The following is a 53,179-nucleotide window of genomic DNA, read 5'->3' on the forward strand; positions in this document are numbered from 1 at the left end:
TCGCTTGACTCCAATAATAAAAAGGCCGAGCCATGTCACTCACCCTGGAGCACGTCAGCCGTACCGTCGAGGGCCAGACCTGGATCGACGATGCGAGCCTGAAATTCGAACCTGGATCCTTCAACGTTTTGCTCGGGCGCACGCTGTCCGGCAAGACCAGTCTGATGCGTCTGATGGCCGGTCTGGACAAGCCCGACAGCGGCCGCATCCTGATGAACGGCGTCGACGTCACCCAGCGCCCGGTGCGTTTGCGCAACGTGTCGATGGTCTATCAGCAATTCATCAATTACCCGACCATGACGGTGTTCGAGAACATCGCCTCGCCGCTGCGCCAGGCCGGGATCTCCAACGAGCAGATCCAGAGCAAGGTTCAGGAAACCGCGAAGATGCTGCGCATCGAGAAATTCCTGAAGCGCTATCCGCTGGAACTGTCCGGTGGCCAGCAGCAGCGCACCGCGATGGCGCGGGCGCTGGTCAAGGATGCCGAACTGATTCTGTTCGACGAGCCGCTGGTCAACCTCGACTACAAACTGCGCGAAGAATTGCGCCAGGAAATGCGCGAGCTGTTCAAGGCGCGCCACACCATCGCCATCTACGCCACCACCGAGCCCAATGAAGCGCTGGCGCTGGGCGGCACCACCACCATTCTTCATGAAGGCCGGGTGATCCAGAGCGGCCCTTCGACCGAGGTCTATCACCAGCCGCAAACGGTGCTGGCCGCCGAATTGTTCTCCGAGCCACCGATCAACCTGATGCCGGGGCGTATCGCCGGCAACGAAGTGAGCTTCGCCAACTTCGTGCACTTTCCGTTGAACGTCGACCTGCGACCGGTGGGCGAGGGCGAGTTCCGTTTTGGCGTTCGCCCGAGCCACATCTCGCTGGTGCCGAGCAACGACGACGACCTGGAACTGGCGGTGACCGTCGAGGTGGCGGAGATCAGCGGTTCGGAAACCTTCCTGCACGTGCGCAACGAGCATTTCCTGCTGGTGCTGCATTTGCCCGGCGTTCACGAATACGACGTCGATGCGCCGATCCGCATCTATATCCCGACCCATAAACTGTTTGTGTTCGATGCGCAGGGCCGTCTGGTGCAGGCACCGGGCCGGCGCGTCGCGAGGGTTGCCTGATGGCCGAAATCCGTTTGCAGCACCTCGCCCACAGCTACAGCAAAACCCCGAGCGGGCCCGAGGATTACGCGATCCGCGAGATGGACCACATCTGGGAGCAGGGCGGTGCCTATGCCTTGCTCGGCCCTTCGGGCTGCGGCAAGTCGACCTTGCTCAACATCATTTCTGGCCTGCTCAGCCCGTCTCAGGGTCATGTGCTGTTCGACGGCAAAGCGGTCAACGACCTGACCCCGGAGAAGCGCAACATCGCCCAGGTGTTCCAGTTCCCGGTGGTGTACGACACCATGACCGTGTTCGACAACCTGGCCTTTCCTTTGAGAAATCAGGGCCTGGCCGAGGCGAAAGTGCACAGCAAGGTGCAGGAAATCGCCGAAGTCCTCGACCTGCAGAACCTGCTGAGCAAAAAGGCGCGCAACCTCACCGCCGACGAAAAACAGAAAGTCTCCATGGGCCGTGGTCTGGTGCGCGATGACGTCTCGGCGATTCTGTTCGACGAGCCGCTGACGGTGATCGACCCGCACCTGAAATGGAAACTGCGGCGCAAGCTCAAGCAGATCCACGAGCAGTTCAACATCACCATGGTCTACGTCACTCACGATCAGCTGGAGGCCTCGACCTTCGCCGACAAGATCGCGGTGATGTACGGCGGCCAGATCGTCCAGTTCGGCACGCCACGGGAATTGTTCGAGCGGCCAAGCCACACCTTTGTCGGCTACTTCATCGGCAGCCCGGGGATGAACCTGATCGAAGTGCAGCCGCAACCGGGCGGGGTCGGTTTCAACTCGACCCATCTGCCGCTGTCCGACGGCTTGCAGCGCCATATCGAACACGGTCAGTGGAAAAATCTGAAGGTCGGCATCCGTCCCGAGTTCATCCATGTGTGGGATGAGCCGTTCGATGACGCGATGCAGGCGCGAGTCGTACACGTCGAAGACCTCGGCACCTACAAGATCATGACCCTGGATCTGGACGGCGCACCGCTGAAAGTGCGCCTGGCCGAGGACAAACCGGTGCCGCAGGGCACGGCGTACATCAGTTTTCCGGCGCAATGGCTGATGGTCTATGCCGACGAATTTCTGTTGGATGCCACCGACAGCGAGGTACAGCCATGAACAAGGTGCAGAACAACAAGGCCTGGTGGCTGGTGTTGCCGGTATTCCTGCTGGTGGCCTTCAGTGCCGTGATTCCGATGATGACCGTGGTCAACTATTCGGTGCAGGACATCTTCGACCAGTCCAGCCGCTACTTCGTCGGCGCCGACTGGTACAAACAGGTGCTGCTTGACCCGCGCCTGCACGATTCGCTGCTGCGCCAGTTCATCTACTCGGCGTGTGTGCTGCTGATCGAAATCCCCCTCGGCATCGCCATTGCGCTGACCATGCCGACCAAGGGTCGCTGGTCGTCGGTGGTACTGATCGTGCTGGCGATCCCGCTGCTGATTCCATGGAACGTGGTCGGCACCATCTGGCAGATTTTCGGCCGCGCCGACATCGGCCTGCTCGGGTCGAGCCTCAACGCCATGGGCATCAGCTACAACTACGCGGCGAACACCATGGATGCCTGGGTCACCGTGCTGGTGATGGACGTCTGGCACTGGACTTCGCTGGTGGCGCTGCTGTGTTTCTCCGGCCTGCGGGCGATTCCCGATGTGTATTACCAGGCCGCGCGTATCGACCGGGCCTCGGCCTGGGCCGTGTTCCGGCACATTCAGTTGCCCAAGTTGAAAAGCGTGCTGTTGATCGCGGTGATGCTGCGCTTCATGGACAGCTTCATGATCTACACCGAACCGTTCGTGCTCACCGGTGGCGGGCCGGGTAACTCGACGACCTTCCTCAGTCAGACCCTGACCCAGATGGCCGTAGGCCAATTCGACCTGGGGCCGGCGGCGGCATTCTCGCTGGTGTACTTCCTGATCATCCTGCTGGTGTCCTGGCTGTTCTACACCGCCATGACCCACAACGATGCCAACCGCTGAGGCCCGGCCATGAGCAAAAGAAAGCTGATTCCCCTGCTGCTCTACATTTTTTTCCTGCTGGTGCCGATCTACTGGCTGCTGAACATGTCGTTCAAGAGCAACACCGAAATCCTCGGCGGACTGACCCTTTTCCCACAGGATTTCACGCTGGCGAACTACAAGGTGATCTTCACCGACCCGAGCTGGTACACCGGCTATATCAACTCGCTGTACTACGTCAGTCTGAACACGATCATTTCCCTGACCGTGGCACTGCCAGCGGCCTATGCGTTTTCCCGTTACCGCTTTCTCGGCGACAAGCACCTGTTTTTCTGGCTGCTGACCAACCGCATGGCGCCACCGGCGGTGTTCCTGCTGCCGTTCTTCCAGCTGTATTCGTCGATCGGCCTGTTCGATACCCACATAGCCGTGGCGCTGGCGCACTGCCTGTTCAACGTGCCGCTGGCGGTGTGGATCCTCGAAGGTTTCATGTCCGGGGTGCCGAAGGAAATCGACGAAACCGCCTACATCGACGGCTACAGCTTTCCCAAGTTCTTCGTGAAGATCTTCATCCCGCTGATCGGCTCCGGCATCGGCGTGACGGCGTTTTTCTGCTTCATGTTTTCCTGGGTCGAACTGCTGCTGGCGCGCACGCTGACTTCGGTGAACGCCAAACCGATCGCGGCGGTGATGACGCGCACGGTGTCGGCATCCGGGATTGACTGGGGCGTACTGGCGGCAGCGGGGGTGTTGACTATTCTCCCCGGCATGCTGGTGATCTGGTTCGTTCGCAACCACGTGGCCAAGGGCTTTGCCCTGGGCCGGGTCTGAGGAACTGATGATGGAATGGATGAGCTGGACCGTCCCGACGGCGGCGTTTTTCATCGTGATCGGGTTGATCCTGGTGGGCATGACCACCTGGGAATTGCGCTCGCCGAGCATCTTGCGGCGAGGGTTTCTGCCGATTGCCACCACCCGTGGCGATCGCTTGTTCATCGGTCTTCTCGGCAGCGCCTACCTGCATCTGCTGGTAATCGGCGTGACCGACTGGAGCATCTGGGTAGCGTCCGCGTTGTCCCTGGTGTGGCTGTTGGCTGTGATGCGTTGGGGCTAGTCGAATCGCTCGGCAATCGTGCTCCGAAAACCTAACAGGAGGTCTCTATGTTCGATAAGAAAAATAAGCTGCGACATAGCATTTCATTGGCAGCCATGCTGGCACTCAGCGGTTTGAGCGCGTCCGCCTGGGCCGACGCCTACGAAGATGCCGCAAAAAAATGGATCGGCAGCGAGTTCAAACCGTCGACCCTGACGGCCGAGCAGCAATTGGAAGAACTGAAGTGGTTCATCAAGGCGGCCGAGCCGTTTCGCGGGATGGACATCAAGGTCGTCTCGGAAACCCTGACCACCCACGAATATGAATCCAAGGTGCTGGCCAAGGCCTTCAGCGAAATCACCGGCATCAAGCTGACCCACGACCTGCTGCAGGAAGGCGACGTCGTGGAAAAAATGCAGACGGTGATGCAGTCGGACAAGAACATCTACGACGGCTGGGTCAATGACTCGGACCTGATCGGTACGCACTTTCGCTACGGCAAGACCGAATCGATCACCGACCTGATGGCCAACGAAGGCAAGAACTTCACCTCGCCGACCCTCGACATCAAGGACTTCATCGGCATCTCCTTCACCACCGCGCCGGACGGCAAGATCTATCAATTGCCCGACCAGCAGTTCGCCAACCTGTACTGGTTCCGCGCCGACTGGTTCGAACGCGCCGACCTGAAAGCCAAGTTCAAGGAAAAGTACGGCTACGAACTGGGCGTACCGGTGAACTGGTCGGCCTATGAAGACATCGCCAAGTTCTTCAGCGAAGACGTCAAGGAGATCGACGGCAAACGCATCTACGGGCACATGGACTACGGCAAGAAAGACCCGTCCCTGGGCTGGCGCTTCACTGATGCCTGGTTCTCCATGGCCGGTGGCGGCGACAAGGGCATTCCCAACGGTTTGCCGGTGGACGAGTGGGGGATTCGCGTCGAGGATTGCCACCCGGTCGGTTCCAGCGTGACCCGCGGCGGCGACACCAACGGCCCGGCGGCGGTGTTCGCCACCACCAAATACGTCGACTGGCTGAAAAAGTACGCGCCACCGGAAGCGGCGGGCATGACCTTCTCCGAGTCCGGCCCGGTGCCGTCCCAGGGCAACATCGCCCAGCAGATCTTCTGGTACACGGCCTTCACCGCCGACATGACCAAACCGGGCCTGCCGGTGGTCAACGCCGACGGCACGCCGAAATGGCGCATGGCGCCGTCGCCGCGCGGGCCGTACTGGGAAGAAGGGATGAAGCTCGGTTATCAGGACGTGGGCTCGTGGACCTTCATGAAATCCACGCCTGAGAAACAGAAACTCGCGGCCTGGCTGTACGCGCAGTTCGTGACCTCGAAAACCGTGTCGCTGAAGAAAACCATCGTCGGTCTGACGCCGATTCGCGAGTCGGACATCAACTCGCAGGCGATGACCGATCTGGCGCCGAAACTCGGTGGTCTGGTCGAGTTCTATCGCAGCCCGGCCCGCGTGCAATGGACGCCGACCGGCACCAACGTGCCGGACTATCCTCGCCTGGCACAACTGTGGTGGAGCCACATCGCCGAGGCCGCCAGCGGCGAGAAGACCCCGCAACAGGCCCTTGACGGTCTGGCCAAGGATCAGGACGCGATAATGACCCGTCTGGAACGCTCCAAGGCCCAAGCGGTGTGCGCCCCGAAAATGAACCCCGAGCGCGACGCGCAATACTGGTTCGACCAGCCGGGCGCACCAAAACCGAAACTGGCCAACGAGAAGCCGAAAGGCGAAACCGTGAGCTACAACGAACTGCTCAAGTCGTGGGAGGCGGCACGCAAGTAAGGGTTTTTGAGGAATGGGACGGCACCTTCGGGTGCCGTTTTTCTTAGCCCTCGATTTCACGTTTCACCGCCCGACGCACCGCTTTGAGGATCGCATTTTCAAAGGCGTTGTGCCCGGCATGCAGCAGCCGGCAGTGGATGTTCATGCGTTGCCTGAGCCAGCGCACGCTGGCCATGCCATGGGTGTCGCGGATGCCCTGGATCAGCAGGGTGTTGTCGTCGAGGGTCAGGTTTTCATCCTTTGGGGTGAAGCAATAGTTCTGCAGGTGGTAATGCAGTTCCAGACGGATCGCAAGCACGGCTTCCTGATCGACGAAACGCTCCAGGGTGTCGGGGCAAATCGTCTGCCCTGAGCGACGTAGAACAGCGTTCAACCATTCGATGGCGGCGCGGTGCTGCTGCGATGGACAGCCTTCGCCGAGGATCCGGTAGATGTCGCTGGCCCGTTGGCCGGGCGACATTTGAGGCGATTGCGCCAACCCGTCATTGAGCGCCTGATCGTAGGCCCGGACATTGGCGGCAAACGGCACGAATAACGAAACCAGTGTGCTTTTCAGCAGGTGCTGCGGATATCGCTGCTGGTACTGGATCGCCAGCCAACTGCCCCATGACACGCCCAGCACGCTGATTTTTTCGAAGCCGAAATGCTGGCGCAGGGCATCGATGTCTTCGACACACAGCCCGGTAGTGTTGTCCCGCAGCTCGCCGTAAGGCGTCGAGCGCCCGCAACCCCGTTGGTCGAACAGGATGATGTCGAACCGGCCCTGGTCGAAGAACTGCAAATGGTGGCGGCTGAAACGTCCGCCGGGGCCGCCATGGAGGAAAAACACCGGTTCGTGTCCCGGAACACCATGCCGTTCCCAATAGAGTTGATGGCCGTCGCCGGTCGGGTAATAACCTCGGCTGTGCAGGGAAAAACTCATGGCGCCGAAACCGTCAGACGATAGAACTGGAACAGCTCGACCTGCCCCGACCGTGCCGCGACACTGGATTCAAGTTTCAGGTGGTGGATGGAGGCAAGCCAGGTGACCGGAATCAGTACCGGGGTGTGACCGAAGACGAGGATCGTGCCGCCGGGCTTGACGCAGCGGATCAGCGACTCGAATGCGGTTTGGGCCTCACGACGGGTCAAGACTTCGGCGTTGAGGAAACGCAGGATCAAGACATCGCAGCGAATCCCGGCATCGAAAGCTTCACTCGCCTCCAGCACATCGAACTCGACGGATGTCCCGCTGTGACATTGCCTGGCGTGTTCGATCATCGAGGCCGAACGGTCACAGCCCAGGCACAGACAGTCGGGCAGGGCGCGGGCGAGGTGGGCGATGAACGCGCCGGTCGAACAGGCCGGGTCGTAAATCAGTGCGCCTTTTCCAGTGATGGCCTGTAGCAGCCCGGCGCAGTATTCGCGCAAGTGCTGCTCGTCAGTGTTCAGCTGTTCGGCCAATGATTCGTTGCATTGCCAGAAGTCTGCCGGGCAGACCACTTCCCTGCCTGTCTCATCCAGCAGCGGAAAGGGAAACAGGATCTCACTGTCAGCCTGATGCAAGGCGTGCTCGAAGGCCTGCGTCTTCTCTGCGGGGGAGGCTGTCCGATAGCCGATCGACAACCCGTCATCTCCCCACAATGAATGCAGATGCGGGCCAAACAGCATGCCGGGTTTGAGTGCGCTGCCGGCCTGCCACCGAAAATGCCGGTCACGTTGCAGGAGCTTGCGGCCGACCCAGAGCTCATCGTTCACCCGCAGGAAAAAAATGTGATGCAGTCCGCTGCCTCGTGGTTCGAGGTAGTGACCAACAGCGCCGTTCTCGTTGAGGTAAAGGCGCATGGATCGGGCCAGTGTCAGCTCCCAGTTGCGATCGGGTCGGTTCATGGGGCGGGCCTCTCCAGCGTACGGCCCCGGGCTTGCGGGACGACGACGTTACCGCTGCAGACCACGAAGAAGCGTTCCAGTCCGGGGATCACCACGTTGAGCAGGGTGGTGCCGAGCTCGGTTCGCTGCAGGACGGCGGCACCGAGCGTACGGCCATGAATCCGCAGGTCTTGAGTCAGCAAGTGCAGTTGACTGTCCACCGACAGGTCTTTAGCGGAATCCGGCAGTTTCACCTCGTGTTGAACGCAGCGATGCAGCAGCGTCTGCGGCTCGAACTGCGCACAGCGCAGCAGGCGCGGGAAGGGTTGCAGGTTGCGCAGCGCATTGGCCAGTGTCTGGCGGTATTCAGGTTCGGCGGCACTCAGTTGCAACTGCACCAGTTCAGTAAGCGCCCGCCACGCAGCATGGCGCGGGTCGAGAGAGCTGCCGCTGCCGAATACCTGTGGATGAGGGCTTGGCTTCGTAGTGAAGGCCAGAAAGGTCCGCGTCTTGAACTCGGTGCTGATATCCACCAGCACGATTTCGCCGTCGATTTCCTGTTCGGCATCGGCCCATAGACGACCGAGTTCGTCGCTTTCAGTGAGACGTGCCACCCGGCGCAGTGGCGGATGGTTCTGGTAATAGAAATGATCGAGCAGAAACAACGACACGGCGTCGCGCTCGATGCACTCGTTGGCGGCGTGCAGCAGCGCTTCGTTGTAAGTGGCGCCAATCGCGGTGCCGCTGTTGCTGGCGTAGCGCTGTACGGCGCGGCAGTCCGCCATGCCCGGTGACGAGGGCAAACGTGAGCCGTTCGGCGAGGTCAGCGCAATCGGATAGAAAAACCGGTCATGCCACGGCGGACAGACATAGGTTCGGCAGGTGATGCGCACGTTTTGCTGGCTGGTGAGCCTGTGCAGAAGCGAGTCATCGGCAAACATCGGCGTGTCTTTGAAATAGCGTTCAGTCTCTTCGTGAACATCGCAGGTGCAGAGCTTATCCGTCCAATAGTGCTCGAGCGCTTCATAAAGCGCGCCCAGGTGCGCCTGATCTGCATAGCCCTTGCCGGAGCCGCAGGCATGGCGGTTATCGCTGCCCTGAAGACTCGCCTGGACGGCAACGACTTTGCTGCCGAAGGTGCGGGTGTGTGGCGTGAGGCCCAGGCATGAAAGTTCGACATGAATACGCCGTTCTGCCTGATCGGCTGTGAGCTCACGCTCGGCCAACGTTGTCTTGTGCATGATTTCCTTCCTGGAAAACCCGCGAGGGCGCAAGCCCCCGCGGGTTCTGTCACTCGGCGTTGAGTTCCGCTCGTTCTTCCTCGGTCAGTTGCAGCGCTTCGATCTGCTCTGCCGAGGGCGCTTCCTGCTCTTCCAGTTCATCAATAGGGTTTGCGTTCCAGCTGCCCATGTAGCCCATGATGTTGCTCCTTGGTTGTTGTTTGGGAGTGCTGTGGCAAGCACGAGCCGAATCTAAAAGGGTGGTGACGGCGGGGTCAAAAATGTCCGGACGTTTCCAGTCGCGGGTTTCAGCGGTGTCGAAATACGTACTGATAAAGCGTGAATTGACGCCGCGAGGACGTGTTTCTGAGGGGGCAGCACTGCGTTGCAACGGGCGAGCCACGCGAAAGGAATCAGCGGTTTGAGGCGTTCTGTCTTTTGCCGCTGTCAGACATTTCAGCGCAGGGACGACGCAAATTCGTGCTGAAGGATTTACGGGGATGGATGCAGCACTTGTGCGGCGATTTTTCCCATGAGGTTTGAGAAAACACCGCACAAATCGGCTTGAAGGTTCAGTGCCGGTCCGGTTGCGTCACGGGAAACACCAGACTGAATATCGTCATCGCTCCCGGTCGGCTTTGAACCTGCGCGGAGCCCTGGTGCAAGGTCATGATCGAATGCACGATGGCCAGTCCCAGACCGGTACTGCCCTGTGACCGGGTGCGGCTGCTGTCGATGCGGTAAAAACGGTCGAACAGATACGGCAGGTGCTGCGCTTCGATGCCCGCACCGGGATTGCTCACCCGCAATGACACCTCGTTCGGCGCCTGTTCGATGAACAGCGAAACGGTCTTGCCGGACGGGCAGTGGCGCAGGGCATTGGACAGCAGATTGGAAATCGCTCGCTGAATCATCAGCCGGTCGCCCGACACCTGAGCGCTGCCGAAGACCTTCAGGTCGATCTGTTTTTCCTGCGCCGACAGAGAAAACAGTTCGGCCACCCTGGACGCCTCTTGCTCCAGCGCAATCGTTTCGAACGAGGCGTGCGCCGCAGGCTGGCTGGCCTGGGCCAGGAACAGCATGTCCGAGACAATCCGCGCGACCCGCTCCAGCTCTTCGGTGCAGGACACCAGAACGTTGGTGTATTCCTCGACCGAGCGCTCGCGCGACAGCGTCACCTGGGCCTTGCCCATCAGGTTGTTGATCGGCGTGCGCAGCTCGTGGGCCAGGTCATCGGAGAACTGCGACAACTGCTGCACGCCGCTGTCCAGTCGATCGAGCATGACGTTGATGCCCTGCGCCAGTTCGCTGAGTTCCTGGGGCATGTTCAGCACCGACAGGCGATGGTCGAGATCCTGCGTCGTCACTCGTGCCGCCACTTTGCGAAACTCTCGTAACGGTGCCAGCCCTCGCTGCACGGCGCCCCATGCGGTCAGGCCGATGAATACCAGCAGCAACGGCAAAGCCATCAATGTCGAGCGCAAATAAGCACTGAGCAAGGCCTGATCGTGGGCGTTATCCATCGACAGTAGCACCGGGACGCTGCTGCCGTCCTTGAGGCGAATCAGCTTGGAGACGGTGAGAAACTTCGCACCTTCGGCATCGGCGCTGTCGGTGTGGGTCAACTGATCGGTTGTCGCCCGTACCGCCTTCAGTTCAACGCGCGGATCGGTCAGACCCGAACCGGACTTGAGCAGCGGGGTGCGCAGATTGTTCAGGTCATAAATAGTCAGGGTCAGGTTGTCGTGCCCCATGACCTGATCGAGCAGAATGTGCGGCTTGGCGCTGATCTCGCCGGTGTCGAAGTACAGCGTCAGGCTGTGCTCGACCTGTTCCAGCTTCTTTTCCAGGCTGTCGCGCGATAGCGCGTTCAGCTCGTGGGTCAGGGCGAAATACGCGAGGATCGCCAGGAACACCACCAGCAGCGCGCCGAGAATGCTGACCGTCAGACCCAGCCGCAGCGACAGGCTCGCCGGCTTCATTCCCGCGCCTCCAGCACATAGCCGACACCGCGCAGGGTGTGGATCAGTTTGCTGTCGAACGGGTCGTCGATCTTCGCCCGCAAGCGACGGATCGAAACTTCGACCACGTTGGTGTCGCAGTCGAAATTCATGTCCCACACCAGCGAGATGATCTGGGTGCGGGTCAGCACTTCGCCGGACTGGCGCATCAGCAGGTGCAGCAGGGCGAATTCCTTGGTGGTCAGGTCGATGCGCTGGGTGCCACGAAAGGCCCGGTGACGGCCCGGATCAAGTTCCAGATCGGCGACCTTGAGCACCTGTGGCACCGGGATGTTTTCACTGCGCCGCATCAACGTACGCACCCGCGCCAGCAATTCCGGAAACTCGAACGGCTTGACCAGATAATCATCGGCGCCCAGATCCAGACCCCGGATCTTGTCCGCCAGCCGCCCGCGTGCGGTGAGCATCATCACCCGGGTTGAGTGGGTGCGACGCAGTTGTTCCAGCACGCTCCAGCCGTCTAGTTCCGGCAGGTTCACATCGAGGATGATCAGGTCATAAACCTGTTGTTGTGCCAGGTGCAAACCATCCGCGCCATTGACCGCGTGATCAACGATATAACCACTTTCGGTCAGGCCCTGATGCAAGTATTCGGCAGCTTTAAGCTCGTCCTCGACGACAAGGATTCGCATGATGTTTCACCACTTTTAATGAATGGGTATTTAACTAAGTGAGTCTGGAAGTTGCAGTTTTTACAGGGACTTCCTGACGGACTTTGGAACTGAGTGGCGTGCACGGTAAAGGCTGTAGTGGCTACAGAGTCAACGCCTGAGCGCTTTAAATCGGCCATCCGCGACAGCCTGTCGCACCGAAATGGTCGGTTTTTGATGACTTCCATTTCGGCAAGTGCTGTTCGGCGGATAACTAACGCACATTTGTTTCTATCTATTGCAACAAACTCATTCGAACTTCGAATCCTAGAGCAAAACAACTTCGATAAACCGTGGATAACGGATTTGTAATGTTCACGTCACCTTGTCGATAAGTTCAAAACCCTACCGTGGCGCCATCAACGATTCTTGATTGAAGGAAGCCTTCCATTGCCCGGTTTAATTGAACTGACGGCGCGATCACGCCTGAAAAAAACCGCCAGCGGCCTGTTGTTGCTGGCTTGTACCAGCCTTGCCAGCGCATCGACTTTGACGCTGGATCAGGCGTTGCAAACCGCCTTCGCCAGCAACCCGGAGCTGGCCGCCGCGCAGTGGGAAATCGGCATTGCCGAAGGTGACCGCAAGCAGGCCGGGCTGATCCCCAACCCCGAGGTGTCGTGGGAGGCCGAAGACACCCGGCGTGAATCGCGCACCACCACGGTGATGCTCAGCCAGCCGATCGAGCTGGGCGGCAAGCGCGGCGCACGGATTGATGTGGCGAGTCGTGCCCAGGACGCCGCCGGCATCGAGCTGGAGCGCAAGCGCAACGTTCTGCGCGCCGACGTGCTTCAAGCGTTCAACGGTGCGCAAACCGCGCAGCAACGTTTGCAATTGGCCCGGCAGTCGCTGCAACTCGCCGAGCACGGTGTGCGTGTGGCGCAGGGGCGGATCGAGGCGGGCAAGTCGTCGCCGGTGGAAGGCACGCGGGCGCAAGTGCAGCTTTCGGAAGTGCGCCTGGAGTTGAGCCGCGCCGAGCGTGATCAGGCCAATGCGTACCAGCAATTGGCACAGGTCATGGGCGCACCGTTGCCGACGTCGACCACGGTGCAGACCGCGACTCAAAGTCTGCCCAGCGTACCGCCGCCCACCCGTTTGCTTGAGCGCCTGAACGAGACCGCGGAGCTGCGGCTGGCCAGGTTGCAGATCGACCAGCGCGAAGCGTCGCTGGGGCTGGAAAAGTCCCAGCGGATTCCCGATCTCACCGTCAGCATCGGCAGCCAGTACAGCGAAACCGAGCGCGAGCGGGTCAACGTGGTCGGGCTGTCGATGCCGATTCCGCTGTTCAACCGCAATCAGGGCAACGTGCTGGCGGCGGCGCGGCGTACCGATCAGGCGCGGGACCTGCGCAACGCCACCGAACTGCGCTTGCGCACGGAAATCCAGACCACGCTGGCGCAATGGCAGACCGCCAACGGCGAAATCCAGGCATTCGACCGGACCATCCTGCCCGCCGCGCAAAGTGCGGTCGACAGCGCCACTCGCGGTTTCGAAATGGGCAAGTTCGGCTTCCTCGACGTGCTCGACGCCCAGCGCACATTGATCGCCGCTCGCAGCCAATACATCCAGGCGGTGAGCGAGGCGACCGACGCCCGGGTCCGCATCGAACGCATCTTCGGCGACCTCAGCGCCAACCTTTGAATTTCAACGTTCTGATGACTGCGCGATGGTTTGGCGCAGAGGAGTTTCCATGGACAAAAAACTGATCGTGGTCGCTGCGGCGACCTTGGCGCTGGGCATTGGCATCGGCTCGATGTGGAGCTGCAATGCGTCTGTCGATGCGCATGCCGATGAAGCGGCGGAGCACGCCGACCATGCCGAAGAAAGCGTCGCCGCTGACGGCGGGCACGACGAAGAAGGGCACATCGAACTGACGGCCGAGCAGATCGCGGCGGCGGGGATTCAACTGGCCGCCGCCCAGGCGCAGAACTTCAGCCTCGGTCTGTCGTTCCCCGGCGAAGTGCGCTTCGACGGAGACCGCACCGCGCATGTGGTGCCGCGTGTGCCGGGCGTGGTCGAGTCGGTGTCGGTCAACCTCGGACAGTCGGTGAAGAAAGGCCAGTTGCTGGCCGTGATCGCCAGTCAGCAGATTTCCGATCAGCGCAGCGAGCAGGCGGCCGCGCAACGCCGTCTGGCCCTGGCCCGCACGACGTTCGAGCGCGAGAGGAAACTGTGGCAGGACAAGATCTCCGCCGAGCAGGATTTCCTCCAGGCACGTCAGGCCCTGGAGGAAGCCGAGATTGCGGTGAGCAACGCCCGGCAAAAGATCAGCGTGCTCAGTGGCAGCGTGGTCGCCACTGGTGGCAATCGCTATGAACTGCGCGCGCCGTTCGATGGCGTGGTGGTGGAAAAACACCTGACGCCGGGCGAGGTGGTCGACGAAACAACGGCAGCGTTCACGCTCTCGGATCTGTCGCGGGTGTGGGTCACGTTCGGCGTTTCGCCCAAGGACCTGAACAAGGTGCAAGTGGGCAAACCCGTCACCGTCAGCGCGGCGGAGTTGAACGCCGAAGTCAGCGGCACCGTGGCTTACGTCGGCAGCCTGCTCGGCGAACAGACCCGTACCGCGACCGTGCGCGTCACCCTGGAAAACCCGCAAGGCTCATGGCGCCCGGGCCTGTTTGTCACCGCGCTGGTCGCCACCGACAGCCGCCAGGCCAAAGTCGCCGTACCGGAAACCGCAATCCAGACCGTCGAGGACAAGCCCACGGTGTTTGTGCGCACCGACGACGGCTTCAAGGCGCAAGCCGTGGAGCTGGGCAGTCGCGCGGCAGGCCAGGTGGAAGTCATCGCCGGACTGGAACCGGGCGTGCAAGTCGCCAGTGCCGGCAGCTTCGTCCTCAAATCGGAGCTGGGCAAAGCCTCGGCCGAGCACAGTCATTAATCGCGGAAGACTCCCATGTTCGAACGCCTCATCCAGTTTGCCATCGAGCAGCGCATCATCGTGCTGCTCGCCGTTCTGCTCATGGCCGGCCTCGGCATCGCCAGTTATCAGAAACTGCCGATCGACGCCGTGCCCGATATCACCAACGTCCAGGTGCAGATCAACACCGGCGCGGCCGGGTTCTCGCCGCTGGAAACCGAGCAGCGCATCACCTTTCCGATTGAGACCGCGATGGCCGGCCTGCCCGCGCTGGAGCAAACCCGCTCGCTGTCGCGCTCGGGCTTGTCCCAGGTCACGGTAATCTTCAAGGACGGCACCGATCTGTTCTTCGCCCGGCAATTGGTCAACGAGCGGTTGCAGTCGGCCAAGGAGCAGTTGCCCGAAGGTGTGGAAGCGGTGATGGGGCCGATTTCCACCGGACTCGGCGAGATCTTTTTGTGGACGGTCGAGACCAAGGAGGGCGCGCTGAAAGATGACGGCACGCCCTACACGCCGACCGACTTGCGGGTGATCCAGGACTGGATCATCAAGCCGCAACTGCGCAACGTTCCCGGCGTGGCCGAGATCAACACCATCGGCGGTTTTGCCAAGGAATATCAGATCGCGCCCGATCCGAAAAAACTCGCGGCCTACAAACTGACCCTCACCGATCTGGTGACGGCGCTGGAGCGCAACAACGCCAACGTCGGCGCCGGGTACATCGAGCGCAGCGGCGAGCAATTGTTGATTCGCGCACCGGGCCAGGTGGCGAGCACCGAGGACATCGCCAACATCGTCATGGCCAATGTCGACGGGACGCCGATCCGGATCAAGAACGTCGCCACCGTGGACATCGGCCGCGAACTGCGCAGCGGCGCCGCCACGGAAAATGGCCGGGAAGTGGTGCTCGGCACGGTGTTCATGTTGATCGGTGAAAACAGTCGCACGGTTTCCCAGGCCGTCGCCGCCAAGCTCGAACAGATCAACAAGTCGTTGCCCACCGGCGTGATCGCGGTGCCGGTGTACGACCGCACGCATCTGGTCGACAAGGCCATCGCCACGGTGAAGAAGAACCTCGTCGAAGGCGCGATTCTGGTGATCGCTATCCTGTTTCTGTTCCTCGGCAATATCCGCGCTGCGCTGATCACGGCGATGGTGATTCCGCTGTCGATGCTGTTCACCTTCACCGGCATGTTCAGCAACAAGGTCAGCGCCAACCTGATGAGCCTCGGCGCGCTGGACTTCGGCATCATCGTCGACGGCGCGGTGGTGATCGTCGAAAACACCCTGCGCCGGCTGGCCCATGCGCAGCAGCATCACGGGCGACTGCTGACGCGATCCGAGCGTTTTCATGAAGTGTTTGCGGCGGCGAAAGAGGCGCGGCGACCGCTGATTTTCGGCCAATTGATCATCATGGTCGTGTACCTGCCAATCTTCGCCCTGAGCGGCGTCGAAGGGAAAATGTTCCACCCGATGGCGTTTACCGTAGTCATCGCGTTGCTTGGCGCCATGCTCTTGTCCGTGACCTTTGTGCCGGCGGCGATTGCGCTGTTCGTGACCGGCAAGGTCAAGGAAGAAGAGGGCGTGGTGATGCGCGGTGCCCGTCGCGTTTATGCGCCGGCGCTGGACTGGGTCATGTCCCATCGGACGATGGCGGTCGGCGCAGCGTTGGGTGTGATTGTGCTCAGTGGCGTGGTCACCAGCCGCATGGGCAGCGAGTTTGTGCCGAGTCTCAGCGAAGGCGATTTTGCCTTGCAGGCGTTGCGCGTGCCGGGCACCAGCCTGACGCAATCGGTGGACATGCAGCAGCGGCTGGAAACGTTGATCCTCAATAAAGTGCCGGAAGTCGAGCGCGTGTTCGCCCGCACCGGTACTGCGGAAATCGCCTCTGACCCGATGCCGCCGAACATCTCTGACAGCTACGTAATGCTCAAGCCCAAAGAGCAATGGCCGGACCCGGACAAGTCCCGCGAAACCCTGATGGCCGAACTGCAGCAGGCCGCGGCAACGTTGCCGGGCAGCAACTATGAACTGTCGCAGCCGATCCAGTTGCGCTTCAACGAACTGATTTCCGGCGTGCGTAGCGACGTGGCGGTCAAGGTGTTCGGTGATGACATGGACGTGCTCAACGCCACGGCGGCGAAGATTGCCGTCGCGATGCAGAAGGTCAACGGCGCGTCCGAGGTCAAGGTCGAGCAAACCAGCGGTCTGCCGGTGCTGACCATCAATATCGACCGCGACAAGGCCGCGCGTTACGGGCTCAACGTCGGCGATGTGCAGGACACCATTGCGGTGGCCGTCGGCGGGCAGAAGGCCGGGACGTTGTATGAAGGTGACCGTCGATTCGACATGGTGGTGCGCTTGTCCGACGCCATGCGCAAGGACATCGACGGGTTGTCGGCGCTGCTGATTCCGGTGCCGGCGGCGGGTGGTGATGCCTCCAGTCAGATCGGCTTCATTGCGTTGAAGGACGTTGCCAGCCTCGATCTGGTGCTGGGGCCGAATCAGGTCAGCCGCGAGAACGGCAAGCGCCTGGTGATCGTCAGCGCCAACGTGCGTGGTCGTGACATCGGCTCTTTTGTCGCCGAGGCGGGCGCAGCGATCGAGCGTGATGTGCAGGTGCCGGCGGGTTACTGGACGACCTGGGGCGGCCAGTTCGAGCAACTGCAATCGGCGGCCAAGCGCTTGCAGATCGTGGTGCCGGTGGCGTTGCTGCTGGTGTTCGGGTTGCTGTTCATGATGTTCAACAACCTCAAGGACGGCTTGCTGGTGTTCACCGGGATTCCGTTTGCGCTGACTGGCGGGGTCATGGCGTTGTGGCTGCGGGACATTCCGCTGTCGATCTCGGCGGGCGTCGGTTTTATCGCGCTGTCCGGTGTGGCGGTGCTCAACGGGTTGGTGATGATCGCGTTTATCCGCAACTTGCGGGAGGAAGGGCGCTCGCTGTCCGAAGCGATTCACGAAGGTGCGCTGACGCGATTGCGCCCGGTGTTGATGACGGCGTTGGTGGCGTCCCTGGGCTTCATTCCGATGGCGCTTGCGACCGGCACCGGGGCCGAGGTGCAGCGACCGCTGGCGACGGTGGTGATTGGCGGGATCCTGTCCTCGACGATTCTCACGTTGCTGATTCTGCCGGCGTTGTATCAGCTGGCGCATCGTCGGGACGAGGAATCGCCCGCTGCTGTTTAGTCACTTCGGGGTTCAAAAACAGGCCCGCCATTGCGGGCCTTTCTACATAACGGATATGTAATTTCGGCGCCACCGTCACGAAAGGTTCGGATTGTTACCTTGATCCCGTCAGTGACTTGAATGAGGAATCAACGATGAAACTTGCACAGATTGGCGCGTTTGCCGTGGCTCTGATGATGTCTTCCCTGGTGTTGGCCGAAGGTGGCGGCGACCGCACTTTCGACCGAATGATGGCCGCCAATGACCGCTCGATGGAGATTTTTGCTGCGAAGGAAAAGGCCCGTGATCCGGTCGTCGTGAATGACAAGAAGGACGACAAGACCCAAGACCTGTAAGCGTGCTGCCAGTGAATGAGCCCGTCATCGCGCATCGATGGTGGGCTTTTTTATGAGTCGTGTTTTGAAGGAGCTGGATATGAAATTTCTTAAGCTGTTGGCGTTCACCGCTGTCATGGCAATGTCCTTGAATGCGCTGGCCGAAGGCGGTGGCGACAGAACGTTCGACCGGGCGCTCAGCGCCAACACCAAAGCCATGGAACAGTACGCGGTCAGTCAGGGCAAAGCGGCGCCGGTGGTCAAGGAATACGAGTACGGAATGAAGCTGGATGTGAAGAAGGTGGTGAGCGTTGTCCGGCCAAAGAATGAATGCGCGGTCGTGCCGGCTGCGATGACTTACGAGGACTCCAAGGGGCAGCTCAATACGGTCACTTACAACGTGATGGGGAATTGTCGTCAGCAGGGTGGCTGACGCTAATCCTGGCTGAAACGCCCGGTTCATGTTCAGTGAGTCGGGCTTTTTTTCATCCATAAAAAAGGCGCCCCGAAGGACGCCAAAGATTCACCTCTTACCAAAGGAGCAAGGAGCTTCTAAAGGTGAATGGGCATTGCTCGTGAAACTCAGAGAATCGCCAGCGGGTATTCAACGATCACCCGCACTTCATCCAGATCCGATTCGAACGCGGTGGCGCGGGTAGTGGCCTGGCGCAGACGCAGCGACAGATCCTTCATCGAACCGCTTTGCACCACGTATTTCACTTCGATATCACGCTCCCAACGCTTCTGGTCAGTCAGCGGATTGCCCTCGGCATCGCGGCGCATGTACACGGCGTTGGCGTTGGAGTAATCGGCGTCGGTGCCGCGTGCGTAACGGGTCATGAACGACAGACCGGGCATGCCGTAGGCGGTCATGTCGAGGTCGTAGCGCACCATCCACGAACGCTCTTTCGGCGAGTTGAAGTCGCTGTACTGAATCGAGTTGTCGAGGAAGATCGAGTCGGACTGACGCAGGTAATCGAAGTCGTCGTTGCCGTTGTTGCGCTGGTGGGAAATGGCGACGGAGTGGGCGCCGAGTTTCACGCCGACGCGGCCGCTCCAGATGTTGTTGTCGAACTCGCCGAGCAATTGTTTGCCTTCGTCGATCGCCTTGTAGTAGTTCAGGCCGCCGAACAGCGACAGGTCATCCGACAGCGGATACGTCCAGGCGGTGCCGGCGTAGTACTGGTTCCAGGCGTCTTTCAGGCGACTGGAATACAGGCTGAAACTGAGGTTTTTGTTCAGCGCGTAATCGCCGCCGCCGTAAGCGATCCACGGCGAGTTGACCGGGCCGGCATAGAAGGTCGCGAAGTTCTCGCGCAGGTCGCTGGACACCGGTTGACTCATCGCATGCAACCGGCCGCCCTGAATCGACAGACCTTCAATGCTGGTGTTGGTCGCCGTCACACCGCGAAAGCTTTCCGGCAGCAATCGCGAATCGCCTGCCGCGACCACCGGGTTGGCCGGGAACACATCACCGACTTTCACCACCGTATCGAAGGCCCGCAGTTTGGCGGCGCCACCGACCTTGGTGTATTCGTCCCGTGCTTCACCGTCGCTGTTGACCGGCAACACATCGAACGAACTGCGGCCACCGTTGCGGCCGTCGCCGGTGTCGAGCTTCAGACCGATCATCGCAAACGCGTCCACCCCGACCCCGACGGTGCCCTGGGTGAAACCGGATTCGAACTTGCCGATGATGCCGTGGGCCCAGGCTTCGGAATAACCATTGCCCGTGGGGCTGGACTGGCCGTTGCGGTGGTCACGGTTGAAGTAAAGGTTACGGTTGAGCACCGTCAGACTGCTGCCTTCGATAAACCCTTCGGGTTTTTCTTCTGCAAACACCGTGGACGGCCCGGCGCCGACAACCACTGCCAGAGCAGCCATCGACATTTTTGTGTTGTTAACCATCAATCACTCCTTGGGTTCGGCAGAACGGGAACGAGCTTCGGCGTGGGTTTTATTGTTCGAACGGGCAAGGGCCCGCCGGGAGAGTCGCCGGGTGACATCGTTGCAGGCTGCGGATAACGCGGAGGTGATTGGGGAATTACAATTTTGTTAGATCCCGGAAGTCAGGTCAGAGCCGCAAGGTGGTCGATCGTTTGTGGAAAACGCTCGACTAGTCGAATGAGTGTCGTCGCTTGGGCATTTGGCGTTGCTCGACCTTGTTCCCAGTTTTCGAGGGTTCGAGTGTTGGTTCGCAGGTACATGGCGAAAACTGACCGGGAGAGGTTGAGTTGCTGGCGGATCGCAACAACTTCCTCGGCAGTGATCGGCAATAGTTTGGGTAACTGGACTTTGTGGGTGCGAAGGGTGACCTTGCCTTGGCGCTCGTCGGCCAAAGCCTCAAGGCCCTCCATCAGTTCGGAAAAAATGTCACGTTTCATATTTGGGTTCTCGTGTTGATTTCTGTATCCAGCGCCTGTTTGAAGACTCTTTTCTGAGAAGGCAACAGATCGTCTTGCTCGTTTTTGCTGTACACGGTGAATAGCCAGAACTGGTCGAAACCAGACCACCAGTAATAAATCACTCGTAATCCGCTGCGCTTGCCCTTACCGCGTCGTTGGTCGCAGAAGCGAATTTTGCGCAGCCCGCCCGTGCCTTCGATGAGGTCGCCTGCTTCAGGATTTTTCAGCAGCTCCAACTGAAAGCTGCGAAACAGGTCATCATCCAGGTAATCGTCCCGGTGCTTCTGGAACGCGGGTAATTCGATAAAAAGAGCATCCATTTTCTGTACGTTACCTGCGTATAGTTTTGTCCCGATGATCGAATTGGTCAAGGCCTCCAGGCCATCCTTTTCGCCCCCTTTTCAACGGTAGTCACCAATAGTAAAAACACCTGTAGGACGAGTCGGCCACTGTGGTGGGAGCGCTCGACTGTTTAGGGAAGAGCCTTGCGATTGACTCGTCGGAACAATCCGCAGCACTATCCAGCCATGACTGCCCAACACCGAATGATCATGATGTGCTCCTCTATGACCGCTTCCGGCGGGCCATAAGGTCATGCATGTCTGGTCAATGACGTGTTACCCAAAGCCCCGCCAGAAATGGACGGGGCTTTTTCATGCCCGTCCGCACATGGCTCAAGGAGAGAGAAATGTTCGAAATGAAAAGAGCCGACCCGGACGATGCCGGGATAGCGTTCGAGATTCGGCGACTGGCTATCCGGCATCAATGCATCGGTGCCTACAGTGAGCAGCAAATGCTCGACTGGACAATGGGCTCGGCGGCAGACGGTTATGACACGCTCATGCAAAAGCATTTCTATCTGGGTTGCGTTGAGGGTGAACCCGTGGCAACCGGCATGCTCGATCTGGAGCACCGTGAAATCGGTGCAATCTTCATCCATCCGGATTTCATGCAGCGTGGGCTTGGTAAACGCGTGCTGCACTTTCTGGAAGCGCTGGCACAGGATCTGGGGCTGGCAGAGGTTTGTCTGGATGCGACGTTGAATGCCGCTGATTTTTATCGGCGCTGCGGTTACGTCGGGGAGGAGAGGGCGATCTATCAATCGCCTTCAGGTCTGCAACTGGTTTGCGTGCCGATGGTGAAAAAACTCAAGACGGTCTAGACGCAAAAACGGCACCCGAAGGTGCCGTTTCTGTTTCTAGCCAACTATCGCTGAGCGATCAGCCCGCCAGGCCCGATTGCTGAACCAGGGTCAGCAGCGGTTGTGGGTAGACGCCGAGGAAGAACGCAACCACAGCGATCGCCAGCAGCATCACGCCGCCTGCTTTCTGTTCCCAGTGCAGTTGGGCGTCGTGGCGGCGCAGGTTCGGTTCGATCAGGTACAGGGTGACCATCACGCGCAGGTAGTAGAAGACGCCGATGGCGCTGCCCAGTACCAGGGAACCGACCAGCCACCATTGGTGCGACTCGACACCGGTAGCGATGATGTAGAACTTGCCGATGAAGCCTGCAGTCAGCGGGATACCGGCCAGGGACAGCATCATCACGGTCAGGACGGCGGTCAGGTACGGACGGCGCCAGAACAGGCCGCGGTATTCGTACAGCGCGTCTGCGTCACGGCCGTTGTACGGCGAGGACATCAGGGTGATCACACCGAAGGCGCCGAGGCTGGTGATCACGTAGGTGACCAGGTACACGCCGATGGCCTCCACCGCCAGGCCCTTGCTCGCCACCAGCGCGATCAGCAGGTAGCCGAAGTGCGCGATGGAGGAGTAACCGAGCAGACGCTTGAGGTTGCTCTGGGTCAGGGCCAGCAGGTTACCGAACAGGATCGAAGCGATGGCGATGATGGTCAGCACGTTGCTCAGTACGCCACTGCTTGCGGCAGGGGAGATCTGGAACAGGCGAACCATGACCGCGAACACAGCCACTTTCGAAGCGGTCGCGAGGAACGCGGCCACCGGTGCCGGAGCACCTTCGTACACGTCCGGCGTCCACAGGTGGAACGGTACCAGCGACAGCTTGAACGCCAGACCGATCAGCATCATGCCCAGGCCCAGTTGTGCCAGCGAGCTTGGCAGACCGGTCGCGGCCAAAGCCTGACCGATACCGACGAAGCTCAGCGAACCCGAGTCGGCGTACAGCAGCGCCATACCGAACAGCAGGAACGCGGAACCGGCGGCCGACAGCACCATGTACTTGATGCCGGCTTCCAGCGAACGCTTGTTGAAGAAGGCGTAGGCCACCAGACCGTAGACCGGCACCGACAGCAGTTCCAGACCGATGAACAAGCCGGCCAGGTGCTGCGCGCTGACCAGAACCAGGCCACCGGCGGCGGCCATCAGGATCAGCAGGTACAGTTCTTCACGGTTGCCCGGGTAACCCGAACCGCCATCGCCGAGGTAGGCGTGGGCGAGGGTGACACAGGCGAGAGTGGCGACCAGGATCAGCGCCATGTACAGGCAGGCAAAGGTGTCGATCTGCAGCAATGGGGTCACGGCCAGAGGCGCGACTTTCAGGGCCGGCAGGATCGACAGCAAGGCCAGGTTCAGACCGGCCACCGAAATCAGGAAGGTCTGCGAGTGGTTGCGGCGCCAGGCGATTGCCAGCATCACCACGATAATGGTGAGGCTGGTGATCAACAGTGGCGCAAGCGCAATAAAGTGTTGAATCGTGAATTCCATAGCGCTCTTACCGGGCCGAAGCGAGTTGAGTGAAGGCGGTGCCGAGCCACTGCTGCACGCCATGCATCGTGGCGGCAGAAGTGTCGAGGAACGGTTGCGGGTAGACGCCGAGGTAAATCAGCAGTACCGCAAGGCCCAGCACCATGATCAGTTCGCGACCGTCCATGCCGTGCAGGATCGAATCCGATTTGGACGGACCGAAGTAAGCGCGGTGGATCATGATCAGCGAGTAGACCGAACCGAACACCAGACCGGAGGTGGCAATCGCGGTGATCCATGGAGCACTGGCGAACGTACCGATCAGGATCAGGAATTCACCGACGAAGTTACCGGTACCCGGCAGACCCAGAGAAGCGGCTGCGAAGAACAGGCTGATCGCCGGCAGGTAAGCGATGCGCGACCACAGACCGCCCATCTCACGCATGTCACGAGTGTGCAGGCGCTCGTACAGCTGACCGCTGAGGATAAACAGTGCTGCGGCCGACAGACCGTGGGCCAGCATCTGGATCACAGCACCTTGCAGGGCCAGTTGGCTGCCGGAGTAGATGCCGATCAGTACGAAGCCCATGTGGGAAACGGACGAGAAGGCGATCAGACGCTTGATGTCGGTTTGCGCGAAAGCGAGGAACGCACCGTAGAAGATCCCGATCAGACCGAGGGTCATGGCGATCGGCGCGAACTCGGCCGAGGCGTTCGGGAACAGCGGCAGGGCGAAACGCAGCAGACCGTAGGCCGCGGTTTTCAGCAAGATACCGGCGAGGTCGACGGAACCTGCAGTCGGCGCCTGGGCGTGAGCGTCAGGCAGCCAGGAGTGGAACGGAACCACGGGCAGCTTGACCGCGAAGGCGATGAAGAAGCCGAGCATCAGGATGTACTCGGTGGTCATCGACATCTTGGTCTTCAACAGATCGGCGTAGTTGAAGGTGATCACGCCGGTGCTGTTGTAGTTGACCAGGACCAGACCGAGGATCGCCACCAGCATGATCAGGCCGGAAGCCTGAGTGAAGATGAAGAACTTGGTCGCGGCGTAGATACGGGTTTTCTTGCCGTCCGAAGAACTGTGACCCCAGAGCGCGATGAGGAAGTACATCGGCACCAGCATCATTTCCCAGAAGAAGAAGAACATGAACAGGTCGAGGGCGAGGAACACGCCGACAACGCCGCCCAGGATCCACATCAGGTTCAGGTGGAAGAAGCCAACGTGACGTTGAATCTCTTTCCACGAGCAGAGTACCGACAGGATACCCAGCAGGCCGGTCAACAGGATCATCAGCAGCGACAGGCCGTCGAGGGCCAGGTGCACGTTGATGCCGAAGCGCTGGATCCAGACGTGCTTGAACTCAAGCGCCCAGGTCGGATCGGCGCCTGGCGCCGGTGCAAATGAATAGTCACCGTGGGCCCACAGCCAGAGGCCGAGGGCGAGTTCCAGGGTCATGGTCAACAGCGCAATCCAGCGGGGGAGGGTGGCGCCGAAGCGCTCACCCAGCCAGCACAGCAGGCCGCCGATGAAGGGGATCAGGATTAGCCAAGGCAGAATCATGACGGGCTCGTTTCCTTTCGCAAATTCGCAAGGTTCATATCAGACCGCTACCAGCACGACAGCGCCGATGACCAACACGGCACCAGCAGCCATCGAAGCAGCGTACCAACGCAGTTGACCGGTTTCGGTACGGCTCAGGGCGGTGTGACCCCCCTTGGCCATGCGCGGGATCAGACCGATGGTCTGGTCGAGCGGGTCTTTGCGCAGCATGTGGCTGATCGCAAGGTACGGCTTGACGAACAGTTTGTCGTAGATCCAGTCGAAGCCCCAGGCAGCGAACCACCAGGCCGAAAGGAGACGGCCGATGCCGCTGTTGGCGATCGCGGTCACGAAGCGACGCTTGCCGAGGAACAGCAGGGCCGCCAGCAGGATACCGGCCAGGGCGATGGCGCCCGAAGCGATTTCCAGACTGTGCTTGGCTTCGCCACCGGCATGGCCAACGCTCTCGGGCAGTACGCCGTGCAGCGGTGGAACGATCATGGCGCCGACGAAAGTCGACAGCACGATCAGCACCGACAGCGGCAGCCAGTGAGCGATGCCGTGACCGGCGTGGGCTTCGGTCTTGGCTTCACCGTGGAACGCGATGAAGATCAGGCGGAAGGTGTACAGCGACGTCATGAATGCGCCGACCAGACCTGCGTAAAGCAGACCGTGGTTGCCGCTGGCGAACGCTTCCCAGAGGATTTCGTCCTTGGAGTAGAAACCTGCGGTCAACAGTGGCAGGGCAGCCAGAGCGGCACCACCGACGATGAAGCTGGCGTAGGCCAGCGGCAGTTTCTTCCACAGGCCGCCCATCTTGAAGATGTTCTGCTCGTGGTGGCAGGCAACGATCACCGCACCGGAAGCAAGGAACAGCAGGGCCTTGAAGAAGGCGTGGGTCATCAGGTGGAAGATCGCGCCTTCCCAGGCGCCAACGCCCAGCGCCAGGAACATGTAGCCGATCTGGCTCATGGTCGAGTAGGCGAGGATACGTTTGATGTCGGTTTGCACCAGTGCGGCGAAACCGGCCAGCACCAGGGTCACACCACCGACGATGCCGACCAGGTGCAGGATGTCCGGCGCCAGGGCGAACAGGCCGTGGGTACGGGCGATCAGGTAGACACCGGCGGTCACCATGGTTGCGGCATGGATCAGTGCCGAAACCGGGGTAGGGCCGGCCATCGCGTCTGCCAGCCAGGTTTGCAGCGGCAGTTGCGCCGATTTACCGACCGCACCACCCAACAGCATCAGGGTAGCAAGCACGATCCAGAAATCGCCGACCTTGAAGTGCTCAGGCGCCTTCACCAGCAGTTCCTGGACGTTCAGCGTGCCCAGTTGCTGGAACAGGATGAACAGGCCGATTGCCATGAACACGTCGCCGATACGGGTGACGATGAAGGCTTTCAGTGCGGCGTTACCGTTGTTGCGGTTGCTGTAGTAGAAACCGATCAACAGGTACGAGCACAGGCCCACGCCTTCCCAACCGAAGTAGATGAACAGCAGGTTATCGCCCAGGATCAGGAACAGCATGCTGGCGATAAACAGGTTGGTGTACGAGAAGAAGCGCGAGTAACCGGCTTCGCCACGCATGTACCACGATGCAAACAGGTGGATCAGGAAGCCGACACCGACGACCACACCGAGCATGGTCACGGACAGACCATCCAGGTACAGCGCGAAGTTAGGCTGGAAACCTTCCACCGACATCCAGCGCCACAGCACCTGGGTGTAGACGCCGCCTTCCGGTGGCGCGACGTTGAACTGCCAGATCACGTAGGCCGCGACGATGGCAGACAGGCCGATGGAGCCGACACCGATCAGCGCCGACAGGTTTTCCGAGAAGCGGCCGCGCGAGAACGACAGCAACAGGAACCCGATCAGAGGGAATACGAAAGTCAGAAAGAGTAGGTTCATCCGCGCATCTCACTGGCAGCGTCGATATCGAGCGTGTGGAAGCGGCGATACAGTTGCAGCAGGATCGCCAGGCCAATACTGGCTTCGGCGGCTGCAAGGCTGATCACCAGGATGAACATGATCTGTCCATCCGGTTGCGCCCAGCGGGCGCCCGCAACGATGAAGGCCAGTGCAGAGGCGTTCATCATCACTTCCAGACTCATCAACACGAACAAAATGTTGCGGCGGACCATCAGGCCGACCAGACCAAGGCAGAACAGGATGCCGGCAACGGCCAATCCATGCTCGAGAGGGATAGCAGGCATGTCTTACTCCTTCGCCTCGTTACGGCCCAAATGGAACGCCGTGACGGCTGCAGCGAGCAGCAGCATCGAGGCGAGTTCGACCACCAGCAGGTACGGACCGAACAGGCTGATGCCCACGGCTTTCGCGTCCACGGTGGTTTGACCGATGGCCTGACCGCTCTGGTGAGCGAACAGCACATACAGCAGTTCGGCCAGCAGCAGGGCGGCGAGAATCACCGGCCCCGCCCAGATCCCGGGCTTGAGCCAGGTGCGTTCCTGCTGAACCGAGGCAGGCCCCAGGTTCAGCATCATCACCACGAACACGAACAGCACCATGATGGCGCCGGCGTAGGCGATCACTTCCAGCACGCCGGCGAACGGTGCGCCGAGTGCGAAGAAGGTCATGGCCACGGCGATCAGCGAAATGATCAGGTAGAGCAGGGCGTGCACAGGATTGGTGTTGGTGACCACACGCAGTGTGGACACAACAGCGATACCCGATGCGAAATAGAAAGCGAATTCCATCGTTCTTCCTTAAGGCAGCAAGCTCTTCACGTTGATCGGCTCGGCTTCGTTTTGTGCGGCGCCTTTCGGCTTGCCCGCAACGGCCATACCTGCAACACGATAGAAGTTGTAATCAGGGTTTTTGCCGGGGCCGGAGATCAAAAGATCTTCTTTCTCGTACACCAGGTCCTGACGTTTGAACTCGGCCATCTCGAAATCCGGGGTCAGCTGGATCGCGGTGGTCGGGCAGGCTTCCTCGCAGAGACCGCAGAAAATGCAGCGCGAGAAGTTGATACGGAAGAAGTCCGGGTACCAGCGACCGTCTTCGGTTTCAGCTTTCTGCAGCGAGATGCAACCCACCGGGCAGGCCACGGCGCACAGGTTGCAGGCTACGCAGCGTTCTTCGCCATCGGGGTCGCGGGTCAGGACGATGCGGCCACGATAGCGTGGCGGCAGGTAGACTTGCTCTTCCGGGTATTGCAGGGTGTCGCGCTTGCGAAAGCCATGGCCGAAGACCATGACCAGGCTGCGCAACTGGGTACCGGTACCCTTAACGATGTCGCCAATATATTTGAACATGGGTCAAATCCTCACTGAACCGCAACCGCAGGCGTGTTCCACAACACGATTGCAGCGGTCACCAGCAAATTGATCAGGGTCAGTGGCAGGCAGAATTTCCAGCTGAAATCCATCACCTGGTCATAACGCGGACGCGGGATGGAAGCGCGCAGCAGGATGAACAGCATGATGAAGAACGCGGTCTTCAGTGCGAACCAGACGAAGGACAGTTGCGGCAGGATGCCGAACGGACCGTGCCAGCCACCGAAGAACAGGGTGACCAGCAGTGCCGAGATCAGGATGATGCCGATGTATTCACCGACGAAGAACATGCCCCATTTCATACCGGCGTATTCAATGTGGTAACCGTCGGCCAGTTCCTGTTCCGCTTCCGGCTGGTCGAACGGGTGACGGTGAGTCACGGCCACGCCAGCGATGAAGAAGGTACAGAAGCCGAAGAACTGCGGAATGATGAACCACAGGTTCTGCGCCTGGTACTCGACGATGTCGCGCATGTTGAACGAGCCGACCTGCACCACGATGCCCATCAGGGCCAGGCCCATGAACACTTCGTAGGACACGGTCTGCGCCGAGGCACGCAAGCTGCCCAGCAGGGCGAACTTGTTGTTACTCGACCAGCCGGCGAACAGCACCGCGTAGACCGAAAGACCGGCCATGGCGAAGAAAAACAGCAGGCCGATGTTCAGATCCGCCACGCCCCAGGTCGGGGTGATCGGGATGATCGCGAACGCGATCAGCAGGGCGGACATGGCCACCACCGGCGCCAGGGTGAAGATCACCTTGTCGGCAAACGGAGGGGTCCAGTCTTCCTTGAAGAACATCTTCAGCATGTCGGCCGCGATCTGGAACATGCCGAACGGGCCAACGCGGTTCGGACCGTAACGGTCCTGCCACCAGCCCAGCAGGCGACGCTCGACAAAGCTGAGCAACGCGCCTGCGACCACCACGGCCAGCAGGATCACGATGGCCTTGATGACCGTCAGGATCACATCGATCACTTCAGGGGTGAACCAGGTCATTGCGCTGCCTCCTGCAGACCATCAACGGATACGCCGGCGAATGCCGGTGGAATGCCGGCGATGCCCGCAGGCAATGCCACCAGACCTGCGCCCAGTTCTTCATTGATACGCAGCGGCAGACGCAGGGTCTGGCCGGCAACATTGAGGCTCAGCAGTGCGCCGTCGTTCACGCCCAAGCGATCCGCTTCGGACTTGGCCAGTGCAACGTAGGCGGCCGGGATGCGTTCCTGGACCGGAGCGGCTTTCGACGAGTTCTCGTCGCTGCCGAACAGGTGGTAGAACGGCACGGCTTGCCAGGTGCCCTGGGCCGGGTTGAACGCGCGCGGAACACTGGCGAACCAGTTCAGCGAATCACCGGTGCTTTCGATCAGGCGGGTGCCCGGATCGCCAGCGCGCAGGTGACCACCGACTTCGTCCTGGAACTTGTTCCAGGCTTGCGGCGAGTTCCAGCCCGGCGACCAGGCGAACGGCACTTGCTGACGCGGTTCGGCGGAGCCCGAGTAACCTTCCATCGAGAAGGCGAACGCGGTGTCTTTGTCTTGCGGGGTGCGTGGTTCGTGAACGCTGATGTCGGCGCGCATCGCGGTGCGACCGGAGTAACGCAGCGGCTCACGGGCCAGTTTCAGACCCTTGATGCGGAACGAGGCGGACGGTGCTGCGTCGACAATACGGGCCAGTTGCGGCGTGCTCGACGCAACGGCAGCGGTCACGTGGTCGAGTTGCGTCCAGTCGATCGGCTGGTTCAGCAGGGTGGCGCGCAGGGCGTGCAGCCAGCGCCAGCCTTCGTGGACCAGAATGCTCGCGTCCATGTATTGCGGGTCGAAAACCTGGAAGAAGCGCTGGGCACGACCTTCCTGGCTGACCAGTGTACCGTCGCCTTCAGCGAAGCTGGCGGCCGGCAGAACCAGATGCGCGCGGTCGCTGGTGGCGGTCTTTTGATGGTCGGCAACGATCACCACTTTCGCAGCGTTCAGTGCCGCATCGACCTTGGCCTTGGCGGTACGGGTGTACAGATCGTTTTCCAGCACGACGATGGCGTCGGCCTTGCCGTCGATGACCGCTTGCAGCGCGGCATCGACCGATTCGCCACCGAGCATGGCCAGGCCGAGGCTGTTGGCTTCCGGCACGATCAGGCTGATCGAACCGTTCTTCTCGCGCAGCTTCAGGGCCTTGGCGATGTTCGCAGCGGCTTCGATCAAGGCTTTGGAGCCCAGCGAAGTACCGGCGATGATCAGCGGACGCTTGGCCGCGAGCAGAGCATCGGCGATGCGCTTGGCCAGTTCCAGGGCTTCGGCGTCCAGACCTTCAACGGCCGGCGCGCTGGCGTCCAGGGCGTGAGCCACGGCGAAACCGATGCGCGCCAGATCGTCGGGAGCGGCGTGTACGCATTCTTCGGCGATGTCATCGAGCTTGGTTTCAGCCAGGCTGGCGATGAACAGCGGGTTCAGTTCGTGCTGACCGATGTTCTTCACCGCAGCGTCGAGCCAAGGCTGAACGCGCATGGCTTCGGCCATGTCTTCGGCCTTGCCTTTGACCGACTGACGCAGGGCCAGGGCCATGCGGGCGGCGGTCTGGGTCAGGTCTTCACCGAGGACGAACACAGCGTCGTGGTCTTCGATGTCGCGCATGTTCGGCACTGGCAGCGGGCTGTCTTTCAGCACTTGCAGGACCAGACGGATGCGTTCCAGTTCGGAGGCTTCGATACCGGAGTAGAAGTGCTCGGCGCCCACCAGTTCACGCAACGCGTAGTTGCTTTCCAGGCTGGCACGTGGCGAACCGATACCGACGATGTTGCGACCGCGCAGCAGGTCGGCGGCTTTGTCCAGCGCAGCATCCAGTCCAAGCTTGGTGCCGTCGGCCAGCAGCGGCTGACGTGGACGGTCGGTGCGGTTGACGTAGCCATAACCGAAACGGCCACGGTCGCACAGGAAGTACTGGTTCACCGAACCGTTGTAACGGTTTTCGATGCGACGCAGTTCGCCGTAACGCTCGCCCGGGGAAATGTTGCAACCGCTCGAGCAGCCATGGCAGATGCTCGGCGAGAACTGCATGTCCCACTTACGGTTGTAGCGCTCGGAGTGAGTCTTGTCGGTGAACACACCGGTCGGGCAGACCTCGGTGAGGTTGCCGGAGAACTCGCTTTCGAGGGTGCCGTCTTCAACGCGACCGAAGTACACGTTGTCGTGGGCGCCGAATACACCGAGGTCGGTGCCGCCGGCGTAGTCCTTGTAGAAACGCACGCAGCGGTAGCAGGCGATGCAGCGGTTCATTTCGTGGGAAATGAACGGGCCCAGTTGCTGGTTCTGGTGGGTGCGTTTGGTGAAGCGATAACGGCGCTCGTTGTGGCCGGTCATCACGGTCATGTCTTGCAGGTGGCAGTGACCGCCTTCCTCGCACACAGGGCAGTCGTGCGGGTGGTTGGTCATCAGCCATTCGACGACACTGGCGCGGAATGCCTTGGATTCTTCATCGTCGATGGAGATCCAGGTATTGTCGGTGGCCGGGGTCATGCAGGACATGACGATGCGACCACGGGTGTCGTTTTCGTCGGTGTACTGCTTGACCGCGCACTGGCGGCAGGCCCCGACGCTACCAAGCGCGGGGTGCCAGCAGAAATAAGGGATGTCGAGGCCCAGCGACAGACATGCCTGTAACAGGTTGTCTGCCCCGTCGACTTCGAGCGCTTTGCCGTCTACGTGGATAGTGGCCATGGTTCAAAGGTCTTCGTTGGCCCGGTGTCAGCGGGCGTGGCTAATGGAATCTTGTTATCCGTCCGAATCCAGTCAGCCCCGAAAGGCGTCATCGGACGAAAGGCGAAGGGCACGGACCCTTCGCCTTTTTAAGCGTTTACGCGCCGACTACGATCGGCTTCGCCAGAGGCGGGACGGCGGCGCTTGCAGGCGCGATACCGGCTTCGAACTCTGGACGGAAGTATTTGATGGCACTGCCCAACGGCTCCACGGCACCCGGTGCGTGAGCACAGAAGGTCTTGCCCGGGCCGAGGAAGTTGACCAGACCCAGCAGGGTCTCGATGTCGCCTGGCTGGCCGCGGCCTTGTTCGATGGCCATCAGCAGCTTGACGCTCCATGGCAAACCATCACGGCAAGGGGTGCAGAAACCACAGGATTCGCGAGCGAAGAACTGCTCCATGTTGCGCAGCAGGGACACCATGTTGACGCTGTCGTCCACCGCCATGGCCAGGCCGGTACCCATACGGGTGCCAACCTTGGCGATGCCGCCAGCGTACATTTGTGCGTCGAGGTGTTCCGGCAACAGGAAACCGGTACCGGCGCCACCTGGCTGCCAGGCTTTCAGCTTGAAGCCGTCGCGCATGCCGCCGGCGTAGTCTTCGAACAGCTCGCGGCCGGTCACGCCGAATGGCAGTTCCCACAGGCCGGGGTTCTTGACCTTGCCGGAGAAGCCCATGAGCTTGGTGCCCATGTCTTCGCTGCCGTCGCGGGCCAACGATTTGTACCAGTCCACGCCGTCGGCAATGATCGCCGGCACGTTGCACAGGGTTTCAACGTTGTTCACGCAGGTCGGCTTGCCCCACACGCCGACGGCGGCAGGGAAGGGCGGTTTGGAGCGCGGGTTGGCGCGGCGGCCTTCGAGGGAGTTGATCAGTGCGGTTTCTTCGCCGCAGATGTAACGCCCGGCGCCGGTGTGGACGAACAGCTCGAAATCGAAGCCGCTGCCCAGGATGTTCTTGCCCAGCAGGCCGGCTGCCTTGGCTTCTTCCACGGCACGGTTCAGGTGCTTGGCGGCGGTGGTGTATTCGCCACGCAGGAAGATGTAGCCACGGTAGGTTTTCAGCGCGCGGGCGCTGATCAGCATGCCTTCGATCAGCAGATGGGGCAGTTGCTCCATCAGCATGCGGTCTTTCCAGGTGTTCGGCTCCATTTCATCCGCGTTGCACAGCAGGTAGCGGATGTTGATGGATTCGTCCTTTGGCATCAGGCCCCACTTCACGCCTGTGGGGAAGCCTGCACCGCCGCGACCTTTGAGGCCGGCGTCTTTCACGGTCTGGACGATGGCGTCCTGATCCATGTCGGCGAAGGCTTTGCGCGCAGCGGCGTAACCGTTCTTGGCCTGGTACTCGTCGAGCCACACGGCTTCGCCGTCGTCACGCAGGCGCCAGGTCAGCGGGTGAGTCTCGGCCGAACGCTGGATGCGGTTGGCCGGACCGAAAGAAGTCAGGGTCATACGTAGCCCTCGAGCAGTTTGGCGACGCCGGCAGGCTGGACATCGCCAAAGGTGTCGTCATCGATCATCAGCGCCGGTGCCTTGTCGCAGTTGCCGAGGCAGCAGACCGGCAGCAGGGTGAAGCGACCGTCGGCGGTGGTCTGACCCAGGCCGATACCCAGGTTGTTCTGGATTTCGCTGACCACCGACTCGTGGCCACCGATGTAGCAGACCATGCTGTCGCAGACGCGAATGATGTGACGGCCGACCGGCTGACGGAAGATCTGGCTATAGAACGTGGCCACGCCTTCAACGTCGCTGGCCGGGATGCCGAGGATCTCGCCGATGGCGTACAGAGCGCCGTCCGGCACCCAGCCGCGTTCCTTCTGGACGATCTTCAAGGCTTCGATCGACGCCGCGCGCGGGTCTTCGTAGTGATGCAGCTCGTGCTCGATGGCCGAGCGCTCGGTTTCACTCAAGGTGAAACGGTCTGTCTGGATAAGCGTGCTGTTCATGCTTAGCGGTCCACGTCGGCCATAACGAAGTCGATACTACCCAGGTACGCAATCAGGTCCGCGACCATGCTGCCTTTGATCACCGAAGGGATCTGCTGCAGGTGGGCGAAGCTCGGAGTACGGATCCGGGTACGGTAGCTCATGGTGCCGCCGTCGCTCGTCAGGTAATAACTGTTGATGCCCTTGGTCGCTTCGATCATCTGGAAGGATTCGTTGGCCGGCATGACCGGGCCCCACGAAACTTGCAGGAAGTGCGTGATCAGGGTTTCGATGTGCTGCAGCGTGCGCTCTTTCGGCGGCGGCGTGGTCAGCGGGTGATCCGCCTTGTACGGGCCTTCCGGCATGTTGCGCAGGCACTGGTCGATGATCTTGACGCTCTGGCGCATCTCTTCGACGCGAACCATGCAGCGGTCGTAGGCATCGCCGTTGGCAGCCAGCGGCACTTCGAACTCGAAGTTCTCGTAACCGGAGTATGGGCGCGCCTTACGCAGGTCGAAGTCGCAACCGGTGGAACGCAGGCCAGCACCGGTAACGCCCCATTCCAGGGCCTCTTTGGTGTTGTACTGGGCAACGCCGATGGTACGCCCCTTGAGGATGCTGTTCTGCAGGGCGGCCTTGGTGTATTCGTCGAGGCGCTTTGGCAGCCATTCAACGAAATCTTTCACCAGTTTTTCCCAGCCGCGCGGCAGGTCGTGGGCGACGCCGCCGATGCGGTACCAGGCCGGGTGCAGACGGAAACCGGTGATGGCTTCGATCACCGTGTAGGCCTTCTGGCGGTCGGTGAAGGTGAAGAACACCGGAGTCATGGCGCCGACGTCCTGGATGTAGGTACCCAGGAACAGCAGGTGGCTGGTGATCCGGAAGAACTCGGCCATCATGATGCGGATGACGTCGACTTTCTCTGGCACCTTGATGCCGGCCAGCTTCTCGACCGAGAGCACGTACGGCAGGTTGTTCATCACGCCGCCGAGGTAGTCGATACGGTCGGTGTACGGAATGAAACTGTGCCAGGACTGACGCTCAGCCATCTTCTCGGCGCCACGGTGGTGGTAACCGATGTCCGGAACGCAATCGACGATCTCTTCACCGTCCAGCTGCAGGATGATGCGGAACGCACCGTGCGCCGAAGGGTGGTTCGGACCCAGGTTGAGGAACATGTAGTCCTCGTTCGCCCCGGAACGCTTCATGCCCCAGTCTTCAGGACGGAAGCGCGCGGCTTCTTCCTCAAGCTGTTGCTTGGCCAGGTTCAGGCTGAACGGATCGAATTCGGTGGCGCGCGCCGGGAAGTCCTTGCGCAGCGGGTGACCTTCCCAGGTCGGCGGCATCATGATGCGCGACAGGTGCGGGTGACCTTTGAAGTCGATGCCGTACATGTCCCAGACTTCACGCTCGTACCAGTTGGCGTTCGGCCAGATGCTGGTGACGGTCGGCAAGCTGAGGTCGCTTTCGGACAAGGCGACCTTGATCATCACGTCACTATTACGTTCCAGCGACATGAGGTGATAGAACACGGTGAAATCGGCACCGCTCGGCAGCCCTTGACGCTTGGTGCGCAGACGCTCGTCCACGCCGTGCAGGTCATAGAGCATGACGTACGGTTTGGGCAGATTGCGCAGGAAGGTCAGGACTTCGACGAGCTTGGCGCGAGCCACCCACAGCACCGGCATGCCGGTGCGGGTCGGCTGAGCGGTGAACGCTTCGGCGCCAAAACGGTTGTTGAGTTCGACGACCACATCCTGGTCGTCTGCCTTATAAGGCGGGATGTACAGAGCACTGCCTGTAGTCATGGTTATTTTTTCGCTTTCGGTCAACGTAAAGAATGAAGCCAGCTTCTCGTTTCTTTGAAACAGACTGGATCAGACTTCGTCAGGGCTGCGCAGGTTGGTGACTGCGATTCGCTGTTCGCGGCGCTGTTCCTTCTGCGAAGGCATGTCGGCGCGATAGACGCCTTGATCGCCAACGACCCAGGACAGTGGGCGACGCTCCTGGCCAATGGATTCCTGCAACAGCATCAAACCTTGCAGAAATGCTTCTGGACGGGGCGGGCAGCCAGGTACGTAGACGTCAACGGGCAGGAACTTGTCCACCCCCTGAACCACGGAGTAGATGTCGTACATGCCGCCGGAGTTGGCGCACGAACCCATCGAGATCACCCACTTGGGCTCGAGCATCTGTTCGTACAGGCGCTGAATGATCGGCGCCATCTTGATGAAGCAGGTCCCGGCGATAACCATGAAGTCGGCCTGACGCGGTGATGCCCGGATAACTTCGGCGCCGAAGCGCGCGATGTCGTGGGGCGCCGTGAAGGCCGTGGTCATTTCCACGTAGCAGCACGACAGACCGAAGTTGTACGGCCACAGGGAGTTCTTACGTCCCCAATTGACCGCGCCACTCAGCACGTCTTCCAGCTTGCCCATGAAAATGTTTTTGTGGACTTGATCCTCTAACGGATCGGAAACGGTTTCCCGCTGGCCGATCGGATACTGCTCGTTAGGAGCATCGGGGTCGATTCTGGTGAGATTGTATTGCATTGCCAAAGCCTCATTGTTTCAGCTTCGCCTGCCGCTTGCGACGAGCTTCCGGAGCCCAGTCAAGGGCGCCCACTCGGAACAGGTAGACAAGACCTGCCAACAGAATTGCTATGAAAACGAGAGCTTCGACGAATCCGGTCCAGCCGCTTTCGCGGACGGACACAGACCATGCAAAGAGAAAGAGGGCTTCGATATCGAAGATCACGAACAGCATCGCGACCAGATAGAATTTGGCTGAGAGCCGCAAGCGGGCGCCACCGGTAGGTAGCATGCCGGACTCGAACGGTTCGTTTTTGCTGCGGCCCCAGGCTTTTGACCCGAGGAGGCTGGAGACGCCGAGCATGAAGGCACACAGGCCGACTACACCCAGAAGGAAAATGGCAAAGCCCCAGTTGTGGGCCATGAGTCCTGTCGCTTCGGGCATGCTGGAAATCCTTAACAGAGAGCAAAGGTCTCTGAGCTTGATAAAGAAATAAGGCAGTGACGATATGTCGCAGCAATCAATCGCGCTGATTTTATGGCTAAACACCCGGCAAGTAAAATTCCTATAGCGAAATTATTTATTGGAATAAGGACATAGCGCACCTCGAAGGGCCCGCAGCCCATGCGCTGCGGGCATTAGCCGGGATTTCACGAATTATGTTTTGTAGGAAATGTAACGAACATAGTTGTCGCTAAATGATAATTGATATCGTTTGGAGTGATTGGGTAACTGTTTAACGGGTCAGTAGTCGGGAAGTTGTCTTATATCCGCGTTACTGCAAGTAGCGGCGGCGCCCGTTTTAACCGGTTTTTCCGATACGGATACCGCTCTGGATCAATGTTTTGCCTGACAGGCTGTGCCATTTCCTGAGGTGCCCGGAAAGGCGCAGGCAAAAAAACGCCCCGAACCAGTCGGGGCGTCAGTTTTTCGGCAGTGCGGTTAGCTTTCTATACGGTCCGCAAAGGCCGTTCGCTCAGACGAAGTCGATCAGTGGAACTGTTCTTCTTCGGTCGAGCCGGTCAACGCGGTCACCGAGGACGTGCCGCCCTGGATCACGGTGGTCATGTCGTCGAAGTAGCCAGTGCCCACTTCCTGCTGGTGAGCCACGAAGGTGTAGCCCTTGGCGGCGTCAGCGAATTCCTGCTCTTGCAGCTTCACGTAGGCAGTCATGTCGTTGCGGGCGTAGTCGTGCGCCAGGTTGAACATGCTGTGCCACATGTTATGAATGCCGGCCAGGGTGATGAACTGGTGCTTGTAACCCATGGCGGACAGTTCGCGCTGGAACTTGGCGATGGTCGCGTCGTCCAGGTTTTTCTTCCAGTTGAAGGAAGGCGAGCAGTTGTAAGAGAGGATCTGGTCCGGGTATTCCTTCTTGATCGCTTCAGCGAAGCGACGGGCTTCGTCCAGGTCTGGTTTGGCGGTTTCGCACCAGATCAGGTCGGCGTACGGCGCGTAGGCCAGGCCACGGGCGATTGCCTGATCCAGACCTGCACGAACCTTGTAGAAACCTTCCTGGGTACGGGTGCCAGTCACGAACGGCTGGTCGTACGGGTCGCAGTCGGAAGTCAGCAGGTCGGCAGCGTTGGCGTCGGTACGGGCCAGGATGATGGTCGGTACGCCGGCAACGTCGGCAGCCAGACGAGCTGCGGTCAGCTTCTGCACGGCTTCCTGGGTTGGAACCAGCACCTTGCCGCCCATGTGGCCGCATTTCTTCACGGAAGCCAGCTGGTCTTCGAAGTGAACGCCGGCGGCGCCTGCTTCGATCATGCTCTTCATCAGCTCGTAGGCGTTCAGTACGCCGCCGAAACCGGCTTCAGCGTCAGCCACGATTGGCGCGAAGTAGTCGATGTAGCCTTCGTCGCCCGGGTTCTTGCCGGCTTTCCACTGGATCTGGTCGGCGCGACGGAACGAGTTGTTGATGCGCTTGACCACGGTTGGAACCGAGTCCACCGGGTACAGCGACTGGTCCGGGTACATCGATTCGGCGGAGTTGTTGTCCGCCGCGACTTGCCAGCCCGACAGGTAGATCGCCTGGATACCGGCTTTAACCTGCTGCACAGCCTGACCGCCGGTCAGGGCGCCCATGCAGTTGACGAAATCTTTCTCTGGGCGGAAGGACGGCTTGGCACCCTGGGTGACCAGGTTCCACAGTTTTTCGGCGCCCATTTTTGCAAAGGTGTGCTCTGGTTGAACCGAGCCACGCAGACGGACGACGTCAGCAGCGGAGTAATTGCGAGTCACGCCTTTCCAGCGCGGGTTTTCAGCCCAGTCTTTTTCAAGGGCTGCAATTTGCTGTTCGCGTGTCAGTGCCATGGAGATAAACCTCGTCGCGTCTTTATGAAAAGTTGTTCTGCGGTGGAAAATTCCTTGCGCTCGCTGACCAGAAGCTTAGGTGGTCAGGTCGGGTTCGGCGGGGCAGGCGACGGGATGAACGATGAGCTCGAGGGGAGGTGAGCAGGTAAAGGCGAACTGGCGGGCGCATTCAGGCGTCGTGGGCCTTTATACGAACTACAGTGTAAAGCCGGGTTACCTAATTACGCTTCCGTCCCTCGGGACAACTTCGTTCCAGTCGGCAACCTCGTCAAACACACCTTGTGGGCGGTACAGACACGAAACGGCTCGCGGGGATGGTTGCGAGCAGCGCTTCGAAGGCCCTTGCCAGGGCCTCTGATTAGCGGGAGCGAGGCCATCATGCCTTCGCTTTTTTGGCTCGTCAAACGTTTTGTAGTGCTTTTTTTCAAGCACTACATCTTTCGTCTAATACGACTAATCAGTCAGTTTTCGGTGCTTTAGTCCAACGTGTCGACTTTCACCCGCAACGTCATGTCATCCCGGCCTTGAGTCGAGTAGCTGCGGGCCAGGCCCTGTTTGTCGGCTTGGGTCTGGCGATTCACGCCGGCGAGGGTGATCCATTCGCCCAGCCGTCCGGTGACAGTTGTGTCGGTGCTTTGCACGTTCACTACATCGGGACGTTCCTGGCTCATGCGGTCACGGTTGGTACTGATTGCCAGGTGAACGGTTTCGCCGGTGACGCTGGCGGTGACGTAAAAACCCTGTGTGACGTTGCGATATTGCGTCTGGCTGCTGTAATCGCCGTAGGAGTTGGTCTGGCTGCTGGTGATCGGCACGCTCTGGCCGACCTGGATCAGTGCCGGTGCACCTTCGCTGGCCTGAATTTGCTGAATGCCGCCGTCACGGCTGGCGGTGCTGCGGCTGATGATGCGGGTTTGCGCGCCGTTCACCGAATAGCCTTCATCGCCACGACCGTTGTTTTCGTTGGTGTCGACTGTGATCAGCAGGCGCTTGGGCGTGGTGTCGAGTTGCGAGAGCAGGTCCTTGAGTTCTTGAATCTTGCCGGGCTCGGCCTTGACGATCAGTTGGTTGCCATAGGCGCTGACCTGGCCGTCCTTGCCGATAAAGTCCTGAGCCACCGGCAGCATGTCGGCACTGGTGTGGTACTTGAGGGGCACGATTTCTGTGGCTGCCATCACCGAAAAACTGCAGCCGAGCAGCAGGGTGGTGAGCAGGGTGCGTAGGGACATGTCCGTTATCTCCGCTTTCGAAAGGCTTGATATTGCCAGTTTGTCGGCCCGGGGTGGGGCAAGTTGAATCGTAGACAGCAAAACGCCCCGGCATCGTGAGATGGCGGGGCGTTTTGCGTGTTACGTGATCGTTCAGGCCGAATGACGAACCATATCGACATGCGGAATCCCGGCCTCGAGGAATTCCTCGCTGACCAGGTTGAAACCCAGACGCTCATAGAACGCCGTGGCCTGCACCTGGGCGCTGAGCATCTGCTGCTTAAGGCCGCGTGCTTCCGCTTCGGCAATCACCGCTTGCATCAGCGCATCGCCAACCTTCAAGCCGCGCCAGTCCTTCAGCACCGAAACCCGGCCAACATGCCCGTCGGGCAAAAGGCGGGCGGTGCCGATCGGAAAGTCGCCTTCGAAGGCCAGGAAATGCACCGCCGTAGCGTCATCGGCGTCCCACTCAAGCTCGGGTGGAACCGATTGTTCGGCAATGAACACCGTTTCGCGAATGCGGCGGATCTCGGCGTTGTCCTTTTGCCAATCTGCAACACGTACGCGAATCTTATTCATCGTCGGCGAACCCCAGGCTTCCCTGTTTGACCAGTTCGCACAGCAGGCCGCGACCGTCTTCATCGCTCAGCCAGTCACCGAGGTTGTCGGTGTGCAGGGCGTCGGCGGAGCAGATCAGCTTCAGCAGTTCGCGCAGCTTGCCCGGCAGGTAGCGGCTCTGGCCGCTGGCGAACAGCAGCAGATCGTCATCGACGTCCGACCACGCCAGGCGCGCGCTCGGATTGCGGATCAGGATGGCGCCGTCTTCGAGCGCGCCGAGGAGGTCTTCTTCCTCGACTTCTTCCGGCCCGACCACCAGCTCCGGATAGCGCGGCTCGGTCATGTACTGGCCGAACCAGGTCAGCAGCAGGCGTTCGTCGCTCATGTGCTCGGCGAGCAGCGCTTTCAGGCGGCCGAGGGCATCGTGCTGGATCTGATGTGGATCATCGCTGACCGGTTTTGCATCGGCGTCGGTATAACGCTCTTCGTCAGTCAGGAACTGGCTGAGGAAGTCGGTGAAGTGGGTCAGCACTTCTGCGGCGCTTGGTGCGCGGAAACCGACCGAGTAGGTCATGCAGTCGTCGACGGCAACACCGCAGTGGGCCAGGCGCGGTGGCAGGTAGAGCATGTCGCCCGGTTCCAGGACCCACTCTTCAGTCTCGTGGAATTCGGCGAGGATGCGCAGGTCGGCGTGTTGCAGCAGCGGGCTTTCGGAGTCGCACATCTGGCCGATTTTCCAGTTGCGCTTGCCGTGGCCTTGCAGCAGGAACACGTCGTAGTTATCGAAGTGCGGGCCGACGCTGCCACCCGGGGCGGCGAAGCTGATCATCACGTCGTCGACGCGCCAGCTCGGCAGGAAGCGGAAGTTTTCCAGCAGCTCGCTGACTTCCGGCACGAACTGATCGACCGCCTGCACCAGCAGGGTCCACTCGCGCTCCGGCAGTTTGCTGAATTCGTCTTCGGCGAACGGGCCGCGACGCAGTTCCCATGGACGCTCGCCGTGCTCGATCACCAGGCGCGATTCGACTTCTTCTTCCAGGGCCAGGCCGGCGAGTTCGTCGGCGTCGATCGGGCTTTCGAAATCAGGAATCGCCTGACGGATCAGCAGTGGTTTTTTCTGCCAGTAATCGCGCATGAATTCGCGCGCCGTGAGACCACCCAGAAGTTGAAGAGGAATATCGGGATTCATATGTAACCTATTGAAAAAAAGCATTTTTCAGACGGGAATAAAAACGCCCGGCGCGGCCGGGCGTCTCAAACGGGTCAAGCAGTCGGTCAGATGCGTTTGGCTTGCGCTACAGCGTTGCCGATGTAGTTGGCCGGAGTCAGTTGCTTGAGCTCGGCTTTCGCAGCGGCCGGCATGTCCAGGCCATCAATGAAAGTCTGCAGCGCTTCAGGGCTGATGCCCTTGCCGCGCGTCAGTTCTTTCAGCTTCTCGTACGGGTTTTCGATGTTGTAGCGGCGCATCACGGTCTGGATCGGCTCGGCCAGGACTTCCCAGCAAGCGTCCAGATCGGCAGCGATCTTGTCAGCGTTCAGTTCGAGCTTGCTGATGCCTTTGAGGCTCGCTTCGTACGCGATCACACTGTGGGCGAAACCCACACCGAGGTTGCGCAGAACGGTGGAGTCAGTCAGATCGCGCTGCCAGCGGGAGATCGGCAGTTTGCTCGCCAGGTGCTGGAACAGCGCGTTGGCGATGCCCAGGTTGCCTTCGGAGTTTTCGAAGTCGATCGGGTTGACCTTGTGCGGCATGGTCGACGAACCGATTTCGCCGGCGATGGTGCGCTGCTTGAAGTAACCCAGGGAGATGTAGCCCCAGATGTCACGGTCAAAGTCGATCAGGATGGTGTTGAAGCGCGCAATGGCGTCGAACAGCTCGGCGATGTAGTCGTGCGGCTCGATCTGCGTGGTGTACGGGTTGAAGGCCAGGCCCAGCTCGTCTTCGATGAAGGCGCGGGCGTTGGCTTCCCAGTCGATCTGCGGGTAGGCCGACAGGTGAGCGTTGTAGTTGCCGACAGCACCGTTGATCTTGCCCAGCAGCGGAACGGCAGCGACCTGAGCGATCTGACGCTCGAGACGGTAAACCACGTTCGCCAGCTCTTTACCCAGAGTGGTCGGCGAAGCCGGCTGGCCGTGGGTGCGCGACAGCATTGGCACGTCGGCGAAGCGCAGGGCCAGTTCGCGGATGGCGTTGGCGGTCTGGCGCATCAGCGGCAGCATCACGTCGTCACGACCTTCGCGCAGCATCAGGGCGTGGGACAGGTTGTTGATGTCCTCGCTGGTGCAGGCGAAGTGGATGAATTCGCTGACCTTGGCCAGCTCCGGCAGCTTGGCTGCCTGCTCCTTGAGCAGGTATTCGATCGCTTTGACGTCGTGGTTGGTGGTGCGCTCGATCTCTTTCACGCGCTCGGCGTGCTCCAGCGAGAAGTTTTCGGCCAGTTCGTTCAGAACGGCGTTGGCTTCGGCGGAGAAGGCTGGCACTTCCGGGATGCCGGCGTGAGCGGCCAGGCGCTGGAGCCAGCGCACTTCAACCAGAACGCGGGCACGGATCAGGCCGTACTCGCTGAAAATTGGGCGCAGGGCCTGGGTTTTGCCGGCGTAGCGGCCGTCAACAGGGGAAACCGCAGTGAGCGAAGAGAGCTGCATGGGGTGTTCTCGGACAGTCGGGCAACGAAATGGGGCGCGTATCATACATGAAAAAATCCGCCGGTCCGTCGCCAACTGACCGGCGTATTACGCGTTACAGACTACAAAGCTTTTGTTGCGCGGTGATTTACTCGCTGCGCATCAACGGATACAGCTCTTTGAGCAATTTGCGCCGGCTGACGACCAGTTGCCAGCGGTGACCGCCGAGCTGGCGCCACAGGCGGGCCGAACGAATGCCGGCGAGCAGCAGGGCGCGGATCTTCGAGGCATTGCTCGGCTGCTGCAGATTGCGCATGTCGCCATGCACCTGAATGCGTTGGCGCAGCGTGCTCAGGGTGTCCTGATACAGCGCACCGCAGGCCGCGATCACGTTTTCGTGGGCCGGGCCGAAGTGCTCGACCTGCGACTGGATCTGCGGCAGGCGTTTGCCGATCACGTCGAGCATGTCGTCGCGCTTGGCCAGTTGTCGCTCAAGACCAAGCATCGACAGGGCGTAACGCAGCGGTTCGCGCTGCAGAGTGCTCGGGTCGCGCTCGAGGGCGCCGATCAGCGCGCGGTAACCCTCGCGCAGGTTGATATCGTCGCCGCCGTAAACATCCAGCGTGTCTTTCGGGTCGCGAACCAGCAGGCTGCCGAGCATGCAGCTCAGGCCGGCCTCGTTGGTCTGACCGGTCTTGGCGATCCGGTCGACCAGCACGGCGGCGAGAAACACGCCGCCCAGAGCGGTCAATTGCTCCTGAGTCGGGCTCATGCCTGGCCGCTCCAAGGCTCGGCGACTTCGATCACGCCGCCACCGAGGCAGATTTCACCGTCATAGAACACCACCGACTGGCCCGGCGTGACCGCGCGTTGCGGCTCGTCGAACACGGCGCGATAGCCGGTGTCGGTTTTCTCAAGGGTGCAGGCCTGATCGCTCTGGCGATAACGGACTTTGGCGGTCAGACGCAGCGGCTGGCTCAGATCGATCGGATTGACCCAATAGATTTCCGAAGCGAGCAGGGCGCTGGAGAACAGCCACGGATGGTTGTTGCCCTGACCGACGATCAGCTCGTTGGTGTCCAGATCCTTGCGCAGCACGTACCACGGCTCGTCGCCGGCGTCTTTCAGACCACCGATGCCCAGGCCCTGACGCTGGCCGATAGTGTGGTACATCAAACCGTGGTGACGGCCGATGACTTCGCCTTCGGTGGTCTTGATCTCGCCCGGTTGTGCCGGCAGGTATTGCTTGAGGAAATCGCTGAAGCGACGCTCGCCGATGAAGCAGATCCCGGTGGAATCCTTCTTCTTGGCGGTCGCCAGCTCGTATTTCTCGGCAATTGCACGGACTTCCGGTTTTTCCAGCTCGCCGACCGGGAACAGGGTCTTGGCGATCTGTTCGCCGCCGACAGCGTGCAGGAAGTAGCTCTGATCCTTGTTCGGATCCAGGCCCTTGAGCAGTTCGGTGCGGCCGTCGATGTCGCGGCGGCGCACGTAGTGACCGGTAGCGATCAGGTCGGCGCCGAGCATCATGGCGTAGTCGAGGAACGCCTTGAACTTGATCTCGCGGTTGCACAGGATGTCCGGGTTCGGCGTGCGGCCGGCCTTGTATTCGGCCAGGAAGTGCTCGAACACATTGTCCCAGTACTCGGCGGCGAAGTTGGCGGTGTGCAGTTTGATGCCGATCTTGTCGCACACGGCCTGGGCATCCGCCAGGTCGTCCATGGCGGTGCAGTATTCCGTTCCGTCGTCTTCTTCCCAGTTCTTCATGAACAGGCCTTCCACTTCATAGCCCTGCTCGATCAGCAGGAGAGCGGAAACGGAAGAGTCCACGCCGCCGGACATGCCGACAATGACGCGCTTCTTGGATGTGTCAGAAGGGGCTGGATCACGCATAGGGATTCAATGAGTGTCTTGAAAAAGGACGCGATTCTATCAGGCTCACGGCCTCAAGGCTAAAGGGAAGGGCGGATCAGTTCGAGGCCGAAGCGATTGCCGGCCAGATAATCATCGATGCAACGGATGATCAGCTCGCTGCGCCAGTTATCGCGCTGGGCCAATAATTCGTCGCGGTTCAGCCACTTGGCGCCGACGATGCCGTCGTCCAGTGGGTAATCCGGGTGATGTTTCACGGCTTTGGCGCTGAAGCACACGCGCTGGTAAGTCACGCCGTTGCTCGGGGCGGTATACAGATAAATGCCGACCACGGCGGTGGGCTCGACGTCCCAGCCGGTTTCTTCGAGGGTTTCGCGTACGGCGGCTTCGATCAGGGTTTCGTCCGGATCCAGATGGCCGGCCGGCTGATTGAGCACGTTACGCCCGGCCTTGTGTTCCTCGACCATCAGGAAACGACCGTTGTCCTCGACGATGGTGGCGACAGTGATGTGGGGGAGCCATTGCATTGATTGAATCTCCTGGGCGAAAGGCAGAAACACAAACCCCGGCACGAGGCCGGGGTTTGTGATGTTCCCTTTACAACCTTATACCAGCGCAGCAATCGCCGCGTTGAGGGTTGCGCTTGGGCGCATGGCCTTGCTGATCAGCTCGGCATCGGCGTGGTAGTAACCGCCGATGTCCACTGGCTTGCCTTGAACGGCGTTGAGCTCGGCGACGATGGTCGCTTCGTTCTCGGTCAGGGTCTTGGCCAGAGTCGCGAACTGCGCTTGCAGTGCAGCGTCTTCAGTCTGGGCGGCCAGGGCTTGTGCCCAGTACATCGCCAGGTAGAAGTGGCTGCCGCGGTTGTCGATGTTGCCGACTTTGCGCGATGGCGACTTGTTGTTGTCGAGGAACTGGCCGGTGGCCTGATCCAGGGTCTTGGACAGAACCAGCGCTTTCGGGTTGTTGTAGTTAACACCCAGGTGCTCGAGAGAAGCGGCCAGGGCCAAGAATTCACCCAGCGAATCCCAGCGCAGGAAGTTCTCTTCGACCAGTTGCTGCACGTGCTTCGGAGCCGAACCGCCGGCGCCGGTTTCGAACAGGCCACCGCCGTTCATCAGCGGCACGATCGACAGCATCTTGGCGCTGGTGCCCAGTTCCATGATCGGGAACAGGTCGGTCAGGTAGTCGCGCAGTACGTTGCCGGTCACCGAAATGGTGTCCTTGCCTTCGCGGGTGCGCTGCAGGGTGTATTTCATGGCATCGACCGGCGCCATGATCTGGATGTCCAGACCGGCGGTGTCGTGATCCTTCAGGTAAGCCTGAACCTTCTCGATCACCACGCCGTCGTGGGCGCGCATCGGGTCCAGCCAGAAAATGGCTGGAGTTGCGCTTGCGCGAGCACGGTTGACGGCCAATTTGACCCAGTCCTGGATCGGCGCGTCTTTGGTCTGGCACATGCGGAAGATGTCGCCGGCTTCAACAGCCTGTTCCATCAGCAGGGTGCCTTTGCTGTCGGTCACGCGAACCACGCCGTCGGCCTTGATCTGGAAGGTTTTGTCGTGGGAGCCGTACTCTTCAGCCTTTTTAGCCATCAGGCCAACGTTTGGCACGCTGCCCATGGTGGTCGGATCGAAAGCGCCATTGGCTTTGCAATCTTCGATCACGGCCTGGTAGATGGTGGCGTAGCAGCGATCCGGGATCACAGCCTTGGTGTCGTGCAACTGGCCGTCAGTGCCCCACATCTTGCCGGAGTCACGGATCATGGCCGGCATCGAGGCGTCGACGATAACGTCGCTCGGCACGTGCAGGTTGGTGATGCCTTTGTCGGAGTTGACCATCGCCAGCGACGGACGAACGGCGTAGACCGCTTGAATGTCAGCTTCGATCTGGGCTTGCTGCTCGGCCGGCAGGGATTTGATGCGGGCGTACAGGTCGCCGATGCCGTTGTTCAGGTTGAAGCCGATTTCGGCCAGCACGTCGGCGTGCTTGGTCAGGGCGTCCTTGTAGAACTCGGCAACGATCTGACCAAACATGATCGGGTCGGAGACCTTCATCATGGTGGCTTTCAGGTGAACCGACAGCAGCACGCCTTGCTGCTTGGCGCTGTCGATTTCGGCGGCGATGAACGCGCGCAGGGCCTTTTTGCTCATCACGGAGCAGTCGAGGATCTCGCCCGCCTGAACGGTGGTCTTTTCTTTCAGGACGGTCGCGGTGCCGTCTTTGGCGATCAGTTCGATCTTCACGGCGTCAGCGGCGTCGATCAGGACAGCTTTTTCGCTGCCATAGAAATCGCCGGTGCTCATGTGAGCGACATGAGACTTGGAGTCTTTGGCCCAGGCGCCCATTTTGTGCGGGTGCTTGCGAGCGTAGTTCTTGACCGACAGCGGCGCACGACGGTCGGAGTTGCCTTCACGCAGAACCGGGTTCACGGCGCTGCCCTTGACCTTGTCGTAACGCGCCTTGGCTTCTTTTTCGGCGTCGTTGGTCACGGATTCCGGGTAGTCCGGCAGGTTGTAGCCCTGGGCTTGCAGTTCTTTGATCGCGGCTTGCAACTGCGGAACCGAAGCGCTGATGTTCGGCAGCTTGATGATGTTGGCTTCAGGCGTAACGGCCAGGTCGCCCAGTTCGGCGAGGTGGTCGGCTACGGCTTTGTCGCCCAGTTGCTCGGGGAAGCTGGCCAGAATACGTGCTGCAAGAGAGATATCGCGGGTTTCCACGGCGATATCGGCCGAGGCGGTGTAAGCCTCGATGATCGGCAGCAGGGAATAGGTGGCGAGGGCTGGAGCTTCGTCGGTGAAGGTATAGATGATCTTCGAGCGGGTGGGCATATTCGGATTAACTCTCTCTTCTTTGCTAAAGCGTGCGCAGAAACTCGAGGGGCGCCGGGTAAGCGCGTTCGTTCAAAGTCATCCATGAACCGAATGTCGAGAATCTTCGCGGTGATGTTGGGTGCATCAGTAGAGCGTCAAGCAGTCGGACTGCGGTAACAACCCGACCAATCAGGCGGAAAGTCTCGTGCTAGAGAGGCCAGCCGTCGTGACCCTGTGGTCAGCGGGCGGCATTATACATAGGTAGCTGGCAATCTGCCGATGGTTCATATGCAACGATTCTCGTCCATTGGTCTAAAGGTCGCAGGGCGGGGTGGGGCGTAGAGTCGCCGTGAATGCTTGAGATTGGCGCTTTTCCCTTTGCTTTCAGGCTTGTACGAAACGAGATGTGGTCGCGCCCGGAACAGAGGGTTTGCGTGTTGATTCAACTGGGTTACGCTCGAACCAAGCCAGATGTTCAATCCAAACAATGGAGTTCAGCATGGGTTACAAGAAGATTCAGGTTCCAGCCGTCGGCGACAAAATCACCGTCAACGCAGACCATTCTCTCAATGTCCCTGATAACCCGATCATTCCCTTCATCGAAGGTGACGGCATTGGCGTCGACGTCAGCCCTGTGATGATCAAAGTGGTTGATGCTGCCGTAGAAAAAGCCTACGGGGGCAAGCGCAAGATTTCCTGGATGGAGGTTTATGCTGGCGAAAAAGCAACTCAGGTCTATGACCAGGACACCTGGCTGCCCCAGGAAACCCTGGACGCGGTCAAGGATTACGTGGTCTCCATCAAGGGCCCGCTGACCACTCCGGTCGGTGGCGGCATCCGTTCCCTCAACGTCGCCCTGCGCCAACAGCTCGATCTCTATGTCTGCCTGCGCCCTGTGGTGTGGTTCGAAGGTGTGCCGAGCCCGGTGAAAAAGCCTGGCGACGTCGACATGGTGATCTTCCGCGAGAACTCCGAAGACATTTATGCCGGTATCGAATGGAAGGCCGGCTCCCCTGAAGCCACCAAGGTCATCAAATTCCTGAAAGAAGAAATGGGCGTCACCAAGATCCGTTTCGACCAGGATTGCGGCATCGGCATCAAGCCGGTTTCCAAAGAAGGCACCAAGCGTCTGGTGCGCAAGGCGCTGCAATACGTGGTGGACAACGACCGCAAGTCGCTGACCATCGTGCACAAGGGCAACATCATGAAATTCACCGAAGGTGCCTTCAAGGACTGGGGTTACGAGGTGGCGAAGGAAGAGTTCGGCGCAGAGCTGCTCGATGGCGGCCCATGGATGAAATTCAAGAACCCGAAAACCGGCCGCGAAGTCGTCGTCAAGGACGCCATCGCCGACGCCATGCTCCAGCAGATCCTGCTGCGTCCGGCCGAATACGATGTGATCGCCACCCTCAACCTCAACGGTGACTACCTGTCCGACGCCCTCGCGGCGGAAGTGGGCGGTATCGGTATCGCGCCGGGTGCCAACCTGTCCGACACCGTGGCCATGTTCGAGGCGACTCACGGTACTGCGCCAAAATATGCCGGCAAGGACCAGGTCAACCCGGGCTCGGTGATCCTGTCGGCGGAGATGATGCTGCGTCACCTGGGCTGGACCGAGGCGGCCGATCTGATCATCAAGGGCACCAATGGCGCCATCAAGGCCAAGACCGTGACCTACGACTTCGAACGTCTGATGGAAGGCGCCACGCTGGTGTCTTCTTCGGGCTTCGGTGATGCGCTGATCAAGCACATGTAAGAAAGCCAGCTGCAACGAAACCGCCCGGCTCGAGTAATCGAGTCGGGCGGTTTGTTTTCTGGCAGGTGTTCGGGTCGCTTCAGCTGGTCACTGACTGGTGATGAGCAGCGGACGGGGTCGCATCTTTTGCGGCTTCGACATTCTGAATTTTTGTGGCGTGCAGGCCTTTGGGGCCTTGCACGATCTCGAATTTGACGATCTGCCCGGCTTTGAGGGTTTTGTATCCGTCCATTTCAATGGCGGAATAATGGGCAAAGAAATCGATCAGGTGACCGTCTTCATCCTTCCCTTCGTGGGTCTCGGTGTTTATGAAGCCGAACCCCTTGGCATTGTTGAACCATTTCACCTTGCCGACAGCCATGCTCAAATCCCTCTGCAACAGTCTCCATCGCTGGAGTATCATCCAATTCATCCGCAGTCGAATCCGTTAAAAAGATTGACTCCGCGGATCTTTTTTCCCCACTGTGGGTTCTATTGGTTGTAACACCGTTTTCCCGATAGTCAAGGTGACCGGGCAGTCGGAGTTGAAAACGTGTCAAGCCGCCCCCACCACTGTATTTGCACAACTGACGAACCTTTCTTTCCATGCATGCAATCAGCCAGATTCGACTAACATTCAATCAGGATCGCCCGCTTCTCCAAAAGGATCTTCCACAGGAGCACGACGACGATTCGGCAGGCGTTGCTGTTCAGGAAGCAAAGCCTGCGTTACAGGCGCCGCCGATGTACAAGGTGGTTTTGTTCAATGATGACTACACACCGATGGATTTCGTCGTCGAAGTGCTCGAGGTGTTTTTTAACCTGAATCGCGAGCTGGCGACCAAGGTCATGCTGGCCGTCCACACAGAAGGGCGGGCAGTATGTGGAGTGTTTACCCGCGACATCGCCGAGACAAAGGCCATGCAGGTCAACCAGTACGCCAGGGAAAGCCAGCATCCGCTACTCTGTGAAATCGAGAAGGACGGTTAATCGCCGACCACTTGGGTATGAGGTGAAGCTATGTTAAACCGCGAGCTCGAAGTCACCCTCAATCTTGCCTTCAAGGAGGCACGTTCGAAACGTCATGAGTTCATGACCGTCGAACACCTGCTGCTGGCCCTATTGGACAATGAGGCTGCCGCCACCGTATTGCGTGCCTGCGGCGCAAACCTCGACAAACTCAAGCACGACCTGCAGGAGTTCATCGACTCCACCACGCCGCTGATCCCTGTCCATGACGAGGATCGCGAAACCCAGCCAACCCTGGGCTTCCAGCGTGTGCTGCAACGTGCTGTCTTTCATGTGCAGAGCTCGGGCAAACGCGAAGTGACCGGCGCCAACGTGCTGGTTGCAATCTTCAGTGAGCAAGAGAGTCAGGCGGTGTTCCTGCTGAAACAGCAGAGCGTTGCACGCATTGATGTCGTCAACTATATCGCCCACGGCATTTCCAAAGTGCCGGGGCATGGCGATCACTCTGAAGGTGAACAAGATATGCAGGACGACGAGGGCGGTGAGTCTTCTTCTTCAGGCAATCCGCTGGACGCTTATGCCAGCAACCTCAACGAACTCGCACGCCAGGGCCGGATCGATCCGCTGGTCGGGCGTGAAACGGAAGTCGAGCGTGTCGCGCAGATTCTTGCGCGCCGTCGCAAGAACAATCCGCTGCTGGTGGGCGAGGCAGGCGTGGGTAAAACCGCGATTGCCGAAGGCCTGGCCAAGCGCATTGTCGACAACCAGGTGCCGGACCTGCTGGCCAACAGCGTCGTTTATTCCCTCGATCTGGGCGCTCTGCTCGCGGGCACCAAGTATCGCGGTGACTTCGAGAAGCGCTTCAAGGCGCTGCTCAACGAGCTGAAAAAACGTCCGCAGGCGATCCTGTTCATCGACGAGATCCACACCATTATCGGTGCAGGTGCCGCTTCGGGCGGCGTCATGGATGCCTCGAACCTGCTCAAACCGCTGCTGTCGTCTGGCGACATTCGCTGCATCGGCTCGACCACGTTCCAGGAATTCCGTGGCATCTTCGAAAAAGACCGTGCTCTGGCGCGTCGCTTCCAGAAGGTCGATGTCGTCGAGCCGTCGGTGGAAGACACCATCGGTATCCTGCGTGGCCTGAAAGGGCGTTTTGAACAGCATCACAACATCGAATACAGCGATGAGTCGCTGCGCGCCGCTGCGGAACTGGCTTCGCGCTACATTAATGACCGGCACATGCCGGACAAGGCCATCGATGTGATCGACGAGGCCGGCGCCTATCAGCGTCTGCAACCGGTCGAGAAGCGTGTGAAACGCATCGAAGTGCCTGAAGTCGAGGACATCGTTGCGAAAATCGCACGGATTCCGCCGAAGCACGTCACCAGCTCCGACAAGGAACTGCTGCGTAACCTCGAGCGTGACCTGAAGCTGACGGTGTTCGGTCAGGACGCAGCGATCGATTCGCTGTCGACTGCGATCAAACTGTCCCGTGCCGGTCTCAAGTCGCCTGACAAGCCTGTCGGTTCGTTCCTGTTCGCAGGGCCGACCGGTGTCGGTAAAACCGAAGCCGCGCGTCAATTGGCCAAGGCGCTGGGGATCGAACTGGTGCGTTTCGACATGTCCGAGTACATGGAGCGCCACACCGTATCGCGTCTGATCGGTGCGCCTCCGGGTTATGTCGGTTTCGACCAGGGCGGTCTGTTGACTGAAGCGATCACCAAGCAACCGCATTGTGTATTGCTGCTCGATGAAATCGAGAAGGCGCATCCGGAAGTCTTCAACCTGCTGCTGCAGGTGATGGACCACGGTACGCTGACTGACAACAACGGGCGCAAGGCGGACTTCCGCAACGTAATCGTGATCATGACCACCAACGCCGGTGCTGAAACGGCGGCACGTGCTTCGATCGGCTTCACCCATCAAGACCACTCGTCCGATGCGATGGAAGTGATCAAGAAGAGCTTCACGCCGGAATTCCGCAACCGTCTGGATACCATCATTCAGTTTGGTCGCCTCAGTCATGAGGTCATCAAAAGTGTGGTGGACAAGTTCCTCACCGAACTTCAGGCGCAATTGGAAGACAAGCGTGTGCTTCTGGAGGTTACCGATGCGGCGCGCAGCTGGCTGGCGGCCGGTGGGTACGATTCGGCCATGGGCGCTCGTCCGATGGCGCGTCTGATCCAGGACAAGATCAAGCGTCCGCTGGCGGAGGAGATTCTGTTTGGCGAGCTGGCCGAGCATGGCGGTGTGGTTCATATCGACATCAAGGATGGTGAGCTGACGTTTGACTTCGAGACCACTGCAGAAATGGCCTGACGGCTGGTAAGTGAAAAGGCGCCTTCGGGCGCCTTTTTATTGTCTGTTTGTTTGGTGTGTATATCCGTTGCTGCGGTAACGGCTTCTTGGGGTTCCGCCCTTACGGCGGGTCACTTTTGGCAAACGCCCCAAAAGTAACCAAAAGGTCTCTAACCCTGACGTACGGCCCCTCGCTGAGGCTCGGGGTTCCTTCGCTCCGGGATCGATCCGGGGGCATCGCCTACGGTTTGCTTCGCTGCACCTCCTCTCGATGCATGCGGCTGCGCCGCACGGTCGCTGCGCTCCCACCCCCGGATCAATCCCTCCACTCAGCCTGCCGACGGGCCCTGCGATCAAAAGCGGTACTCGAGCTAACGCTCAGTGTGTTGAGTGGGGAGGGGCGTGGCGTGTTTGTCTTTTGCTCTGGCTCTGGCTCTGGCTTTTGATTTTTTGCCCCTTCGGCAGGCCGAGCGGAGGTGTCCATCAGGGGGTAGGCGCGCAGCGCCGTGCGGCGCAGCCGCATACATCGAGAGGAGGTGCAGCGAAGCAAACCGTAGGCGATGCCCCCTGATGGACACC

At 60.1% G+C, this 53,179-nt stretch carries 47 protein-coding genes; 15 read left to right on the forward strand and 32 right to left on the reverse strand.

What is annotated here, in order from left to right:
- The first annotated feature begins 32 nt into the window (after positions 1-32).
- Genes JKA62_RS25745 through JKA62_RS25770 form a run of 6 tightly spaced genes read left to right on the forward strand, consistent with a single transcriptional unit; the run spans position 33 to position 5,985 of the window.
- Positions 33-1,127 carry an ABC transporter ATP-binding protein gene (locus JKA62_RS25745; RefSeq protein WP_007951489.1) on the forward strand — a complete coding sequence of 365 codons (1,095 nt, stop codon included), beginning with the start codon at positions 33-35 and terminating at the stop codon, positions 1,125-1,127.
- Positions 1,127-2,239: an ABC transporter ATP-binding protein gene (locus JKA62_RS25750; protein ID WP_007951488.1), complete on the forward strand. Its 1,113-nt coding sequence runs from the start codon at positions 1,127-1,129 to the stop codon at positions 2,237-2,239. Before JKA62_RS25745 ends, JKA62_RS25750 begins: the two co-directional genes overlap by 1 nt.
- Complete coding sequence (locus JKA62_RS25755) at positions 2,236-3,102, forward strand: carbohydrate ABC transporter permease (protein ID WP_007951487.1); 867 nt, start codon at positions 2,236-2,238, stop codon at positions 3,100-3,102. The genes JKA62_RS25750 and JKA62_RS25755 overlap by 4 nt, the downstream gene beginning before the upstream one ends.
- Positions 3,103-3,111: 9 nt before the next feature.
- Complete coding sequence (locus JKA62_RS25760; protein ID WP_011334979.1) at positions 3,112-3,912, forward strand: carbohydrate ABC transporter permease; 801 nt, start codon at positions 3,112-3,114, stop codon at positions 3,910-3,912.
- A gap of 10 nt (positions 3,913-3,922) precedes the next feature.
- Positions 3,923-4,195: a DUF2160 domain-containing protein gene (locus JKA62_RS25765; RefSeq protein WP_039767461.1), complete on the forward strand. Its 273-nt coding sequence runs from the start codon at positions 3,923-3,925 to the stop codon at positions 4,193-4,195.
- Positions 4,196-4,242: 47 nt separating this feature from the next.
- Positions 4,243-5,985: an ABC transporter substrate-binding protein gene (locus JKA62_RS25770; RefSeq protein ID WP_007951484.1), complete on the forward strand. Its 1,743-nt coding sequence runs from the start codon at positions 4,243-4,245 to the stop codon at positions 5,983-5,985.
- Between the two features lie 43 nt (positions 5,986-6,028).
- On the opposite strand, the gene JKA62_RS25775 is transcribed toward JKA62_RS25770, so the two are convergent.
- From JKA62_RS25775 to JKA62_RS25800, 6 genes are all read right to left on the reverse strand, one after another.
- Complete coding sequence (locus tag JKA62_RS25775; protein ID WP_201820083.1) at positions 6,029-6,907, reverse strand: alpha/beta fold hydrolase; 879 nt, start codon at positions 6,905-6,907, stop codon at positions 6,029-6,031.
- Entirely contained in the window at positions 6,904-7,854 is a 951-nt protein-coding gene (locus JKA62_RS25780; protein WP_201820085.1) for a class I SAM-dependent methyltransferase, read from the reverse strand. Before JKA62_RS25780 ends, JKA62_RS25775 begins: the two co-directional genes overlap by 4 nt.
- Positions 7,851-9,074: a YcaO-like family protein gene (locus JKA62_RS25785; RefSeq protein WP_201820088.1), complete on the reverse strand. Its 1,224-nt coding sequence runs from the start codon at positions 9,072-9,074 to the stop codon at positions 7,851-7,853. Before JKA62_RS25785 ends, JKA62_RS25780 begins: the two co-directional genes overlap by 4 nt.
- 49 nt (positions 9,075-9,123) lie before the next feature.
- Positions 9,124-9,456 carry a hypothetical protein gene (locus JKA62_RS25790; protein ID WP_201820119.1) on the reverse strand — a complete coding sequence of 111 codons (333 nt, stop codon included), beginning with the start codon at positions 9,454-9,456 and terminating at the stop codon, positions 9,124-9,126.
- Positions 9,457-9,625: 169 nt separating this feature from the next.
- Positions 9,626-11,035 (reverse strand): heavy metal sensor histidine kinase, encoded by a 1,410-nt coding sequence (locus JKA62_RS25795; protein WP_201820091.1) that lies wholly within the window; start codon positions 11,033-11,035, stop codon positions 9,626-9,628.
- Positions 11,032-11,706, reverse strand: a complete 675-nt coding sequence (locus JKA62_RS25800; RefSeq protein ID WP_007951475.1) for a heavy metal response regulator transcription factor — start codon at positions 11,704-11,706, stop codon at positions 11,032-11,034. The genes JKA62_RS25795 and JKA62_RS25800 overlap by 4 nt, the downstream gene beginning before the upstream one ends.
- A gap of 408 nt (positions 11,707-12,114) precedes the next feature.
- Here JKA62_RS25800 and JKA62_RS25805 point away from each other — a divergent pair, with 408 nt between their 5' ends.
- The 5 genes from JKA62_RS25805 (at position 12,115) to JKA62_RS25825 (ending at position 18,520) form a co-directional block, all read left to right on the forward strand.
- Entirely contained in the window at positions 12,115-13,362 is a 1,248-nt protein-coding gene (locus tag JKA62_RS25805) for a TolC family protein (protein ID WP_201820094.1), read from the forward strand.
- A gap of 49 nt (positions 13,363-13,411) precedes the next feature.
- Entirely contained in the window at positions 13,412-14,605 is a 1,194-nt protein-coding gene (locus JKA62_RS25810) for an efflux RND transporter periplasmic adaptor subunit (protein WP_201820097.1), read from the forward strand.
- Positions 14,606-14,620: 15 nt separating this feature from the next.
- Positions 14,621-17,773, forward strand: coding sequence for an efflux RND transporter permease subunit (locus JKA62_RS25815; protein ID WP_201820099.1), 3,153 nt, complete (start codon positions 14,621-14,623; stop codon positions 17,771-17,773).
- A 134-nt stretch (positions 17,774-17,907) separates the two neighbouring features.
- On the forward strand, positions 17,908-18,108 hold the full coding sequence (locus tag JKA62_RS25820; protein ID WP_201820100.1) for a co-regulatory protein PtrA N-terminal domain-containing protein: 201 nt from the start codon (positions 17,908-17,910) through the stop codon (positions 18,106-18,108).
- Positions 18,109-18,187: 79 nt separating this feature from the next.
- A complete protein-coding gene (locus tag JKA62_RS25825; protein ID WP_201820101.1) occupies positions 18,188-18,520 on the forward strand; it encodes a DUF2790 domain-containing protein in 333 nt (110 codons plus the stop codon).
- 149 nt (positions 18,521-18,669) lie between these two features.
- On the opposite strand, the gene JKA62_RS25830 is transcribed toward JKA62_RS25825, so the two are convergent.
- The 3 genes from JKA62_RS25830 to JKA62_RS25840 form a co-directional block, all read right to left on the reverse strand.
- A complete protein-coding gene (locus JKA62_RS25830) occupies positions 18,670-19,995 on the reverse strand; it encodes an OprD family porin (RefSeq protein ID WP_201820102.1) in 1,326 nt (441 codons plus the stop codon).
- Between the two features lie 161 nt (positions 19,996-20,156).
- The gene (locus JKA62_RS25835; protein WP_007951468.1) at positions 20,157-20,471 is read right to left on the reverse strand and encodes a helix-turn-helix domain-containing protein; all 315 of its coding nucleotides are present in this window, start codon (positions 20,469-20,471) and stop codon (positions 20,157-20,159) included.
- Positions 20,468-20,812, reverse strand: coding sequence for a toxin (locus JKA62_RS25840; RefSeq protein WP_096822369.1), 345 nt, complete (start codon positions 20,810-20,812; stop codon positions 20,468-20,470). Before JKA62_RS25840 ends, JKA62_RS25835 begins: the two co-directional genes overlap by 4 nt.
- A 368-nt stretch (positions 20,813-21,180) precedes the next feature.
- On the opposite strand from JKA62_RS25840, the gene JKA62_RS25845 reads away from it, so the two are divergent.
- The gene (locus JKA62_RS25845; protein ID WP_201820103.1) at positions 21,181-21,654 is read left to right on the forward strand and encodes a GNAT family N-acetyltransferase; all 474 of its coding nucleotides are present in this window, start codon (positions 21,181-21,183) and stop codon (positions 21,652-21,654) included.
- Positions 21,655-21,712: 58 nt separating this feature from the next.
- Here JKA62_RS25845 and nuoN read toward each other — a convergent pair whose 3' ends face one another.
- The 22 genes from nuoN to JKA62_RS25955 all read right to left on the reverse strand — a co-directional run bounded on the left by nuoN (position 21,713) and on the right by JKA62_RS25955 (position 47,613).
- Positions 21,713-23,176, reverse strand: coding sequence for an NADH-quinone oxidoreductase subunit NuoN (gene nuoN, locus JKA62_RS25850; protein WP_011334964.1), 1,464 nt, complete (start codon positions 23,174-23,176; stop codon positions 21,713-21,715).
- A 7-nt stretch (positions 23,177-23,183) separates the two neighbouring features.
- Positions 23,184-24,716 (reverse strand): NADH-quinone oxidoreductase subunit M, encoded by a 1,533-nt coding sequence (nuoM, locus tag JKA62_RS25855; RefSeq protein WP_011334963.1) that lies wholly within the window; start codon positions 24,714-24,716, stop codon positions 23,184-23,186.
- A gap of 39 nt (positions 24,717-24,755) precedes the next feature.
- The gene (gene nuoL / locus JKA62_RS25860) at positions 24,756-26,609 is read right to left on the reverse strand and encodes an NADH-quinone oxidoreductase subunit L (RefSeq protein ID WP_011334962.1); all 1,854 of its coding nucleotides are present in this window, start codon (positions 26,607-26,609) and stop codon (positions 24,756-24,758) included.
- Complete coding sequence (gene nuoK / locus JKA62_RS25865; RefSeq protein WP_003180046.1) at positions 26,606-26,914, reverse strand: NADH-quinone oxidoreductase subunit NuoK; 309 nt, start codon at positions 26,912-26,914, stop codon at positions 26,606-26,608. Before nuoK ends, nuoL begins: the two co-directional genes overlap by 4 nt.
- 3 nt (positions 26,915-26,917) lie before the next feature.
- Positions 26,918-27,418, reverse strand: coding sequence for an NADH-quinone oxidoreductase subunit J (gene nuoJ / locus JKA62_RS25870; RefSeq protein ID WP_011334961.1), 501 nt, complete (start codon positions 27,416-27,418; stop codon positions 26,918-26,920).
- Between the two features lie 9 nt (positions 27,419-27,427).
- The gene (nuoI, locus tag JKA62_RS25875) at positions 27,428-27,976 is read right to left on the reverse strand and encodes an NADH-quinone oxidoreductase subunit NuoI (protein ID WP_011334960.1); all 549 of its coding nucleotides are present in this window, start codon (positions 27,974-27,976) and stop codon (positions 27,428-27,430) included.
- Positions 27,977-27,987: 11 nt separating this feature from the next.
- Positions 27,988-28,995 (reverse strand): NADH-quinone oxidoreductase subunit NuoH, encoded by a 1,008-nt coding sequence (gene nuoH / locus JKA62_RS25880; protein ID WP_007951460.1) that lies wholly within the window; start codon positions 28,993-28,995, stop codon positions 27,988-27,990.
- Positions 28,992-31,706 (reverse strand): NADH-quinone oxidoreductase subunit NuoG, encoded by a 2,715-nt coding sequence (gene nuoG / locus JKA62_RS25885; protein WP_011334958.1) that lies wholly within the window; start codon positions 31,704-31,706, stop codon positions 28,992-28,994. The genes nuoH and nuoG overlap by 4 nt, the downstream gene beginning before the upstream one ends.
- 136 nt (positions 31,707-31,842) lie before the next feature.
- Positions 31,843-33,198 carry an NADH-quinone oxidoreductase subunit NuoF gene (nuoF, locus tag JKA62_RS25890; RefSeq protein WP_007951458.1) on the reverse strand — a complete coding sequence of 452 codons (1,356 nt, stop codon included), beginning with the start codon at positions 33,196-33,198 and terminating at the stop codon, positions 31,843-31,845.
- A complete protein-coding gene (nuoE, locus tag JKA62_RS25895; RefSeq protein WP_003223804.1) occupies positions 33,195-33,692 on the reverse strand; it encodes an NADH-quinone oxidoreductase subunit NuoE in 498 nt (165 codons plus the stop codon). The genes nuoF and nuoE overlap by 4 nt, the downstream gene beginning before the upstream one ends.
- 2 nt (positions 33,693-33,694) lie before the next feature.
- Entirely contained in the window at positions 33,695-35,479 is a 1,785-nt protein-coding gene (nuoC, locus tag JKA62_RS25900; RefSeq protein WP_011334957.1) for an NADH-quinone oxidoreductase subunit C/D, read from the reverse strand.
- 69 nt (positions 35,480-35,548) lie between these two features.
- Positions 35,549-36,223 (reverse strand): NuoB/complex I 20 kDa subunit family protein, encoded by a 675-nt coding sequence (locus tag JKA62_RS25905; protein ID WP_007951456.1) that lies wholly within the window; start codon positions 36,221-36,223, stop codon positions 35,549-35,551.
- A 10-nt stretch (positions 36,224-36,233) separates the two neighbouring features.
- On the reverse strand, positions 36,234-36,647 hold the full coding sequence (locus tag JKA62_RS25910) for an NADH-quinone oxidoreductase subunit A (RefSeq protein ID WP_003223812.1): 414 nt from the start codon (positions 36,645-36,647) through the stop codon (positions 36,234-36,236).
- A 546-nt stretch (positions 36,648-37,193) separates the two neighbouring features.
- Positions 37,194-38,519 carry an isocitrate lyase gene (aceA, locus tag JKA62_RS25915; RefSeq protein WP_011334956.1) on the reverse strand — a complete coding sequence of 442 codons (1,326 nt, stop codon included), beginning with the start codon at positions 38,517-38,519 and terminating at the stop codon, positions 37,194-37,196.
- A 476-nt stretch (positions 38,520-38,995) separates the two neighbouring features.
- Complete coding sequence (locus JKA62_RS25920) at positions 38,996-39,748, reverse strand: secretin N-terminal domain-containing protein (protein WP_201820105.1); 753 nt, start codon at positions 39,746-39,748, stop codon at positions 38,996-38,998.
- A 132-nt stretch (positions 39,749-39,880) separates the two neighbouring features.
- Positions 39,881-40,306 carry a GNAT family N-acetyltransferase gene (locus JKA62_RS25925; protein WP_007951452.1) on the reverse strand — a complete coding sequence of 142 codons (426 nt, stop codon included), beginning with the start codon at positions 40,304-40,306 and terminating at the stop codon, positions 39,881-39,883.
- Entirely contained in the window at positions 40,299-41,474 is a 1,176-nt protein-coding gene (locus JKA62_RS25930) for a ribosomal protein uL16 3-hydroxylase (protein WP_007951451.1), read from the reverse strand. Before JKA62_RS25930 ends, JKA62_RS25925 begins: the two co-directional genes overlap by 8 nt.
- A gap of 86 nt (positions 41,475-41,560) precedes the next feature.
- The gene (gene purB, locus JKA62_RS25935) at positions 41,561-42,931 is read right to left on the reverse strand and encodes an adenylosuccinate lyase (protein WP_085712387.1); all 1,371 of its coding nucleotides are present in this window, start codon (positions 42,929-42,931) and stop codon (positions 41,561-41,563) included.
- A 127-nt stretch (positions 42,932-43,058) separates the two neighbouring features.
- Positions 43,059-43,682, reverse strand: a complete 624-nt coding sequence (hflD, locus tag JKA62_RS25940) for a high frequency lysogenization protein HflD (protein WP_011334953.1) — start codon at positions 43,680-43,682, stop codon at positions 43,059-43,061.
- The gene (mnmA, locus tag JKA62_RS25945; protein ID WP_011334952.1) at positions 43,679-44,803 is read right to left on the reverse strand and encodes a tRNA 2-thiouridine(34) synthase MnmA; all 1,125 of its coding nucleotides are present in this window, start codon (positions 44,801-44,803) and stop codon (positions 43,679-43,681) included. Before mnmA ends, hflD begins: the two co-directional genes overlap by 4 nt.
- A 59-nt stretch (positions 44,804-44,862) precedes the next feature.
- The gene (locus tag JKA62_RS25950) at positions 44,863-45,309 is read right to left on the reverse strand and encodes an NUDIX hydrolase (RefSeq protein ID WP_011334951.1); all 447 of its coding nucleotides are present in this window, start codon (positions 45,307-45,309) and stop codon (positions 44,863-44,865) included.
- 78 nt (positions 45,310-45,387) lie between these two features.
- The gene (locus tag JKA62_RS25955; RefSeq protein ID WP_201820108.1) at positions 45,388-47,613 is read right to left on the reverse strand and encodes an NADP-dependent isocitrate dehydrogenase; all 2,226 of its coding nucleotides are present in this window, start codon (positions 47,611-47,613) and stop codon (positions 45,388-45,390) included.
- Between the two features lie 481 nt (positions 47,614-48,094).
- On the opposite strand from JKA62_RS25955, the gene icd reads away from it, so the two are divergent.
- Positions 48,095-49,351, forward strand: a complete 1,257-nt coding sequence (icd, locus tag JKA62_RS25960; protein WP_064380687.1) for an NADP-dependent isocitrate dehydrogenase — start codon at positions 48,095-48,097, stop codon at positions 49,349-49,351.
- A gap of 79 nt (positions 49,352-49,430) precedes the next feature.
- Here the strand turns inward: icd and JKA62_RS25965 are convergent, their stop codons facing one another.
- The gene (locus tag JKA62_RS25965; RefSeq protein WP_201820111.1) at positions 49,431-49,712 is read right to left on the reverse strand and encodes a cold shock domain-containing protein; all 282 of its coding nucleotides are present in this window, start codon (positions 49,710-49,712) and stop codon (positions 49,431-49,433) included.
- A gap of 224 nt (positions 49,713-49,936) precedes the next feature.
- Here JKA62_RS25965 and clpS point away from each other — a divergent pair, with 224 nt between their 5' ends.
- Both clpS and clpA read left to right on the forward strand, forming a co-directional pair.
- The gene (clpS, locus tag JKA62_RS25970; RefSeq protein WP_011334948.1) at positions 49,937-50,320 is read left to right on the forward strand and encodes an ATP-dependent Clp protease adapter ClpS; all 384 of its coding nucleotides are present in this window, start codon (positions 49,937-49,939) and stop codon (positions 50,318-50,320) included.
- 30 nt (positions 50,321-50,350) lie between these two features.
- Positions 50,351-52,621 (forward strand): ATP-dependent Clp protease ATP-binding subunit ClpA, encoded by a 2,271-nt coding sequence (clpA, locus tag JKA62_RS25975; protein WP_007951436.1) that lies wholly within the window; start codon positions 50,351-50,353, stop codon positions 52,619-52,621.
- Positions 52,622-53,179: the final 558 nt, after the last annotated feature.

It is taken from the genome of Pseudomonas sp. B7 (genome assembly GCF_016735645.1).
GTDB lineage: Bacteria > Pseudomonadota > Gammaproteobacteria > Pseudomonadales > Pseudomonadaceae > Aquipseudomonas > Aquipseudomonas glycinae.

Bases quoted from the DNA above. Each gene is read 5' to 3' on its own strand.
- JKA62_RS25750 (WP_007951488.1), top strand. From the start codon at position 1,127: ATGGCCGAAATCCGTTTGCAGCACCTCGCCCACAGCTACAGCAAAACC.
- clpS (WP_011334948.1), top strand. From the start codon at position 49,937: ATGCATGCAATCAGCCAGATTCGACTAACATTCAATCAGGATCGCCCG.
- nuoI (WP_011334960.1), bottom strand. From the start codon at position 27,976: ATGTTCAAATATATTGGCGACATCGTTAAGGGTACCGGTACCCAGTTG.
- clpA (WP_007951436.1), top strand. From the start codon at position 50,351: ATGTTAAACCGCGAGCTCGAAGTCACCCTCAATCTTGCCTTCAAGGAG.
- JKA62_RS25920 (WP_201820105.1), bottom strand. From the start codon at position 39,748: ATGTCCCTACGCACCCTGCTCACCACCCTGCTGCTCGGCTGCAGTTTT.
- nuoM (WP_011334963.1), bottom strand. From the start codon at position 24,716: ATGATTCTGCCTTGGCTAATCCTGATCCCCTTCATCGGCGGCCTGCTG.
- JKA62_RS25930 (WP_007951451.1), bottom strand. From the start codon at position 41,474: ATGAATCCCGATATTCCTCTTCAACTTCTGGGTGGTCTCACGGCGCGC.
- JKA62_RS25835 (WP_007951468.1), bottom strand. From the start codon at position 20,471: ATGAAACGTGACATTTTTTCCGAACTGATGGAGGGCCTTGAGGCTTTG.
- JKA62_RS25825 (WP_201820101.1), top strand. From the start codon at position 18,188: ATGAAATTTCTTAAGCTGTTGGCGTTCACCGCTGTCATGGCAATGTCC.
- JKA62_RS25905 (WP_007951456.1), bottom strand. From the start codon at position 36,223: ATGCAATACAATCTCACCAGAATCGACCCCGATGCTCCTAACGAGCAG.
- hflD (WP_011334953.1), bottom strand. From the start codon at position 43,682: ATGAGCCCGACTCAGGAGCAATTGACCGCTCTGGGCGGCGTGTTTCTC.
- JKA62_RS25780 (WP_201820085.1), bottom strand. From the start codon at position 7,854: ATGAACCGACCCGATCGCAACTGGGAGCTGACACTGGCCCGATCCATG.
- JKA62_RS25760 (WP_011334979.1), top strand. From the start codon at position 3,112: ATGAGCAAAAGAAAGCTGATTCCCCTGCTGCTCTACATTTTTTTCCTG.
- JKA62_RS25810 (WP_201820097.1), top strand. From the start codon at position 13,412: ATGGACAAAAAACTGATCGTGGTCGCTGCGGCGACCTTGGCGCTGGGC.
- JKA62_RS25845 (WP_201820103.1), top strand. From the start codon at position 21,181: ATGTTCGAAATGAAAAGAGCCGACCCGGACGATGCCGGGATAGCGTTC.
- JKA62_RS25955 (WP_201820108.1), bottom strand. From the start codon at position 47,613: ATGCCCACCCGCTCGAAGATCATCTATACCTTCACCGACGAAGCTCCA.
- JKA62_RS25840 (WP_096822369.1), bottom strand. From the start codon at position 20,812: ATGGATGCTCTTTTTATCGAATTACCCGCGTTCCAGAAGCACCGGGAC.
- JKA62_RS25820 (WP_201820100.1), top strand. From the start codon at position 17,908: ATGAAACTTGCACAGATTGGCGCGTTTGCCGTGGCTCTGATGATGTCT.
- purB (WP_085712387.1), bottom strand. From the start codon at position 42,931: ATGCAGCTCTCTTCGCTCACTGCGGTTTCCCCTGTTGACGGCCGCTAC.
- nuoN (WP_011334964.1), bottom strand. From the start codon at position 23,176: ATGGAATTCACGATTCAACACTTTATTGCGCTTGCGCCACTGTTGATC.
- icd (WP_064380687.1), top strand. From the start codon at position 48,095: ATGGGTTACAAGAAGATTCAGGTTCCAGCCGTCGGCGACAAAATCACC.
- nuoC (WP_011334957.1), bottom strand. From the start codon at position 35,479: ATGACTACAGGCAGTGCTCTGTACATCCCGCCTTATAAGGCAGACGAC.
- JKA62_RS25910 (WP_003223812.1), bottom strand. From the start codon at position 36,647: ATGCCCGAAGCGACAGGACTCATGGCCCACAACTGGGGCTTTGCCATT.
- JKA62_RS25965 (WP_201820111.1), bottom strand. From the start codon at position 49,712: ATGGCTGTCGGCAAGGTGAAATGGTTCAACAATGCCAAGGGGTTCGGC.
- nuoG (WP_011334958.1), bottom strand. From the start codon at position 31,706: ATGGCCACTATCCACGTAGACGGCAAAGCGCTCGAAGTCGACGGGGCA.
- aceA (WP_011334956.1), bottom strand. From the start codon at position 38,519: ATGGCACTGACACGCGAACAGCAAATTGCAGCCCTTGAAAAAGACTGG.
- JKA62_RS25755 (WP_007951487.1), top strand. From the start codon at position 2,236: ATGAACAAGGTGCAGAACAACAAGGCCTGGTGGCTGGTGTTGCCGGTA.
- nuoH (WP_007951460.1), bottom strand. From the start codon at position 28,995: ATGACCTGGTTCACCCCTGAAGTGATCGATGTGATCCTGACGGTCATC.
- JKA62_RS25800 (WP_007951475.1), bottom strand. From the start codon at position 11,706: ATGCGAATCCTTGTCGTCGAGGACGAGCTTAAAGCTGCCGAATACTTG.
- JKA62_RS25775 (WP_201820083.1), bottom strand. From the start codon at position 6,907: ATGAGTTTTTCCCTGCACAGCCGAGGTTATTACCCGACCGGCGACGGC.
- nuoK (WP_003180046.1), bottom strand. From the start codon at position 26,914: ATGCCTGCTATCCCTCTCGAGCATGGATTGGCCGTTGCCGGCATCCTG.
- JKA62_RS25745 (WP_007951489.1), top strand. From the start codon at position 33: ATGTCACTCACCCTGGAGCACGTCAGCCGTACCGTCGAGGGCCAGACC.
- JKA62_RS25770 (WP_007951484.1), top strand. From the start codon at position 4,243: ATGTTCGATAAGAAAAATAAGCTGCGACATAGCATTTCATTGGCAGCC.
- JKA62_RS25925 (WP_007951452.1), bottom strand. From the start codon at position 40,306: ATGAATAAGATTCGCGTACGTGTTGCAGATTGGCAAAAGGACAACGCC.
- nuoE (WP_003223804.1), bottom strand. From the start codon at position 33,692: ATGAACAGCACGCTTATCCAGACAGACCGTTTCACCTTGAGTGAAACC.
- mnmA (WP_011334952.1), bottom strand. From the start codon at position 44,803: ATGCGTGATCCAGCCCCTTCTGACACATCCAAGAAGCGCGTCATTGTC.
- JKA62_RS25785 (WP_201820088.1), bottom strand. From the start codon at position 9,074: ATGCACAAGACAACGTTGGCCGAGCGTGAGCTCACAGCCGATCAGGCA.
- JKA62_RS25830 (WP_201820102.1), bottom strand. From the start codon at position 19,995: ATGGTTAACAACACAAAAATGTCGATGGCTGCTCTGGCAGTGGTTGTC.
- JKA62_RS25795 (WP_201820091.1), bottom strand. From the start codon at position 11,035: ATGAAGCCGGCGAGCCTGTCGCTGCGGCTGGGTCTGACGGTCAGCATT.
- JKA62_RS25765 (WP_039767461.1), top strand. From the start codon at position 3,923: ATGGAATGGATGAGCTGGACCGTCCCGACGGCGGCGTTTTTCATCGTG.
- nuoJ (WP_011334961.1), bottom strand. From the start codon at position 27,418: ATGGAATTCGCTTTCTATTTCGCATCGGGTATCGCTGTTGTGTCCACA.
- JKA62_RS25815 (WP_201820099.1), top strand. From the start codon at position 14,621: ATGTTCGAACGCCTCATCCAGTTTGCCATCGAGCAGCGCATCATCGTG.
- nuoL (WP_011334962.1), bottom strand. From the start codon at position 26,609: ATGAACCTACTCTTTCTGACTTTCGTATTCCCTCTGATCGGGTTCCTG.
- nuoF (WP_007951458.1), bottom strand. From the start codon at position 33,198: ATGACCCTGACTTCTTTCGGTCCGGCCAACCGCATCCAGCGTTCGGCC.
- JKA62_RS25950 (WP_011334951.1), bottom strand. From the start codon at position 45,309: ATGCAATGGCTCCCCCACATCACTGTCGCCACCATCGTCGAGGACAAC.